The 53,321-nt window shown below is 54.7% G+C and carries 50 protein-coding genes and 1 pseudogene (1 of these 51 only partly in view); 35 read left to right on the top strand and 16 right to left on the bottom strand.

The genetic code is table 11. The features are described 5' to 3' along the window. Positions 1-228: 228 nt before the first annotated feature. Complete coding sequence (locus RTX30_RS14110) at positions 229-1,527, top strand: MFS family transporter (protein WP_312690780.1); 1,299 nt, start codon at positions 229-231, stop codon at positions 1,525-1,527. On the opposite strand, the gene RTX30_RS14105 is transcribed toward RTX30_RS14110, so the two are convergent. From RTX30_RS14105 to trxC, 5 genes are all read right to left on the bottom strand, one after another. Further along, complete coding sequence (locus RTX30_RS14105) at positions 1,524-1,847, bottom strand: YfiM family lipoprotein (RefSeq protein WP_312690779.1); 324 nt, start codon at positions 1,845-1,847, stop codon at positions 1,524-1,526. The genes RTX30_RS14110 and RTX30_RS14105 overlap by 4 nt on opposite strands. A gap of 44 nt (positions 1,848-1,891) precedes the next feature. Then, positions 1,892-3,247 (bottom strand): CDP-diacylglycerol--serine O-phosphatidyltransferase, encoded by a 1,356-nt coding sequence (gene pssA / locus RTX30_RS14100; protein ID WP_312690787.1) that lies wholly within the window; start codon positions 3,245-3,247, stop codon positions 1,892-1,894. A gap of 113 nt (positions 3,248-3,360) precedes the next feature. After that, positions 3,361-6,021, bottom strand: coding sequence for a GNAT family N-acetyltransferase (locus tag RTX30_RS14095; protein ID WP_312690777.1), 2,661 nt, complete (start codon positions 6,019-6,021; stop codon positions 3,361-3,363). Between the two features lie 32 nt (positions 6,022-6,053). After that, entirely contained in the window at positions 6,054-6,752 is a 699-nt protein-coding gene (locus tag RTX30_RS14090; protein ID WP_312690775.1) for a tRNA-uridine aminocarboxypropyltransferase, read from the bottom strand. Between the two features lie 69 nt (positions 6,753-6,821). After that, positions 6,822-7,241, bottom strand: coding sequence for a thioredoxin TrxC (gene trxC / locus RTX30_RS14085; RefSeq protein WP_312690773.1), 420 nt, complete (start codon positions 7,239-7,241; stop codon positions 6,822-6,824). Positions 7,242-7,445: 204 nt separating this feature from the next. Between trxC and RTX30_RS14080 the strand changes: the two genes are divergently transcribed. Beyond that, positions 7,446-8,540 (top strand): tRNA/rRNA methyltransferase, encoded by a 1,095-nt coding sequence (locus tag RTX30_RS14080; RefSeq protein ID WP_312690771.1) that lies wholly within the window; start codon positions 7,446-7,448, stop codon positions 8,538-8,540. Between the two features lie 76 nt (positions 8,541-8,616). Here the strand turns inward: RTX30_RS14080 and ung are convergent, their stop codons facing one another. Further along, on the bottom strand, positions 8,617-9,306 hold the full coding sequence (ung, locus tag RTX30_RS14075) for a uracil-DNA glycosylase (RefSeq protein WP_312690769.1): 690 nt from the start codon (positions 9,304-9,306) through the stop codon (positions 8,617-8,619). Between the two features lie 314 nt (positions 9,307-9,620). On the opposite strand from ung, the gene grcA reads away from it, so the two are divergent. Further along, entirely contained in the window at positions 9,621-10,004 is a 384-nt protein-coding gene (gene grcA / locus RTX30_RS14070; RefSeq protein WP_312690767.1) for an autonomous glycyl radical cofactor GrcA, read from the top strand. A 42-nt stretch (positions 10,005-10,046) separates the two neighbouring features. On the opposite strand, the gene srmB is transcribed toward grcA, so the two are convergent. Further along, a complete protein-coding gene (gene srmB / locus RTX30_RS14065; protein WP_312690765.1) occupies positions 10,047-11,375 on the bottom strand; it encodes an ATP-dependent RNA helicase SrmB in 1,329 nt (442 codons plus the stop codon). A 130-nt stretch (positions 11,376-11,505) separates the two neighbouring features. Here srmB and trmN point away from each other — a divergent pair, with 130 nt between their 5' ends. Beyond that, positions 11,506-12,243, top strand: a complete 738-nt coding sequence (trmN, locus tag RTX30_RS14060) for a tRNA(1)(Val) (adenine(37)-N(6))-methyltransferase TrmN (protein ID WP_312690763.1) — start codon at positions 11,506-11,508, stop codon at positions 12,241-12,243. On the opposite strand, the gene nadB is transcribed toward trmN, so the two are convergent. Next, complete coding sequence (nadB, locus tag RTX30_RS14055) at positions 12,228-13,847, bottom strand: L-aspartate oxidase (protein ID WP_312690761.1); 1,620 nt, start codon at positions 13,845-13,847, stop codon at positions 12,228-12,230. The two genes, trmN and nadB, sit on opposite strands and share 16 nt — an antisense overlap. Positions 13,848-14,269: 422 nt before the next feature. Here nadB and rpoE point away from each other — a divergent pair, with 422 nt between their 5' ends. From rpoE to acpS, 11 genes are all read left to right on the top strand, one after another. Next, positions 14,270-14,845, top strand: a complete 576-nt coding sequence (gene rpoE / locus RTX30_RS14050) for an RNA polymerase sigma factor RpoE (protein ID WP_000003307.1) — start codon at positions 14,270-14,272, stop codon at positions 14,843-14,845. A 31-nt stretch (positions 14,846-14,876) separates the two neighbouring features. Further along, positions 14,877-15,527, top strand: a complete 651-nt coding sequence (gene rseA, locus RTX30_RS14045; protein WP_312690759.1) for an anti-sigma-E factor RseA — start codon at positions 14,877-14,879, stop codon at positions 15,525-15,527. Beyond that, the gene (gene rseB / locus RTX30_RS14040; protein WP_312690757.1) at positions 15,527-16,480 is read left to right on the top strand and encodes a sigma-E factor regulatory protein RseB; all 954 of its coding nucleotides are present in this window, start codon (positions 15,527-15,529) and stop codon (positions 16,478-16,480) included. The genes rseA and rseB overlap by 1 nt, the downstream gene beginning before the upstream one ends. Then, positions 16,477-16,956: a SoxR-reducing system protein RseC gene (rseC, locus tag RTX30_RS14035; protein WP_312690755.1), complete on the top strand. Its 480-nt coding sequence runs from the start codon at positions 16,477-16,479 to the stop codon at positions 16,954-16,956. The genes rseB and rseC overlap by 4 nt, the downstream gene beginning before the upstream one ends. Before the next feature lie 156 nt (positions 16,957-17,112). Then, complete coding sequence (gene lepA, locus RTX30_RS14030; protein WP_312690753.1) at positions 17,113-18,912, top strand: translation elongation factor 4; 1,800 nt, start codon at positions 17,113-17,115, stop codon at positions 18,910-18,912. Positions 18,913-18,927: 15 nt separating this feature from the next. Beyond that, complete coding sequence (gene lepB, locus RTX30_RS14025) at positions 18,928-19,902, top strand: signal peptidase I (protein WP_312690751.1); 975 nt, start codon at positions 18,928-18,930, stop codon at positions 19,900-19,902. A gap of 210 nt (positions 19,903-20,112) precedes the next feature. After that, the gene (gene rnc / locus RTX30_RS14020; protein WP_312690749.1) at positions 20,113-20,793 is read left to right on the top strand and encodes a ribonuclease III; all 681 of its coding nucleotides are present in this window, start codon (positions 20,113-20,115) and stop codon (positions 20,791-20,793) included. Continuing rightward, positions 20,790-21,701 (top strand): GTPase Era, encoded by a 912-nt coding sequence (era, locus tag RTX30_RS14015; RefSeq protein WP_312690747.1) that lies wholly within the window; start codon positions 20,790-20,792, stop codon positions 21,699-21,701. Before rnc ends, era begins: the two co-directional genes overlap by 4 nt. Before the next feature lie 32 nt (positions 21,702-21,733). After that, positions 21,734-22,441: a DNA repair protein RecO gene (gene recO / locus RTX30_RS14010; RefSeq protein ID WP_312690746.1), complete on the top strand. Its 708-nt coding sequence runs from the start codon at positions 21,734-21,736 to the stop codon at positions 22,439-22,441. A 66-nt stretch (positions 22,442-22,507) separates the two neighbouring features. Further along, the gene (gene pdxJ, locus RTX30_RS14005; RefSeq protein ID WP_312690744.1) at positions 22,508-23,239 is read left to right on the top strand and encodes a pyridoxine 5'-phosphate synthase; all 732 of its coding nucleotides are present in this window, start codon (positions 22,508-22,510) and stop codon (positions 23,237-23,239) included. Beyond that, positions 23,239-23,619 (top strand): holo-ACP synthase, encoded by a 381-nt coding sequence (gene acpS / locus RTX30_RS14000; RefSeq protein WP_312690742.1) that lies wholly within the window; start codon positions 23,239-23,241, stop codon positions 23,617-23,619. The genes pdxJ and acpS overlap by 1 nt, the downstream gene beginning before the upstream one ends. Here the strand turns inward: acpS and RTX30_RS13995 are convergent. The 3 genes from RTX30_RS13995 to RTX30_RS13985 all read right to left on the bottom strand — a co-directional run bounded on the left by RTX30_RS13995 (position 23,616) and on the right by RTX30_RS13985 (position 26,152). Beyond that, complete coding sequence (locus RTX30_RS13995; RefSeq protein ID WP_312690739.1) at positions 23,616-23,876, bottom strand: YfhL family 4Fe-4S dicluster ferredoxin; 261 nt, start codon at positions 23,874-23,876, stop codon at positions 23,616-23,618. The genes acpS and RTX30_RS13995 overlap by 4 nt on opposite strands. 56 nt (positions 23,877-23,932) lie before the next feature. Continuing rightward, a complete protein-coding gene (locus tag RTX30_RS13990; RefSeq protein WP_312690737.1) occupies positions 23,933-24,781 on the bottom strand; it encodes a MurR/RpiR family transcriptional regulator in 849 nt (282 codons plus the stop codon). Positions 24,782-24,904: 123 nt separating this feature from the next. Beyond that, the gene (locus RTX30_RS13985) at positions 24,905-26,152 is read right to left on the bottom strand and encodes an MFS transporter (protein ID WP_312690735.1); all 1,248 of its coding nucleotides are present in this window, start codon (positions 26,150-26,152) and stop codon (positions 24,905-24,907) included. A gap of 186 nt (positions 26,153-26,338) precedes the next feature. Here RTX30_RS13985 and yfhb point away from each other — a divergent pair, with 186 nt between their 5' ends. Further along, entirely contained in the window at positions 26,339-26,974 is a 636-nt protein-coding gene (gene yfhb / locus RTX30_RS13980; RefSeq protein ID WP_312690733.1) for a phosphatidylglycerophosphatase C, read from the top strand. Positions 26,975-26,985: 11 nt separating this feature from the next. Beyond that, entirely contained in the window at positions 26,986-27,534 is a 549-nt protein-coding gene (tadA, locus tag RTX30_RS13975) for a tRNA adenosine(34) deaminase TadA (RefSeq protein WP_312690786.1), read from the top strand. Positions 27,535-27,551: 17 nt separating this feature from the next. Here tadA and mltF read toward each other — a convergent pair whose 3' ends face one another. Then, positions 27,552-29,111, bottom strand: coding sequence for a membrane-bound lytic murein transglycosylase MltF (gene mltF / locus RTX30_RS13970; protein ID WP_312690731.1), 1,560 nt, complete (start codon positions 29,109-29,111; stop codon positions 27,552-27,554). 272 nt (positions 29,112-29,383) lie between these two features. Between mltF and purL the strand changes: the two genes are divergently transcribed. The 5 genes from purL (at position 29,384) to glnB (ending at position 37,731) form a co-directional block, all read left to right on the top strand. Beyond that, positions 29,384-33,271: a phosphoribosylformylglycinamidine synthase gene (gene purL, locus RTX30_RS13965; RefSeq protein WP_312690729.1), complete on the top strand. Its 3,888-nt coding sequence runs from the start codon at positions 29,384-29,386 to the stop codon at positions 33,269-33,271. A gap of 544 nt (positions 33,272-33,815) precedes the next feature. Then, complete coding sequence (qseE, locus tag RTX30_RS13960; protein WP_312690785.1) at positions 33,816-35,249, top strand: two component system sensor histidine kinase QseE/GlrK; 1,434 nt, start codon at positions 33,816-33,818, stop codon at positions 35,247-35,249. Beyond that, a complete protein-coding gene (gene qseG / locus RTX30_RS13955; protein WP_312690728.1) occupies positions 35,250-35,984 on the top strand; it encodes a two-component system QseEF-associated lipoprotein QseG in 735 nt (244 codons plus the stop codon). It begins immediately after the preceding gene. Next, on the top strand, positions 35,981-37,318 hold the full coding sequence (glrR, locus tag RTX30_RS13950; RefSeq protein WP_312690727.1) for a two-component system response regulator GlrR: 1,338 nt from the start codon (positions 35,981-35,983) through the stop codon (positions 37,316-37,318). The genes qseG and glrR overlap by 4 nt, the downstream gene beginning before the upstream one ends. A gap of 74 nt (positions 37,319-37,392) precedes the next feature. Beyond that, entirely contained in the window at positions 37,393-37,731 is a 339-nt protein-coding gene (glnB, locus tag RTX30_RS13945; RefSeq protein WP_002438074.1) for a nitrogen regulatory protein P-II, read from the top strand. 37 nt (positions 37,732-37,768) lie between these two features. Here the strand turns inward: glnB and hmpA are convergent. Further along, positions 37,769-38,962 (bottom strand): annotated as a pseudogene (gene hmpA / locus RTX30_RS13940) (NO-inducible flavohemoprotein); the annotation flags it as partial. Between the two features lie 312 nt (positions 38,963-39,274). On the opposite strand from hmpA, the gene glyA reads away from it, so the two are divergent. Further along, positions 39,275-40,528 carry a serine hydroxymethyltransferase gene (gene glyA, locus RTX30_RS13935; protein ID WP_043952673.1) on the top strand — a complete coding sequence of 418 codons (1,254 nt, stop codon included), beginning with the start codon at positions 39,275-39,277 and terminating at the stop codon, positions 40,526-40,528. 49 nt (positions 40,529-40,577) lie between these two features. On the opposite strand, the gene RTX30_RS13930 is transcribed toward glyA, so the two are convergent. After that, positions 40,578-41,456 (bottom strand): nickel/cobalt efflux protein RcnA, encoded by an 879-nt coding sequence (locus tag RTX30_RS13930; RefSeq protein ID WP_312690722.1) that lies wholly within the window; start codon positions 41,454-41,456, stop codon positions 40,578-40,580. Positions 41,457-41,598: 142 nt separating this feature from the next. Here RTX30_RS13930 and rcnR point away from each other — a divergent pair, with 142 nt between their 5' ends. Next, entirely contained in the window at positions 41,599-41,871 is a 273-nt protein-coding gene (gene rcnR / locus RTX30_RS13925; RefSeq protein ID WP_312690720.1) for a Ni(II)/Co(II)-binding transcriptional repressor RcnR, read from the top strand. Positions 41,872-41,953: 82 nt separating this feature from the next. Then, positions 41,954-43,105 carry a 3-phenylpropionate MFS transporter gene (locus RTX30_RS13920; protein ID WP_312690718.1) on the top strand — a complete coding sequence of 384 codons (1,152 nt, stop codon included), beginning with the start codon at positions 41,954-41,956 and terminating at the stop codon, positions 43,103-43,105. On the opposite strand, the gene csiE is transcribed toward RTX30_RS13920, so the two are convergent. Beyond that, complete coding sequence (csiE, locus tag RTX30_RS13915) at positions 43,102-44,379, bottom strand: stationary phase inducible protein CsiE (RefSeq protein ID WP_312690716.1); 1,278 nt, start codon at positions 44,377-44,379, stop codon at positions 43,102-43,104. The two genes, RTX30_RS13920 and csiE, sit on opposite strands and share 4 nt — an antisense overlap. A gap of 124 nt (positions 44,380-44,503) precedes the next feature. On the opposite strand from csiE, the gene RTX30_RS13910 reads away from it, so the two are divergent. Together RTX30_RS13910 and RTX30_RS13905 are read left to right on the top strand one after the other, a co-directional pair. Continuing rightward, a complete protein-coding gene (locus tag RTX30_RS13910; protein WP_312690714.1) occupies positions 44,504-45,142 on the top strand; it encodes a DUF1007 family protein in 639 nt (212 codons plus the stop codon). Further along, the gene (locus RTX30_RS13905) at positions 45,133-46,113 is read left to right on the top strand and encodes a nickel/cobalt transporter (protein WP_312690712.1); all 981 of its coding nucleotides are present in this window, start codon (positions 45,133-45,135) and stop codon (positions 46,111-46,113) included. Before RTX30_RS13910 ends, RTX30_RS13905 begins: the two co-directional genes overlap by 10 nt. Before the next feature lie 56 nt (positions 46,114-46,169). On the opposite strand, the gene suhB is transcribed toward RTX30_RS13905, so the two are convergent. Further along, entirely contained in the window at positions 46,170-46,973 is an 804-nt protein-coding gene (suhB, locus tag RTX30_RS13900; protein WP_263099779.1) for an inositol-1-monophosphatase, read from the bottom strand. A 117-nt stretch (positions 46,974-47,090) separates the two neighbouring features. Between suhB and trmJ the strand changes: the two genes are divergently transcribed. The 8 genes from trmJ to fdx all read left to right on the top strand — a co-directional run. Further along, positions 47,091-47,819, top strand: coding sequence for a tRNA (cytosine(32)/uridine(32)-2'-O)-methyltransferase TrmJ (gene trmJ, locus RTX30_RS13895; protein WP_312690706.1), 729 nt, complete (start codon positions 47,091-47,093; stop codon positions 47,817-47,819). Positions 47,820-48,036: 217 nt separating this feature from the next. Continuing rightward, complete coding sequence (gene iscR, locus RTX30_RS13890; protein WP_312690704.1) at positions 48,037-48,528, top strand: Fe-S cluster assembly transcriptional regulator IscR; 492 nt, start codon at positions 48,037-48,039, stop codon at positions 48,526-48,528. 117 nt (positions 48,529-48,645) lie between these two features. Then, positions 48,646-49,860 carry a cysteine desulfurase gene (gene iscS / locus RTX30_RS13885; RefSeq protein ID WP_312690703.1) on the top strand — a complete coding sequence of 405 codons (1,215 nt, stop codon included), beginning with the start codon at positions 48,646-48,648 and terminating at the stop codon, positions 49,858-49,860. 29 nt (positions 49,861-49,889) lie between these two features. Beyond that, on the top strand, positions 49,890-50,276 hold the full coding sequence (gene iscU, locus RTX30_RS13880; protein WP_312690701.1) for a Fe-S cluster assembly scaffold IscU: 387 nt from the start codon (positions 49,890-49,892) through the stop codon (positions 50,274-50,276). A gap of 17 nt (positions 50,277-50,293) precedes the next feature. Next, the gene (iscA, locus tag RTX30_RS13875; protein WP_131406460.1) at positions 50,294-50,617 is read left to right on the top strand and encodes an iron-sulfur cluster assembly protein IscA; all 324 of its coding nucleotides are present in this window, start codon (positions 50,294-50,296) and stop codon (positions 50,615-50,617) included. A gap of 73 nt (positions 50,618-50,690) precedes the next feature. Next, positions 50,691-51,206, top strand: a complete 516-nt coding sequence (gene hscB, locus RTX30_RS13870; protein ID WP_312690697.1) for a co-chaperone HscB — start codon at positions 50,691-50,693, stop codon at positions 51,204-51,206. Between the two features lie 18 nt (positions 51,207-51,224). After that, the gene (gene hscA, locus RTX30_RS13865; protein WP_312690695.1) at positions 51,225-53,075 is read left to right on the top strand and encodes a Fe-S protein assembly chaperone HscA; all 1,851 of its coding nucleotides are present in this window, start codon (positions 51,225-51,227) and stop codon (positions 53,073-53,075) included. 1 nt (position 53,076) lies between these two features. After that, on the top strand, positions 53,077-53,321 hold the 5' portion of the coding sequence (gene fdx, locus RTX30_RS13860; protein WP_312690693.1) for an ISC system 2Fe-2S type ferredoxin. Its footprint extends 91 nt past the window's final position; 245 of the gene's 336 nt are visible here — the first part of the coding sequence; the start codon lies at positions 53,077-53,079; its stop codon lies off the right edge, out of view.

Genomic DNA, 53,321 nt, shown 5'->3' with positions numbered 1-53,321 from the left:
AGGGAACTGCCAGGCATCAGACAAAGCAGAAGGCCCGGTCGCAAGACCGGGCCTTCTGCTTTTTCTCGTCTGCGTCATATTCTGAATTACTTACCTGGCGAAGCAAAATCTTGATTAAAATCACCAATCTTATATAACAAATATGTAACATTTTTGATTTTGCAAATGAGTGGCTAAGAATGCAAGCAGGGCACACTCACTAATAGCTTTGGCAGGAGTATTATCATAATGGCTGAAAGCAGCATGACCTCACGAGAATCTCTCACCAGTCGCGATACCCGCCGCCGCGTGTGGGCCATCGTTGGCGCCTCATCGGGTAATCTGGTCGAGTGGTTTGATTTTTATGTTTATTCCTTCTGTTCTCTCTATTTCGCTCACATCTTTTTTCCGGCGGGAAATCCCACCACGCAGTTACTGCAAACAGCCGGTGTTTTCGCTGCCGGTTTTCTGATGCGGCCCATTGGCGGCTGGTTATTCGGGCGTATCGCTGACCGGCACGGACGCAAAACATCCATGCTGATTTCTGTCTGTATGATGTGTCTGGGATCGCTGGTCATCGCCTGTTTGCCGGGCTATGACGCGATTGGTACATGGGCGCCTGCTTTATTGCTGTTGGCCCGTCTGTTTCAGGGATTGTCGGTAGGAGGTGAATATGGCACCAGCGCAACGTATATGAGTGAAGTCGCCGTCGAAGGACGAAAAGGTTTTTATGCCTCTTTTCAGTACGTCACGCTGATTGGCGGACAGTTACTGGCGCTGCTGGTCGTCGTGGTATTACAGCAAGTGTTGACGGATGAAGCACTCCGCGCCTGGGGCTGGCGCATTCCATTTGCTCTTGGAGCGGCTCTCGCGATCGTCGCTCTGTGGCTGCGCCGGCAACTGGATGAAACCTCACAGCAAGAAGTCCGGGCGCTTAAAGAAGCGGGCTCATTGAAAGGATTGTGGCGCAATCGCAAAGCTTTCTTGATGGTTCTTGGATTTACCGCTGGGGGATCGCTGACGTTTTACACTTTCACGACCTATATGCAGAAGTATCTGGTAAATACTGCTGGTATGCATGCAAATGTCGCCAGCGTGATCATGACGGTCGCGCTGTTTGTATTTATGCTCATCCAGCCTGTCTTTGGTGCACTGTCGGACCGGATTGGTCGTCGTACCTCAATGCTGCTGTTTGGCGGGCTTGCCACGATATGTACAGTGCCGATCCTTACCGCGTTGCATAGCGTAACGTCTCCTTATATCGCCTTCATGTTAGTGATGCTCGCACTGGTGATCGCCAGTTTTTATACCTCGATCAGTGGGATCTTAAAAGCTGAGATGTTTCCGGCTCAGGTGCGTGCTTTAGGCGTGGGGTTGTCATATGCGGTGGCAAATGCCCTGTTTGGCGGTTCGGCGGAGTATGTTGCGTTATCACTGAAATCCATCGGCTTCGAAACAGCGTTTTTCTGGTATGTCACAGTGATGGGCGCCGTAGCATTTTTCATTTCATTGATGCTACACCGCAAAGGTAAAGGCATTCGCCTTTAGTGTCTGGCGAGTTGCCACACGGTATAACCCGTTGTGGCGCCGGCAACATCCCAGGCAAAATCTTTCCAGCTCCAGCCGCTACCCGCAGGGCGGCTGTCCCACCACTCTTTAGAAGCCCCCAGACTGACAGAAAACATCAGTCCATACATTGCGCTGCGATCGCGGCTGATCCCTTGATGCTGCGCGACTTCATTACCCGCAGCGGAGAGCATCGCTGAGCCGAGAAAATGTTGTGCTTTATCCTGACCGCTCCAGCTGTCGTTAGCCATATGACTACAGCCAGTTAATAACAGTGCGCATGTCGGCAAGAGGTATTTCATGTGATCCCTGAAAAAAAAGCCCCATCAGATGACAGGGCTTCAGTTTACAGAATACGGCTAATCAGTTTATCGATGCGGATACGACGCAACCGGCGGATCAGTTTTCGTACTTTCACCGGGTAGTCGGCAATGCTTTGCAAATCCCGATAGTGATTCACCACGGTGGTGTGCGTCCGAATCAGCGCCAGTTCTTTATCACGCTGCGCAGCCAGTTCGTGTTTCGGGTCGTGGATCAGCACCGCATTTTCTAAGTCGAGTCGCCAGGCTCGCGGATTTAAGTTATTCCCCGTCAGCAGGATCCACTCATCATCAACCCACATCCCTTTCAGGTGATAACTGTTATCCTCATCTTTCCACAGGCGAACCACTAATTGGTCGGTGTTCACGTAGTACTGCAGACGGCTGAGGAAACGGCGCAGGTTGATTTCATAGAGGTAAGGCAGTGCGCCGATGATCTTAAATGGTTGATCTTCCGGAATGAAAAAGTCGTTTGCGGTCTTGTCGCCGACGATAATTTCAACCTTTTTGCCTTCGCGTAGCAGTTGAATAATGTTGCGCACCAACACGGCGGGAAGATTGAAGTACGGCGTACAAATAGTCAGTTTATGTTCTGTACACGGCATCAGGTGGAAGATGGTTTTGTTCAGGAGGCTGGATTTCCCCAGACCTACCAGTGGCGTCACGGAAAGTTGTTCATTATCCGCATCCCCCTGAAAATGGTACGTCGCATCCCGTAATGCCTGGCGAAACAGTCGGATTTCGTTTTTAATTTCCGGACTTTTGGGCCGCTCAGGATCGTCCAGACGATTAACGCCACGCCCCTGCACCAGATTCTGCATTACCCAGTTTTGCATCACATCCGCCATTTGCGGGTTACGGATTAACTGGTAACGGTCGTAGCGGTATTTATCGTGCTGATGCAGGTAGACATCATTAAGGCTGGCGCCGCTGTAGAGCACACAATCATCAATGATGAAACCTTTAAAGTGGAGCACACCTAACGCTTCGCGGGTATTGACCGGCACGCCATAAACAGGAATTGAGATGCCTGGATTTTCCTGCGCCAGGCGACAGTACCAGTCTGCGTTAGTATTGGTTGCCGCTGCGCCAATACGGCCACGCTGAGCACGATGCCAGTCGACGAGTACGCAGACTTCCAGTTCCGGACGCTGGCGTTTTGCTTCATACAGTGCGTTAAGAATTCCTTTCCCGCCATCGTCCTGTTCGAGATACAGAGCGACGATATAGATTCGGCGCGTTGCGCTGGCTATCTTCGCGAGCAACGTCTCCCTGAAATCGGCGGGAGAATAGAAAAAGGCAACATCATCCGCTGACTGAGAAATCTTTGGTAGTTGGGCAAGGTGTTGTTGATGTTTATTACGCTTAAATTTTGACAACATCACAGTGCGTTTCTTCTCTGTTTATTAAAGGGTCTTCTGTACTATGCAGACGACATAAGCGGACAATAATAACACCTGGCCTGCCAGAGTGGTCAACATTTCCAGTACCTTACTCAGGATTCTTCCGTCTTTGTCAGTTGGAGCGATAAGCCCACGATCCCATCCTCCAGTTGAATATCGACATCGAACCCCAGTTTTCGCGCCAGTGTCACCATGCCGCGATTGTTCGGCATAGTAATCCCGTTCAAGCGTCTAAGTCCGTGATCTCGCGTATAACTGATAAGCTTTTCAAGCAATCGCCGTCCAAGACCCAGCCCTTTCAAATCGGAACGCACCAGCACGGCGAATTCGGCATCAATATTGTCAGGATCGGATATTGCGCGGGTGACGCCGAGGATCTCCTCGCTATCTCCCGTGCGGCGTACTGCCACAAAGGCCATTTCCCGATCGTAGTCGATCTGCGTCATATTCGCTAAATCATCATGGGTAAATTCGTTGATCTCACTGAAGTAGCGGTAATAGAGATCCTCTTTGGTAACCTGGGCAATAAACTGCTGCAAATGAGGTTCGTCTTCCGGAAGAATAGGGCGGAACAGGCACTGTTCGCCATTTTTCATCTCAACCCGCTCTTCCAAATGCTGCGGATAAGGGCGGATCGCCAGGCGTGTTTCACCATTGCCAACATATGGCGCAATCGTCATGGTGACATCCAGCGCAATAAATTCACTGCCGGACACGAGTAACGGGTGAATATCGAGGCGATCGATTTCCGGGCAATCGACAATCAGGTTCGATACCTGCACCAAAAACTGACTCAGACCGGCAATATCCAGCGAGCGTAGCGCACTGCGGCCGCGGATCTTCTTACTTTTAATGGCCTGAATCACCAGGTAGCGCGCAAGGTTCATATTCAAAGGCGGTAACGCGACTGCTGCCTGGTCCTCGGCCCGCCATTCAACGCCACCTTCGCCCAACATGATCAGAGGGCCAAAGACCGGATCGTGCTCTACCACCACACGCAGTTCCTGGGCTCCGGCGCGATTGGCCATACTTTGCACCTGCAAACCATGTATACGCGCCTGTGGCCAGTTCATTTTCACACGGTCGATAATTGCATCTGCTGCTTGCTGCACCTCTTTTGCAGTACGCAAATAGAGCATAACGCCCTGAACTTCAGATTTATGTGGAATATCCGGGGAGCGCAGTTTTAACGCGACCGGGTAGCCAATTTGCTCGGCGATATGAACGGCTTCAGCGCTATCTCCGGCAACCCAGGTGGGTAAGGTTTGTAACCCCCATGCCTGAAAAATTGGCTGGACCTGGTGCGTGTCCAGTGTAGTGGTGCCCTCTGCAACGGACTGGCGCAACAGGTTGTGCGCCTCGGCGGTATCGGCTGCCTGGCTGAGTGATATAGCCGGGGTTTCACGCAATTGCTTCTGGTTACGGCGATATTCCACCATATGCATAAATGCGGTAATGGTGCCTTCCGGTGTGCGGTAAGTTGGCAACCCGGCCTCGCTGAATAAGCGCCGCGCATCCTGCGACGAAAACTCGCCGCACCAGTTAGTCAGCACCGTAATATACTTGCCGCGTGGGTGCTTTTTCAGGGCATCGATTAACGCCTGTGCGCTGTCACTGCCTGGTGCCGTGGCGCTTGGCGCATGGATCACCAGCAATGCATCGTAATCCTGGCAATCCAGCAAAATATTAAGTGCGGTAATGTAACGCTCCGTACTGGCGTCGTCGCGCAGATCCAGCGGATTACCGACCGTGACGTAGTCTGGCAGTGCTGCCTGCAATTGCGCGACGGTTTCCTCGCTGAGCGTGGCCAGTTTGCCATTGCATGACCATAACTCATCAAGTGCCAGCGCTGCGGGAGCGGCCCCGTTGCTCAGGATCATGAGGCGCTCGCCTCGCAGTGGCCGCATATGGCTGAGGGTTTCAACAGCGGAGAAAAGCTCATGCGTGTCCTGCACACGCAACAATCCCGCGCGCTGGATGGCTGCATCCCAGGCCGGATCAATCCCAGCGTGTGAATGCAGCAGTTTTTGCGCTTCCGGGCTACGACCGCTTTTGATCACCAGAATCGGTTTATTGCGCGAGGCGCTACGCGCGGCGGAGACAAAACGTCGGGCATCGCTGAGATGCTCCAGATACAACAGAATGGCACTGGTTTTACTGTCACGGGCGAGGAAATCCAGCAGTTCATCGACGTCTATATCGAGACTGTCGCCCAGCGCAATAAAATAAGAGAACCCCATTTCCCGCTGCTGCGCCCAGTCAAGAATAGTATTGGAAACGGCCGAGGACTGAGAAATAAACGCCAGTTTGCCGCGCGTGATAGGTACCGGGGAAAAACTGGCGTTGAGCCCCTGCCACGGTGCCAACAAACCGAGGCTGTTCGGGCCGAGCAACCGCATCTGATAGCGGCTGGCGCAGGCGAGTAATTCGCCGTGCTGTTCCGGCGTGGCCGAGAGAATAATGCAGGTCTTACAGCCTTTTTGCCCAAGGGCGTCCAGCAGGGAGAGGTTACGCTTTGCGTGCGTGCAGAGTACCGCCAAATCCGGCGTAAAAGGCAGGCTGGCCACATCCGGCCAGGCCAGTACACCCAGCACCGCTTTCCATGTGGGCGTAACGGGTAAGACAGGCCCGGCAAAACCGCCCGCCAGTAAATTGCGCATCATCAGAAAACCGGCCCGATCCGGCTTCATTGAAGCGCCCACTACCGCGATCGATTTAGGACGTAATAACGCTTCCAGCCCTCGTTGGCTCATACCGGCCTCCATTAAAGAGTGACCAGATGATTTTAAACGCTTTCTGCGTCGCTTGCTGTGATGGCGGATGGATGATGCGGTTTACCCGCCAGATAGCGTTCGCGAAACAGTGTGAAATGGCAGCCTAAAGCCTGTGCCGCAACGGTGTCTTTCGCCAGATCCAGCAAGGCGATAGCCACTTCGGCCGTACAGTACTGATCTTCCGCATGCGCTTCACGCAGGCGATAGGCGGAAACCCGCGATAAATCCACGGAAATCACCGGTAAAGCATCCAGATAAGGACTCTTGCGGAACATTTTTCGCGCTTCGGTCCAGGTGCCGTCGAGCATAATAAATAGCGGTGGTTTACCCGCTGGCGGCACGCTCAATACCTGGCGTTCACTGCCCGCATACGATGCCGGAAACACTACCATCGGTTGATATTCGTCGCTGCTGCAGAGATCAATCAGGGCTTTTGGCGGCGCTGTACGTGACCACTGGAAAGCCAGCGTATCCGGCAGAATATCGGCAATCAGTCGACCAGTATTGCTTGGCTTCATAGGTTCGGTGTCGAACATCACCAGGCAAAAACGACTGTTAGCCACCGAGGGTTTGAGCGTGTCACACAGGCATTGCCGTTGCGGTAGCAGGCAGCGCTGGCAGCGGCGAATGCGGTTACCGCGCGCCAGAAAAGGGCGCGTTGCGCGGGCAAGGCGTTGAGCACGGAGTTGAAGAACGGCGTTGTCGGTCATGAGGATCGCATTGAAAAAACGCCATTGTCGCAGAGGTGAAAACGGGGCACAAGATGCGCCCCGACGGGATTAAAGTGATTCGTTGAGCCAGCTATCAAACGGTGCTTTCGGCATCGCGCCGCTTAGCATGTCCACCACTTCACCCTTTTTGAATAGCATAATGGTTGGAATACTGCGGATACGGAAACGGGCGCTCAGTTCGCGCTCAGCTTCAGTGTTCACTTTCACAAAACGCACTTTGCCGCTGCGTTCTTCCGCCACATCTTCAAAGATAGGCGCAAAGTTACGGCACGGGCCACACCAGGGTGCCCAAAAATCCACGACCACGGGTAAATCGTCTTTGAGCAGTTTATCCAGCGTTTCGCCGGTGGCATTAATCACATCGCCATCAAACAGCTCGTGCCCACAGCGCCCACATTTCGCGCCGTCGTTCATTCTGTCTTCAGGAAGGCGATTCAACGCCTGGCAGCTTGCACATACGGTATTCATAACTAACCTCAGGGAAGCGTGGGTACAAAGCGGCTTTTCACCGGTATGTTTCTTCAATGTTACATATTATTAATAAGATGGTTTTAAACGACAATGCGATTTATTCAATGAGTACAATAGTCGATAGCTTTTGAACGAATTAATGGCTAAGCGCAAGGACATCAGGTAATCTGCGCGCTTCGCGCAGCGCTGGTGGAGAAAAGCATGAACGATGAAATTAAAAACAAAAGCGGCAAGGTCAAAGTGATGTATGTCCGCAGTGATGATGATTCCGATAAACGTGGCCATAACCCGCGCACCGGGAAAGGACCAGCACGTTCGGGATCGTCTCGTGCAGACGGAGGCCGTCGCCCCGCCCGTGATGACAGAAACCGCTCTCAACGTGATGATCGCAGCGGTCGTCCGCAGCGTGACGAGAGAAGCCGCCCGGCTCGCGAAGATTTTAGCCGTCAAAGTGATTCGCCGTGGCGCACCGTTTCCCGCGCACCGGGTGACGATACGCCGGAAAAACCGGATCACGGCGGGATCAGTGGTAAAAGCTATATCGACCCGGAAGTGCTGCGCCGTCAGCGTGCGGAAGAGACGCGCGTTTATGGCGAAAATGCCTGTCAGGCATTGTTCAGCAGCCGTCCGGATTCTATCGTGCGCGCCTGGTTTGTTCAGAGCGTCACACCGCGCTTTAAAGAAGCGCTGCGCTGGATGGCGGCAAACCGCAAAGCGTACCACGTGGTTGATGAAGCCGAACTGGCAAAAGCATCCGGTACCGAGCATCACGGCGGTGTGTGCTTCCTGATTAAAAAACGCAATGGCCAGAGTGTACAGAAATGGGTGGCCAGCGCAGGTGCGGAAGATTGCGTGCTGGCGCTGGAAGATGTGGGCAACCCGCACAACCTGGGCGCTATTATGCGTAGCTGCGCGCACTTCGGCGTTAAAGGCGTGGTATTGCAGGATGCGGCAGTGATTGAATCAGGCGCGGCCGTTCGCACAGCAGAAGGCGGTGCGGAGCATGTTCAGGCAATCACGGGTGACAGCTTTGCGGATGCGCTGGAAGAATTCCGCCAGGCCGGATATGCGTTGGTCACGACCTCCAGCCATAATGGTACCCCGCTGTTCAAAGCAGAGTTGCCGAAGAAAATGGTGCTGGTGCTGGGTCAGGAACGCGATGGTTTATCCGATGCCACACTTTCCCGTGCGGATCTGAGCGTTTCCATTGACGGTACTGGCAACGTTGAAAGCCTCAACGTTTCTGTCGCGACCGGTGTGTTGCTTGCCGAGTGGTGGCGTCAGAATAAAGCGTAACAACGCAAACCGCAGGCCGGACAGGGCGTTACCTTCTTCCGGCCTGCAATTTCCTCTTTATTCGCCAAATTACGCTTTACTCGCTTTGTGCCGGCAGGGTTGGCATCCAGTCGATCTGCGTTTTCCCCTGTTTTTCCAGCCACTGATTCGCCAGAACAAAATGATTGCAGCCAAAAAAGCCGCGATGGGCTGAAAGGGGAGAAGGGTGCGGTGCTTTCAGAACATGATGACGTTTGCCGTCGATAATCGCGCCTTTCTTCTGCGCGTGTGATCCCCACAGTAAAAAAACCACGCCTTCGCGATGCTCGTTAATCAGGCTGATAACTTTGTCGGTGAAGGTTTCCCAGCCGAGACTGGCGTGCGAGTGGGCCTGACCGGCTCGAACGGTCAGCACCGTGTTTAACAACAACACTCCCTGACGCGCCCAGCTCTCCAGGTAACCGTGTTCCGGGCGGACAAAACCCGGCTGAGATTTCTCCAGCTCTTTATACATATTCAGTAGCGAGGGCGGAATAGCCACTCCTGGCCGTACCGAAAAGGCCAGACCGTGCGCCTGGCCTGGCCCGTGATAGGGATCCTGGCCGAGGATCACTACCTTAACGTCACTCAGTTCAGTGAAGCGAAAGGCGTTAAATACATCTTTTTGCGGTGGGTAGATGGTTACGCCGGACTGGCGCTCTGCGGCGACAGTGTTCAGCGTATTAATAAAGTAGGGCTGCTGTTTTTCATCTGCCAACACATCATGCCATGTTAATGAAGTGGTCATCCCGCTCTCCTGCGAAGTTCGTTCCCCGTAGCTTAACTGCTTCTACCCATAGCGTAAAATTCCCTTTCTCCGTCAATCGATTAAACCCAAAAAAATTTGAAAATTTACAAAAGTTTTAAGATTCCCTGTGTGGCGTAACTTGATATAAAACAAGAATATTCCCCTATCACCACTTTTACTGTGTGGTTTTTGTTGATTTAAATCAAAGAATGCGGGCTAGCGGGCTGGTATATAAACAATCAGACAACAATGGTTTTACCAATTGGCCGGATGCATCCGGCGAAATCAAATATTGCGCCCATGGGAGGCTATTCATGATTACTGGTATCCAAATTACGAAAGCAGCAAACGACAACCTGTTAAATTCATTCTGGCTGCTGGATAACGAAAAAGGCGAAGCCCGTTGCGTCTGTGCGAAAGGCGGTTATGCAGAAGATGAAGTGGTTGCTGTTAGCAAGCTGGGCGATATTGAATACCGTGAAATTCCGATGGAAGTGAAACCGGAAGTGCGTGTTGAAGGCGGTCAGCACCTGAATGTTAACGTGCTGCGCCGTGAAACACTGCTCGATGCCGTGGAACATCCGGAAAAATACCCGCAACTGACCATCCGCGTTTCGGGTTATGCAGTACGTTTTAACTCTCTGACTCCAGAACAGCAGCGCGACGTTATTGCTCGTACTTTCACAGAAAGCCTGTAATTTCAGGCAGTCATAAAAAAGCCGGGACATTCCCGGCTTTTTTTATTGTTCGGATTTTAGCTGTTCGCTGCTACTCGGTTTGCGTCGCTTACCAATGTTTTTGGTATCGCGGTGGCGCTGTTTCACACGCGGTTTCTCTTTATCTTTCTCTTTCTTTTTCTCTTCGCGTTTTGCCAGCACTTTTTTCGACGGCTTGCCTTTCAGCTTTTCACTTGGGATACGTGTCTTAGGACGCAGTTCATCAATGACACGGGCTTTCAGCGGCTCTTCGACATAGCGGCCTACTTTCCCCAGCAGTAAGTGATCGTGCGCTTCGACGAGGGAGATCGCCGTGCCTTTACGACCCGCTCGACCAGTACGGCCAATACGATGCAGATAGGTATCGCCGCTACGAGGCATGTCGAAGTTAAAGACGTGGCTCACGTCCGGAATATCAATGCCGCGTGCAGCAACATCAGTGGCGACCAGCACATTCACACGGCCATCAGTCAGACGCTTAATGGCCTCATTGCGTTTTAGCTGCACCATTTCGCCTTCGAGATAGCAGTTGTTGATGCCGGCTTCGCGCAGCCAGGCCGCCAGCTCATGCACACGCTCGCGCTTGCGCACAAAAACAATCGAACGGCTCATCTCAGGTTGTTTCAGCAGATGCACGAGCAGCGCTGTTTTATGTGCCACATCATCGGCGCGGTAATACCATTGATGGATTTTTTTACGTTCGCGTGTAGATGGCGTAGCGGACACCTCTACCGGATCTTCCAGCAGACGTTCGGCAAAATCTTTGATTGCCTCGCCTTCCAGCGTCGCAGAAAACAGCATGGTCTGTTTGCGCCAGCGCGTTTCACCTGCGATATGCTCGATATCCTGCGCAAAACCCATGTCCACCATACGATCGGCTTCGTCGAGGATCAGCGTTTCGACTGCGCGGCAGTCAAAGTTTTCTTCTTTAATGTATTGCAGCAGGCGGCCGGTGGTCGCGACCACGATGTCCTGGTTTTCGCTGAATACTTCGGCATGGTTCATATACGCCACGCCGCCCGTGATGGTAGCGATATCCAGATGGGTATTAGCCGCCAGTTCACGCGCATGATCGGCAACCTGCATCGCCAGTTCGCGGGTCGGGGTCAGGATCAAAATACGCGGCGGGCCGGATTTCTTACGTGGAAAGTCCAGAAGGTGCTGCAACGCAGGCAGCAGATATGCCGCCGTTTTGCCGGTGCCGGTAGGCGCGGAACCGAGAACATCACGCCCTTCAAGCGCAGGCGGAATAGCGGCGGCCTGGATGGCGGTCGGGCGTGTAAAGCCTTTACTCTGGAGTGCATCCAGCAGGCTGTCGTCAAGTTCGAGTTCGGAAAAAGTCGTTACAGTCATGATCTACCTCTGTGTGGGGCGCTGATTATAGACGTTACGGCTGCAATCTTCATCTGTTGTCTGCTTATCGCTTTTCCGGCGCTTCGCTTTCACCTATGCTACACCTGTTTTCCGTATTGAGGTTGTAAAGATGTCCCAGCCAAAGGCTCAGTTTCGCCGTAATGGCTTCACGTTTAAAGCGTTCTTCGTCGCGCACGACCGCTGTGCCATGAAAGTCGGCACGGATGGCGTGATGTTAGGCGCCTGGTCGCCTGTTTCCAAAGCCCGCCATGTGCTGGATATTGGCACAGGCAGCGGTTTGCTGGCGCTGATGCTGGCGCAACGTACCCCGCAAACTGTCACTATCGATGCCGTGGAACTCGATGAGCAAGCCGCCATGCAGGCACAGGAAAATGTGCAGGCATCGCCCTGGCGTGAGCGGATCACCGTGCATCAGGCTGATATTCGTCAATGGAGTGTGGAAAATACGGCACGTTATGATCTGATAGTCAGTAATCCGCCCTATTTTGACGAGGGGGTGAAATGCGCAACGCCAGAGCGTGAACGCGCCCGTTACACCACCACGCTCGATCACCAGACGCTGCTGGACATTGCGGCGACGCTTATCACTGAAGAGGGCTTTTTCTGTGTTGTCTTGCCGGTGGAGGCCAGCGAGGCGTTTACGGGCAAAGCGCAGAGCATCGGCTGGCATCTGCGCTTACGCACCGACGTGATGGAAACGGAAGGGCGACTGCCGCACCGTGTTTTGCTCGCATTCTCTCCGCGCCCGGGTGAGATCTTTGCCGATCGCCTGGCGATCCGCGGGCCGGATCAGCGCTATTCCGACAGTTATACTGCGCTGACCCAGGCTTTTTATGTGTTTATGTAATTGCGCGGCGTGAGCACCGTCGGCCCCGACACTGGCAGCATTTCCGGGTAGTCCAGCGTATAGTGCAGCCCGCGGCTCTCTTTCCGTTCCATTGCGCAGCGCACAATTAGCTCAGCCACCTGTACCAGGTTGCGCAATTCCAGCAGATTATTGGAAACACGGAAGTTGGCGTAATACTCGTCGATTTCCTGTTGCAGCAGTGTAATTCGGCGTAACGCGCGTTCCAGTCGCTTGGTGGTGCGCACAATGCCCACATAATCCCACATAAACAGTCGCAACTCGTGCCAGTTATGCTGCAGGATCACGCGCTCATCGGCGTCATCAACGCGGCTTTCGTCCCATGCCGGCAGCACCGACGCCGCCTCGATAACCGGTATCTGGCGAGAGATAGCTTCTGCTGCCGACCAGCCATAGACAAGGCATTCGAGCAGCGAATTTGATGCCATTCGATTGGCGCCGTGCAGCCCGGAATAACTCACTTCACCAACGGCATAGAGGCCGTTAACATCTGTTTGCCCATGCTGGTCAATCATTACGCCGCCGCAGGTGTAGTGCGCAGCTGGCACAATCGGCACGGGCTCTTTGGTCAGGTCCAGGCCAAGGCCAAGCAGCTTTTCATAGATCATGGGAAAATGGTGGCGCACAAACGCTTCCGGTTTGTGGCTGATATCGAGATACATGCAATCCACACCAAGGCGTTTCATTTCATGGTCGATGGCGCGGGCGACCACATCGCGTGGAGCGAGTTCAGCCCGGGAATCAAAGTCCGGCATAAAACGGGTACCGTCCGGGCGCTTCAAGTGTGCTCCCTCGCCACGTAGTGCTTCTGTCAGCAGAAAGTTACGCGCCTGAGGGTGGAATAACGCAGTGGGATGGAACTGATTAAATTCCATATTCGCCACCCGGCAGCCGGCGCGCCAGGCCATGGCTATTCCATCGCCGGAGGCGATATCCGGGTTTGTGGTGTACTGGTACACCTTTGAGGCGCCACCGGTTGCCAGCACAACTGCTTTCGCCTGGCAGGTTTCGACTTGCTCTTTATTGCGGTTCCACACCCACGCGCCAACAACACGACGCGCACCAGGCAGGCCCACTTTGTCGGAGATGATCAAGTCCACGGCATTACAGCGTTCCAGCACACGGATATTCGGGTGATGAATGGCTTGGCTGACCAGCGTATTTTCCACTTCTTTACCGGTGGCATCGGCAGCGTGAAGAATGCGGCGATGGCTGTGGCCGCCTTCTCGGGTCAGGTGATAGCCCGACTCACCGTTGGCGGTCATTTCGGTGTCAAACAATACACCCTGCTCGATAAGCCATTGCACACAAGGGCGTGCATTGCTAGCGACAAACTCTGCCGCCTCACGCTCGACGATACCTGCACCGGCAATCAGCGTATCTTCCACATGGGATGCAATGCTGTCGGTTTCATCGAAAACGGCGGCGATTCCACCCTGAGCATAGAAGGTTGAGCCTTCGCTGATCGGCCCTTTGCTCAATACGATGACCTTATGCTGTGCAGCCAGGCGTAATGCGACGGATAAGCCAGCGGCACCGCTGCCGATCACCAGTACATCACAAGAGAGTTCTGACGTTGTATTCATAGTCTGTGTTTAATTTACTAAACAATGTTCGGCCAGCATAGCACCAGTATGCGCATTTGATGAGGGTTTTTTTGGCTTTTGTATGGAAGACTAAACACAAAATGTCCGCCAGGGTAAGGAGACAAGACGTGCGGGAGCATGATGTAGATCGTTAGTAAGCGCTTATTAGAGATGAAAAAAAAGCGATATTGCGATACTCTCTGGCGATCTTAAGGTCTTTTCTTTGAGAAAGTACATTGGCCAGGGTTTGTAGACTTATAATGAGAGAGAATGAAAAGTCTGCAGAACGCTGCACAAAAACAAAGGCGTAACGGAACTTAATCACGAACCTGCTCTCTAATTGGCTGCTTGCTCATAGTGCAGTATTGGAGTGGCGTTTCTGGATACGCGTGGAAATTGGTTTTGGGGAGACTTTACCTCGGATGAGCGAGCAGTTAACGGATCAGGTCCTTGTTGAAAGGGTTCAGAAAGGAGATCAGAAAGCGTTCAACTTACTGGTGGTGCGCTACCAGCATAAAGTGGCGAGTCTGGTTTCCCGCTATGTCCCCTCGGGCGATGTGCCTGATGTCGTACAAGAGTCATTTATAAAGGCCTATCGTGCGCTTGATTCGTTCAGGGGAGATAGTGCTTTTTATACCTGGCTATACCGAATTGCTGTGAACACAGCAAAAAATTACCTGGTCGCCCAAGGGCGCAGGCCGCCATCCAGTGATGTGGATGCGATTGAAGCAGAAAACTTCGAAAGTGGCGGTGCATTGAAAGAAATTTCGAACCCTGAGAACTTAATGTTGTCAGAAGAACTGAGACAAATAGTTTTCCGTACTATTGAGTCGCTCCCGGAAGATTTACGCATGGCAATTACGTTGCGGGAGTTGGATGGCCTTAGCTATGAAGAAATTGCAGCCATCATGGATTGCCCGGTAGGTACAGTCCGTTCACGTATTTTCCGTGCACGGGAAGCTATTGATAATAAAGTTCAACCGCTTATCAGGCGTTGACGATAGCGGGATACTGAAAAAGGTATTAGGCATGCAGAAAGAAAAACTTTCCGCTTTAATGGATGGTGAAACGCTGGATAACGAGCTGCTCTCCGAGCTGTCTCAGGATCCGCAGATGCAGCAAACATGGGCAAGCTATCACCTTATCCGCGATGCTATGCGCGGTGATACTGCCGATGTCATCCATTTCGATATCTCAGCCCAAGTCATGGCCGCGATTGAGAATGACCCCGTTCAACCGACGGCGCCATTGATTCCCGAAGCACAACCGGCTCCTCACCAGTGGCAGAAAATGCCGTTCTGGCACAAGGTTCGCCCGTGGGCGAGCCAGCTTACCCAGATGGGCGTTGCTGCGTGTGTATCGCTTGCTGTAATTGTTGGCGTTCAGCACTATAATGGCCAGGCTGAATCCACCCAACAGCCCGAAGCGCCCGTGTTTAATACACTGCCGATGATGGGTAAAGCCAGCCCGGTGAGTCTGGGCGTGCCTGCAGATGCAACGGCAAGTGGCGGTCAGCAACAGCAAGTGCAGGAACAGCGTCGCCGTATTAATGCCATGCTGCAGGATTACGAACTGCAACGTCGTCTGCACTCCGAACAGCTTCAGTTTGAGCAGGCGCAAACGCAGCAAGCCGCTGTGCAGGTGCCGGGAAACCAAACTTTAGGAACGCAATCGCAGTAATGAAGCAACTTTGGTGTGCCATGTCTTTTGTGGCTGCTGGCCTGTTCTTCTCTGGTAACGCCTCGGCTGATGTTTCGTCCGGGGCGTTGTTACAGCAAATGAATGTGGCAAGCCAGTCGCTCAACTACGAACTCTCTTTTATCAGCATCAACAAGCAGGGTGTCGAATCGTTACGTTATCGCCATGCGCGCCTTAACGATCAGCCGCTTGCGCAGATGTTGCAAATGGACGGCCCTCGCCGCGAGGTTGTGCAGCGCGGTAATGAAATCAGCTACTTTGAACCGGGGCTTGAGCCCTTTACGCTTAACGGCAATTATATTGTCGATTCTCTGCCCACGCTGGTTTATACAGATTTCAAACGTCTTTCTCCCTACTATGATTTTATTTCTGTAGGGCGCACGCGTATTGCCGACAGGCTCTGTGAAGTGATCCGCGTCGTGGCGCGCGACGGTACGCGTTACAGCTACATCGTCTGGATGGACTCTGACACCCACCTGCCGATGCGCGTGGATTTACTCGATCGTGATGGCGAAACCCTGGAGCAATTTCGGGTGATCGCATTCACGGTTAACGGTCAGGTCGCCAATAGCATGCAAACGCTGGCAAAAGCCAGCCTGCCGCCGCTGCTTTCCGTCCCGGCGGGCGATAACGTTGACTTTAACTGGGTGCCAACCTGGTTGCCCCAGGGGTTTAGCGAAGTCTCCAGCAGCCGTCGTCAGTTGCCAACGATCGATGTTCCCGTTGAGTCGCGCCTCTATTCCGACGGCTTGTTTAGCTTTTCGATCAACGTTAACCGCGCCAACCAAAACAGCAGCGATCAGATGCTGCGCACCGGCCGACGCACGGTCATGACGAGCGTTCGTGATAACGCCGAAATTACCATCGTTGGCGAACTGCCCCCGCAAACCGCAAAACGTCTTGCGGATAGCCTCAAATTCAAGGCCGCGCAATGATCAAAGAGTGGGCGACCGTCGTCTCCTGGCAAAACGGTGAAGCATTAGTTGAATGCGATGTTAAAGCTTCGTGCAGCAGCTGCGCTTCCCGCGCCGGCTGCGGCAGTCGCGTGCTGAACAAACTGGGGCCGCAAACGACCCATACGCTCGCAGTCCCCTGCGCTGAACCGCTGGTGGCCGGGCAGAAAGTCGAACTGGGCATTGCCGAAGCCAGTCTGCTTGGCTCGGCGGTACTGGTCTATATGTCACCGCTGGTCGGGCTGTTTGTGATGGGTGCGATTTTTCAGGCGTTGTTCGGCCAGGATATGGCGGCACTGTGCGGTGCGGTGCTTGGCGGTGTCGGCGGCTTTCTGCTGGCGCGCGGCCTGTCGCCGAAACTGGCTTCCCGCCAGGAATGGCAGCCGGTAATTATCAGCGTCGGCCTGCCGCCGAACCTTGTCCGCATCGACGATGCCTCCGCAGAAAGCCAACCGTGATCCCGCTTTACGAAGCGTCATCGCCGTGGCGCTTCTCTTGCCAGTATGAGCATTTCCCCGCATTAAGGTTGTAGTGTAGAATGCGGCGTTTCAGTACATTTGACGTCAGGCGCGAACAGGCCTCTTAGTTACTCGTAAGGCATAAAATCTCACTATATGAAGAATATTCGTAACTTTTCGATCATCGCTCACATCGACCACGGTAAGTCGACGCTGTCTGACCGTATCATCCAGATTTGCGGTGGTCTTTCCGATCGCGAAATGGAAGCTCAGGTACTTGATTCCATGGATCTTGAGCGCGAGCGCGGTATCACCATCAAAGCGCAGAGCGTTACGCTGGACTACAAAGCCAACAACGGCGAAACCTACCAGCTGAACTTTATCGATACTCCCGGTCACGTTGACTTCTCCTATGAGGTTTCCCGCTCGCTGGCCGCCTGTGAAGGCGCGCTGCTGGTGGTCGATGCCGGTCAGGGCGTAGAAGCGCAGACGCTGGCGAACTGCTATACGGCCATCGAGATGGATCTGGAAGTGGTGCCGGTACTGAACAAAATCGATCTGCCCGCCGCCGATCCTGAGCGTGTGGCCGAAGAGATTGAAGACATCGTCGGGATTGACGCGACAGATGCCGTGCGCTGCTCAGCAAAAACTGGCGTTGGCGTGCCGGATGTCCTGGAGCGACTGGTGCGCGACATTCCCCCGCCGGAAGGCGATCCGGATGCCCCGTTGCAGGCACTGATTATCGACTCCTGGTTCGATAACTACCTGGGTGTCGTTTCCCTGGTGCGTATCAAGAACGGTACGATGCGCAAGGGCGATAAGATCAAGGTCATGAGCACCGGTCAGGTCTACAACGCTGACCGTCTTGGCATCTTTACCCCGAAACAGGTCGACCGTACTGAGCTGAAATGCGGCGAAGTAGGCTGGCTGGTCTGCGCCATCAAAGATATTCTCGGCGCGCCGGTAGGGGATACCCTGACCGCAGCCCGTAACCCGGCGGAAAAAGCGCTGCCAGGGTTTAAAAAAGTGAAACCGCAGGTATACGCCGGTCTGTTCCCGGTGAGTTCGGATGATTATGAAAACTTCCGCGATGCGCTCGGCAAACTGAGCCTCAACGATGCATCCCTGTTCTACGAACCGGAAAGTTCTACCGCGCTGGGCTTCGGTTTCCGCTGTGGCTTCCTGGGTCTGTTGCACATGGAGATCATTCAGGAACGTCTGGAGCGTGAATACGATCTGGATCTGATCACCACTGCGCCGACCGTAGTCTATGAAGTTCAGACGACTAACAAAGAAGTGGTGTATGTCGACAGCCCTTCCAAGCTGCCGCCGCTTAACAACATTGAAGAGCTGCGTGAGCCGATTGCGGAGTGTCACATGCTGTTGCCGCAGGAGTACCTGGGTAACGTAATCACGTTGTGTGTAGAAAAACGCGGCGTGCAGACCAACATGGTTTACCACGGTAACCAGGTTGCGCTGACTTATGAAATTCCGATGGCGGAAGTGGTACTGGACTTCTTCGACCGTCTGAAATCGACCTCACGTGGTTATGCCTCGCTGGATTACAACTTTAAACGCTTCCAGGCGTCCAACATGGTGCGCGTAGACGTGCTGATCAACGGTGAGCGTGTGGATGCGCTGGCGCTGATCACCCACAATGAGAACGCGCCGTACCGTGGCCGCGAGCTGGTGGAGAAGATGAAAGATCTGATCCCTCGCCAGCAGTTTGATATCGCGATTCAGGCGGCAATCGGTAACCACATTATTGCCCGCTCAACGGTGAAACAGCTGCGTAAGAACGTACTGGCGAAATGCTACGGTGGTGACGTCAGTCGTAAGAAAAAGCTGCTGCAGAAACAGAAGGAAGGTAAGAAACGCATGAAGCAGGTCGGCAACGTCGAGCTGCCGCAGGAAGCGTTCCTCGCCATTCTGCATGTGGGCAAAGAGAGCAAATAATCTTAAGGAGTTGGCATGGCGAACATGTTTGCCCTGATCCTGGTGATCGCGACACTGGTGACGGGACTTTTATGGTGCCTGGATAAGTTCATTTTTGCACCAAAACGCCGGGAACGTCAGGCCGCCGCGCAGGTTGCCACAGGTGATGCTCTCGACAAAAAAACGCTGAAGAAAGTCGGTCCGAAGCCAGGCTGGCTGGAGACCGGTGCTTCTGTTTTCCCGGTACTAGCGATTGTGCTGGTGGTGCGCTCATTTATTTATGAGCCATTCCAGATCCCCTCGGGTTCCATGATGCCCACATTGCTGATTGGTGACTTTATCCTTGTGGAGAAATTCGCCTACGGCATTAAAGATCCGATCTACCAGAAAACGTTGATCGAGACCGGCCACCCAAAACGTGGAGATATCGCAGTGTTTAAATACCCTGACGATCCGCGTCTGGATTACATCAAACGTGTGGTGGGCTTACCGGGCGATAAATTGAGCTATGATCCGGTGAGCAAGCAGGTCACGGTACAGCCGAACTGCAGCTCGGGTCAGGCATGTGACAACGCATTGCCGATCACTTACAGCAATGTGGAAGCCAGCGATTTTGTGCAGACTTTCGGCCGCCGTTCCGGTGGCGAAGCGAGCAGCGGCTTCTTCCAGATGCCAAAAGGCGAGACGTTGCCGGATGGTGTGCGTCTGGCGGAGCGTAAAGAGACGCTGGGCGATGTGACCCACCGTATTCTGACAGTGCCAATTGCGCAGGATCAGCTCGGTATTTATTACCGTCAGCAGGGCCAGCAACTGGCGACGTGGATTGTTCCGCCGGGTCACTACTTTATGATGGGCGACAACCGCGATAACAGCGCAGACAGCCGTTATTGGGGCTTTGTGCCGGAAGCCAATCTGGTCGGGCGCGCAACGGCCATCTGGATGAGCTTCGAAAAACAGGAAGGTGAATGGCCGACAGGTGTACGCCTGAATCGTATCGGCGGCATTCATTAATTCACCAGGGCGCTATCATTGCGATTGCGCCCTGAATTATTTCCACGATTATTCCCTTCAGACTAACGACAACCCCCGTCGTTGCGTATAGAATATTCCCCCGAAGTTTGAGGCTGGCTCCTCCGGGTGCCACAGCACACGAAACCGCGTTGGTTTTCTCAGGTCGGTTTCGTGTGCTGCATTGTTGACGCATTTATTTATTGGTATCGCATGAACCCCATCGTAATTAATCGGCTTCAACGGAAGCTGGGCTACACTTTTCAACATCAGGATCTGTTGCAGCAGGCATTAACCCATCGCAGCGCCAGTAGCAAACACAATGAACGTCTTGAGTTCCTGGGGGACTCAATTTTAAGTTTTGTGATTGCGAACGCCCTCTATCACCGTTTTCCGCGTGTGGATGAAGGCGATATGAGTCGCATGCGCGCTACGCTGGTACGCGGTAATACGCTGGCGGAAATCGCCCGCGAATTCGAACTGGGCGAGTGTCTGCGCCTGGGGCCGGGTGAACTGAAAAGCGGCGGTTTTCGCCGTGAATCCATTCTGGCGGACACCGTTGAAGCATTGATTGGCGGGGTATTTCTTGATAGCGATATCCAGACCGTCGAACAATTAATCCTGAGCTGGTATCAGACCCGCCTGGACGAAATCAGTCCGGGTGATAAACAAAAAGATCCGAAAACGCGCCTGCAAGAGTTTTTGCAGGGTCGCCATCTGCCGCTGCCCTCTTATCTGGTGGTGCAGGTGCGTGGCGAAGCGCACGATCAGGAATTTACTATCCACTGCCAGGTCAGCGGCCTGAGCGAACCGGTGGTCGGCACAGGTTCCAGCCGCCGTAAGGCGGAGCAGGCTGCCGCCGAACAGGCGCTGAAAAAACTGGAGCTGGAATGAGCACTGAAACTGAAAAAAGCTATTGTGGATTTATCGCCATCGTTGGGCGTCCTAACGTCGGCAAATCCACACTGTTGAACAAACTGCTTGGGCAGAAGATTTCTATTACCTCGCGCAAAGCGCAGACCACGCGTCACCGCATTGTCGGTATTCATACCGAAGGCGAGTATCAGGCAGTTTACGTCGATACCCCCGGTCTGCACATGGAAGAGAAGCGCGCCATCAACCGTCTGATGAACAAAGCTGCCAGCAGCTCCATCGGTGACGTTGAGCTGGTGATTTTCGTGGTTGAAGGCACACGCTGGACACCAGACGATGAAATGGTGCTGAACAAGCTACGTGAAGGCAAAGCGCCGGTGATCCTCGCGGTCAACAAAGTTGACAACGTGCAGGAAAAAGCCGATCTGCTGCCGCACCTGCAGTTCCTCGCCAGCCAGATGAACTTCCTCGACATTGTGCCGCTCTCTGCAGAAACTGGCACCAACGTCGATACCATCGCCAGTATCGTGCGTAAGCATCTGCCGGAAGCGATTCATCACTTCCCGGAAGATTACGTTACTGACCGCTCGCAGCGTTTTATGGCTTCAGAAATCATCCGTGAAAAACTGATGCGTTTCCTCGGCGCAGAGTTACCGTACTCAGTTACCGTCGAGATTGAACGCTTTGTGACCAATGAGCGCGGCGGTTACGACATCAACGGGCTGATCCTCGTTGAGCGTGAAGGGCAAAAGAAAATGGTGATTGGCAACAAAGGCGCCAAAATCAAAACCATCGGTATTGAAGCCCGTAAAGACATGGAAGAGATGTTTGAAGCCAAAGTTCACCTTGAACTGTGGGTCAAAGTGAAATCCGGCTGGGCCGATGACGAACGCGCCCTGCGTAGTCTCGGTTACGTCGACGATCTTTAAGTCTTCATGGCCTGACAGACGACGAGAATAGTATGGAAGGATGGCAACGCGCGTTCGTCCTTCACTCTCGCCCCTGGAGCGAAACCAGCCTGATGCTGGACGTCTTCACGGAAGAGTCGGGCCGCGTGCGCCTTGTTGCGAAAGGCGCACGTTCTAAACGCTCCAATCTCAAAGGCGCATTACAGCCCTTTACCCCTTTGCTGGTTCGCTTTGGCGGGCGAGGCGAAGTCAAAACATTACGCAGCGCCGAAGCGGTTTCGCTGGCGTTGCCGCTCAGCGGCATTACGCTTTACAGCGGGCTCTATGTTAATGAACTTATCGCCCGTGTGCTGGAGCATGAAACCCGCTTCTCTGAACTCTTCTTCGATTATCTGCACTGTATCCAGGCGCTGGCTGGCGTAACCGGCACGCCGGAACCGGTGCTGCGCCGTTTTGAGCTGGCGCTGCTGGGGCATTTGGGATATGGCGTGGATTTTCTACACTGTGCGGGCAGCGGTGAACCGGTGGAGGATGTGATGACGTATCGTTACCGGGAAGAAAAAGGGTTTATTGCCAGCGTGGTGATGGATAACAGCACTTTCACCGGACGGCACCTGCGCGCACTGGCGGAACGGGACTTCCCGGACGCCGACACGTTGCGTGCGGCAAAGCGCTTTACCCGCATCGCCTTAAAGCCGTATCTTGGAGGCAAGCCGCTGAAGAGCCGGGAGCTGTTCCGGCAATTTATGCCGAAGCGATAACGGAAGAATAGCCGGTCAGTCGCGGCGAAGACCGCACCGGAACCAATGAAAACACTGAGGATTGTCATGGCTGAATTACTGTTGGGTGTCAATATCGATCATATCGCAACGCTGCGTAACGCGCGCGGAACGGCGTACCCGGATCCGGTGCAGGCGGCCTTTATTGCCGAGCAGGCCGGCGCCGATGGCATTACTGTTCATCTGCGAGAAGATCGCCGTCATATCACCGACCGCGACGTGCGTATTTTGCGCCAGACGCTGGACACCCGCATGAACCTCGAAATGGCGGTCACCGAAGAAATGCTGGCGATTGCCTGTGAAACCAGACCGCATTTCTGCTGCCTGGTGCCGGAAAAACGCCAGGAAGTGACGACTGAAGGTGGCCTGGACGTGGCGGGTCAGCGTGAAAAAATGCGTGACGCCTGCCAGCGCCTGGCCGCGGCGGGGATTCTGGTATCGCTGTTTATCGATGCCGATGAAGCGCAAATCAAAGCGGCCGCTGATGTCGGTGCGCCCTATATCGAGATCCACACCGGATGTTATGCCGACGCTGACAGCGACGCCGCGCAGGCTAAAGAGCTGGCGCGCATCGCTAAAGCTGCGACTTATGCGGCAAGTCTGGGGTTGAAAGTCAATGCGGGCCATGGCCTGACATACCACAATGTGAAAGCCATCGCTGCATTGCCGGAAATGCACGAGCTGAATATTGGTCATGCGATTATTGGCCGCGCGGTGATGAGCGGGCTGAAAGAGGCCGTTGCTGAAATGAAACGCCTGATGCTGGAAGCGCGCGCATAATGGCGATCCTTGGGCTGGGTACGGATATCGTCGAGATAGTCCGCATTGAAGCGGTGATCGCCCGCAGCGGCGATCGCCTTGCCAAACGCGTACTCAGCGCCAACGAATGGGTACAGTACCAGGCCCACCAGCAGCCGGTGCGCTTTCTGGCGAAACGCTTTGCGGTAAAAGAAGCCGCCGCGAAAGCATTTGGCACCGGCATTCGCAACGGGCTGGCGTTTAATCAGTTTGAAGTTTACAACGACGAACTGGGCAAGCCGTGCCTGCGTTTGTGGGATGAGGCGCAGCGCCTGGCAGGGCAACTGGGGGTGCGGTCAATGCACGTCACGCTGGCGGACGAGCGCCATTATGCGTGTGCGACGGTCATCCTCGAAAGCTAGATTTTATCCGCGTGGTGCAACTGAACGAATTTGTCCCACAGTTGCTCTTCAGTTTCCACGCGCGCAGGATCTTTCAAAATCGTACTGGGGATCGGGCACACTTTCTGGCAGGTGGGTGTTTCGTAGTGCCCGACGCACTCGGTGCAACGATCGCTGTTAATCTCATAGATGCTATCACCCATCGAAATGGCCTCATTTGGGCACTCCGGTTCGCACATATCGCAATTGATGCATTTTTTGGTGATTAACAGCGCCATCAGGAAAATCTCAGAAACAACACTAACAGGGCGGGCATTATACGATGATTCCCTGCTCAAACCAGTTTTTTTACCAGCTCCTCACTATGGCGAATACGTTCCGGCGCATGTTCCAGATCCTGCTGTACCAGCGCCATAAATAACAGATCGGTCAGCATCATTTGCGCACTGGTAGAGGAGATGGCGGCGCTGCGTGTCGCCTGCTCTTCGGCAATGGTGTACAGGCAGTGTGTGGCCAGTTGCTGTAACGCATTGGGTGTAAAACCGGTGATCGCCATGATCTTACCGCCAACACGCAGCGTTTCTTCTGCCGCCATATTGATCTCGCGCCGTTCGCCGCTATAGGAAATCGGCAGCAGCAGATCGCCCGGCTCCATGGCCTGCACGGTCGCCAGCAGGGCGTGCATATCCTGCTCGACGGCGGCGTTAAGACCAATTTTCATCAGTTTCCAGCCAAAATTACGCGCCACCAGCCCGGAAGCGCCAATCCCGGTAAGAATAATGCGGCGCGCCTCACGCAGTAAACGCACGCTCTCCAGCAGTTTTTCTTCACTGTTCACATCCAGCGACGCATGCATCGCGCTCTGGCACTCTTTGATTAATTTTTCCCCGACTACCCGCAGCGGATCGTCGCCGCGAATTTGGTTATGCACCGGAATAGAATAGGGGTTGGGATTGCTGGCCAGCGCTTCGCTGATCGCCAGTTTCATCGCCGGAAAGCCTTTAAAATCCATTTTCTGCGCGAACTTGACCACGCTTGACTGGCTGACACCCGCCTCGGCGGCAAGCTGCTGCGAACTCAAGTGGCGCGCACGGTCAGGGTTTTCCAGCAGAAACTCCGCCAGCTTTTTATCGCTCTGCGCAAGGCCGGGATAGCGCTGGCGAATGCGAATTAAACAGTTCATAGGATCTCCGGAGGCGATTGCATCACATGCTAATGAAGGAATTTAATATTCCATTCATTGATCGTTATTATGAATTAAAAATTCTGGCACCACAAAGTATCAATAAGCTGCTTTCGACGACAGTCAGGACGATCGTTCTGCGCGATGCGATTTTGCCTGAGGTGAATTGTCGAGCCGTCGTATCGCCGGGATCAGGCTGGCACCGACGGTGGCGATCACAACCGCAATAGCGGAAGCCACCAACACGTTTTCATTACCGTAGCGCAGGGCCAGCGGCCCGGCCGCCAGTTCGCCCACCGGAATCGCTATAAAGGACCCCAACGCATCGTAGGCATACACCCGCGCGAGTTTATCCGGCGGAATATGGGTTTGTAGTGATTGCGCCCACGACACGCCGAACAGACCAAAACTCGTGCCGGCAAGAAAAAACGCGGTAACCAGCCACGGTGTGGGTGCCACCTTACCCAGCAGGAAAATAGGCACAGCGCACATCGCCACCAGCATTACGCCAATAAACAGGTCACGGCGCGGTCGCCAGCGTAGTGCGAGAAAGGAACCGGCGATCAACCCGACACTTTGTGCGGCCACCATCATTCCCCAGCTGGCACGGCCGAATGCGCTATCGGCAACCACCGGGCCAAGCACCATCACTACACCGCTAAATGCGGCATTGATAATAGTAAACTGCACGACAATCGACCACACCCAGGCCCGGCTGGCGAACTCTTTCCAGCCATCGCGCAAATCCTGTAGCAGGTTAGTCCGGGCTGCTACGTGCGTAACGCCAACCCGGATCGCGTGGTACAGCGGCGCTGCAACGGCAAAGCCGAGCGCATCAATCGCCAGACCCCAGCCGGGACCGACGGCACTGGTTAACATGCCGCCGAGCGACGCGCCAATCACCGTCCCGCTGTAAATGCCAAGTTGGATCAGGGCATTAGCCTCGCGCAGGTTATGAACGGGCACCGTCTGCGGCACCAACGCAGAGGAGGCCGGGAGCGCAATGCCCGCCGCCGCACCATTCAGCGTGCCGAGCAGCGCCAGACTCATGACCGATGCCGTTCCTTCCAGCACCGACCAGGCGACAACGCCCTGCGACAGCGCAGCCACCAACGACGAGGAAACCAGCACCAGGCTACGGGAGTAGCGATCCGCCAGTACGCCGCCGAGTAATAAGAAAGCGACATTGAACAATGAACGCGCCGCTACCACGATGCCTAAATCGGCGGCGCTACCGCCAATATCCAGTACCGCAAAAGCCAGCGCAATCGGCGCAATGCCATTGCCCAACACGGTGAGCAAACGGGCAAAGAACAGGTTGCGAAAAGGAGCGGAGTGAAACGCGCGCAGTTTTTTATTATGCGAATTCATTGGAGAACGGCTTCAGAGTGAGATGGTGGCAGTGTAGAGCATCTGGGGTAAAACTAAATAGCTGCTTTTTATTGCAGGTAGGGTTGTTACCGGAAAAGTCAGGTTCTATCTGTTAGGCTATTCGTATAGCGATCGCCAGCAGGTAGATAATGGGCGGTCGGCGTTTAACCAGCAGAGGGATAACATTTGGCTACCAGCGAGCGCCGTGTCGTTTTTTTTGATCTTGACGGAACACTTCACCAGCAGGATATGTTCGGGACTTTTTTGCGCTATCTGCTGCGCCATCAGCCGCTAAATGCCCTGCTGGTGCTGCCACTGTTGCCGGTGATTGCCGGGGCGTTGTTGATTAAAGGGCGCGCGGCACGCTGGCCGATGAGTCTGTTACTGTGGGGCTGCACTTTTGGTCACAGCGAACGCAAACTGAAGCAACGCGAGCAGCAGTTTGTGAGCTGGTTTCGTGGGCATGTGACTGCCTTTCCGGTGGTGCAGGCGCGCCTGACGCAATACCTTGCCGCTTCCGATGCAGACATCTGGTTGATCACTGGTTCTCCGCAGTCGCTTGTAGAGCAGGTCTATTGCGACACACCGTGGTTGCCAGGCGTAAACATTATTGCCAGTCAAATTCATCGTCGCTATGGCGGTTGGGTGCTGACAATGCGCTGCCTGGGCCATGAAAAAGTGGCGCAACTGGAACGCAAAATTGGCACGCCGCTGCGGCTTTACAGCGGCTACAGCGACAGTAAGCAGGACAACCCACTGCTCTACTTCTGCCAGCATCGCTGGCGCGTGACGCCGCGCGGCGAATTGCAGCAACTGGAATAAAACACCAACGGCTGTATAATGCGCCCGCCTGGATCACTGGAGTCACGCCTTTGTCTAACCCTGAACTGAATCATGAGTACTGGATGCGTTATGCGCTGACGCTGGCAAAACGCGCCTGGGAAGAGGGCGAAGTCCCGGTGGGCGCGGTGCTGGTACATAACGATCAGGTGATTGGCGAGGGCTGGAACCGACCCATTGGCCGCCACGATCCCACCGCTCATGCCGAGATCATGGCGCTGCGCCAGGGCGGGCTGGTATTGCAGAACTACCGCCTGATCGACACCACGTTGTACGTCACGCTCGAACCCTGTGTGATGTGCGCAGGCGCCATGGTGCACAGCCGTATTGGTCATCTGGTGTTTGGCGCGCGGGATGCGAAAACCGGCGCGGCTGGCTCGCTGATCGATGTTCTGCATCATCCGGGGATGAATCACCGGGTGGCCATCACTGAAGGGGTGCTGCGCGACGAATGCGCCGCTATGTTGAGTGACTTTTTTCGCCAGCGCAGGCTGGAGAAAAAAGCGCTCAAGAAAACCGCTTCCGATACTCCCGGTTTGTAGGCCTTGCCGGGAAACGCTTAGCGCTTCACTTTGCCGGGGTTTTTGACCAGCACATCCGGCGTCAGCAGCGGGTTGCGCGGAAACGGATCGCGGGTGGTAAAAGCGCTAAAGGGCAGAATACCGTAAGCAGGGCGATTCAATTCATCTGTTGAAACCACCGGGTAACTCTTCGCCAGCTTTAACGCTTTCGCGGCTTCTTTCTCTTTCTCCAGCAGGTAGCCGACCAGGCTGATTTCATACTTACGAATATTTTCGACGTAGGAGTAGGCTTCGTGACCGCGCGCATAACCGTAGGTCAGTTTGCTGTACCAGGGTTTCTGGCTCAGTAACGGCAAACGCTGCTTTACATCGGCCCAGCTGTCCGGGTTCCCTTTCGTTTTTGCCGTCAGCGCACGGGCATCCAGCATATGTGCATAGCCCATGTTGTAGGCTGCCAGCGCGAACCATATCTTCTCATCCTGCGGTACGCTGTCCGGCACTTTACTCATCATGTCCTGCAAGTAACGCGCACCGCCACTAATACTTTGTTCCGCATCGGTACGATCGCTGAGCCCCAGGCTTTGCGCCGTGTTTTTGGTCAACATCATCAGGCCGCGAACACCGGTCGGCGATGTAGCCTGCGCATCCCAGTGCGATTCCTGATAGGAAATCGCCGCCAGCAAGCGCCAGTCGATTTGCTGAGCGTACTTCTCGAACAGCGGTTGCAGATCGGGGAGGACGCTGTCCACCGCGCGCAGGAAGCTGCGTGTATCGACATAATCAAAGTCGTCGCCATGCCCGAGATACTTCTCCTCAAGGCGGGCAAGCGTGCCGTCTTCATTCATATTATTGAAGAAGTCGAGCATCGCTGCAGACAGTGTATTGTCCTCATCGCGTTTGCTGAACCAGGTGACGGGTTGTTCATCGGTCACATCCAGCGCGACGGCCAGTTCCGGGTGCACGCGCTGAAACAGACTAATGGCGACGGAATCGGCCACGGTATAGCTCAGCTTGCCTTCGAGGACTTGCTCCATCAGCGCATTGGTACCGAGTTTTTCATCTACCGTCCAGCTTAAATCCGGGTATTTTTTCTCTTTAAGCTCACGCAAATCGTCGATCACCACATGCCCGGGGGCGATGGTCAGTTGGCTGGCAGTCAGTGATTGCAGCGAGCGTGGGCGCGGGCTACCCACGCGGTAAACCAGCTGCTGCGAGACAGAATAGTAAACGGGGCCGCTCTGGTAGTTTTTGATGCGCTCGCTGTTATACACCAGCCCGGCAGCCAGCATATCGGCATCGTCATTGTCGAGATCGTCGAATAACTGGCTGATATTCTGGCGGACCGTTACTTTCAGTTTCACACCCAGATAATCCGCGAAATGCTGCGCCAGGTCGTAATCCAGGCCGTAGGATTTGCCATCAATACTGGTATAAGTCAACGGTGTGGCGATAGTACTGACGCGCAATTCCCCGCGGGCTTTAATCGCCGCGACGCGGTTATCGGCTTTGCCGAACCAGGGGATAGAAGGCCACAGGGCCGCTGCCAGCAGCAGGGTGACAATGCCGATGAGCAGATAATTAATCTTAAATTTTTTCAAGGAGTTAATTCTCTGCGCCGTGCTTTGCCTCAGGAGGTTTTCGTGATGATAACAGTAAGCTTTGTCGGTGAATGTGCGGCATTCTGCGCAACAAAACGCCAGTTGGCAACTAATTAGAGCGTTCGGCGACAGCTATTGTTAAAAATCCGCAGCGATTTTATTTCGACGCAAACGGTTTCGTAGGCGCGCAGTATTCTCTATAATGACGCCCGTTTTCCCCTGGTGCACACTTAAAGCGTCCCCGACGCTGCGTAATCGAAGACGAGAGACTAATGATGGAAATTCTGCGTGGTTCGCCTGCATTGTCCGCTTTCCGTATCAACAAACTGCTGGCGCGTTTTCAGGCGGCCAACCTCCCGGTAAGTAATATTTACGCCGAGTATGCGCACTTCGCCGATTTGAACGACACCCTGACCGAAGACGAATACGCCCGGCTCCAGCGCCTGCTAAAGTATGGCCCGAACCTGAGCAGCCATACCCCGACCGGAACGTTACTGCTCGTCACTCCTCGTCCTGGCACCCTCTCTCCCTGGTCTTCTAAAGCGACAGATATCGCCCACAATTGCGGTCTTAACAAAATCAATCGCCTTGAGCGCGGTGTGGCTTACTACGTTGAAACCAGCGGGCTGACCGACGCGCAGCTGGCCGAGGTTGCCGCCGGATTGCATGACCGGATGATGGAGAGTGTCTTTACCTCGCAGGCGGATGCTGAACGCCTGTTTAAACACCATCAGCCTGCACCGGTGCAGAGCGTCGACCTGCTCGGTGAAGGCCGCCAGGCGCTGATTGACGCTAACCTGCGTCTCGGCCTGGCGCTGGCGGAAGATGAAATTGACTATCTGCAGGATGCCTTTACCCGGCTGGGACGCAATCCGAATGATATCGAACTCTATATGTTTGCGCAGGCCAACTCTGAGCACTGCCGTCATAAAATTTTTAACGCCGACTGGGTGATTGATGGCGAGCAGCAGCCGAAGTCGCTGTTCAAAATGATTAAAAACACCTTCGAGCAAACACCTGATTTCGTGCTGTCTGCCTATAAAGATAATGCAGCGGTGATGGAAGGTTCTGACGTTGGCCGCTTCTTCGCTGACCGCGGTGAAGGGCGTTACGATTTCCATCAGGAGCCGGCGCATATTTTGATGAAGGTCGAAACCCATAACCACCCGACGGCGATCTCGCCCTGGCCGGGCGCGGCAACCGGATCCGGCGGTGAAATCCGCGATGAAGGGGCAACCGGTCGCGGTGCGAAGCCGAAAGCAGGGCTGGTGGGCTTTTCTGTTTCCAACCTGCGTATTCCGGGTTTTGAGCAGCCATGGGAAGAAGATTTTGGTAAGCCGGAACGCATTGTAACCGCGCTGGATATCATGACGGATGGCCCGCTGGGTGGCGCGGCATTTAACAACGAGTTTGGTCGCCCGGCGCTGAATGGCTACTTCCGTACTTATGAAGAGAAAGTGAACAGCCACAACGGCGAAGAGCTGCGCGGCTATCACAAACCGATCATGCTGGCTGGCGGGATCGGCAACATCCGCGCCGATCATGTGCAGAAAGGCGAGATCACCGTTGGCGCGAAATTGATCGTACTGGGTGGTCCGGCAATGAATATCGGCCTTGGCGGCGGCGCGGCGTCTTCTATGGCCTCCGGGCAGTCGGATGCGGATCTGGATTTTGCCTCGGTACAGCGCGATAACCCGGAAATGGAGCGCCGCTGCCAGGAAGTTATCGATCGTTGCTGGCAGTTGGGCGAGGCGAACCCGATCCTGTTTATTCATGACGTCGGCGCAGGCGGTCTGTCCAATGCCATGCCGGAGCTGGTCAGCGATGGTGGACGTGGTGGTCGTTTCGAGCTACGCGATATTCTCAGCGATGAGCCGGGTATGAGCCCGCTGGAAATCTGGTGCAACGAATCGCAGGAACGCTATGTACTGGCCGTAGCCGCCGATCAGCTGGCGCTTTTCGACGAGCTGTGCCGTCGCGAACGCGCCCCTTACGCGGTCATCGGCGAAGCCACTGAAGCGCAGCATCTTACGCTGAACGACAGCCATTTTAACGATCAGCCGATCGATATGCCGCTGGATGTACTGCTGGGTAAAACGCCGAAGATGACGCGCGACGTGGCAACCCGCCAGGCGACGGGCGATGCATTCAATGCGCAGGGGATTTCCATCGCTGAGGCGGTAAACCGTGTGCTGCACTTACCTACCGTGGCGGAAAAAACCTTCCTTGTTACCATTGGCGACCGCACGGTCACCGGTATGGTTGCCCGCGATCAGATGGTAGGACCATGGCAGATCCCTGTGGCTAACTGTGCGGTCACCACTGCCAGCCTTGATAGCTATTATGGCGAAGCCATGGCGCTGGGCGAACGCGCCCCGGTCGCGCTGCTGGACTTCGCGGCCTCTGCCCGTCTGGCCGTCGGCGAAGCACTGACCAACATTGCCGCCACGCAGATTGGCGACATCAAACGTATCAAACTGTCGGCGAACTGGATGGCGGCGGCAGGTCACCCCGGTGAAGATGCTGGTCTGTACGCGGCAGTCAAAGCGGTAGGCGAAGAGCTTTGCCCGGCGCTGGGGCTGACCATTCCGGTGGGCAAAGATTCCATGTCGATGAAAACCCGCTGGCAGGAAGGCAGTGAGCAGCGTGAGATGACCTCGCCGTTATCGCTGGTTATCACCGCTTTTGCCCGTGTTGAAGACGTACGCCATACGGTAACGCCGCAGCTTTCCACCGACGATAACGCCCTGTTGCTGATTGACCTTGGCAATGGCCGTAATGCCCTCGGTGCGACGGCGCTGGCGCAGGTTTACCGTCAACTGGGCGACACCCCGGCGGATGTGCGCAACGTTGAGCAGCTGAAAGGCTTCTACGATGCAATTCAGACCCTGGTGGCCGATCGCAAACTGCTGGCGTACCACGATCGTTCAGACGGTGGTCTGCTGGTCACGCTGGCGGAAATGGCCTTTACCGGTCACTGCGGCGTGAATGTTAACATCGCGGCGCTGGGCAGCGATCGTCTTGCTGCGTTGTTTAATGAAGAGCTGGGTGCGGTGATTCAGGTTCGCGCGGGCGACCGCGAAGCGGTGGAGCGTGTGCTGGCGGCTTATGGTCTTGGTGACTGTGTTCACTATCTCGGTCAGGCTGTCGCGGGCGATCGCTTTGTGATTGAAGCTGATGGTCAGGCCGTGTTCAGCGAAAGCCGTACCACGCTGCGGATGTGGTGGGCGGAAACCACCTGGCAGATGCAGCGTCTGCGTGATAACCCGGAATGTGCGGATCAGGAGCACGACGCGAAAGCGAATGATGCCGATCCGGGCCTGAACGTGAAACTGTCCTTCGATATTAACGAAGATATCGCCGCGCCGTTTATCGCTACCGGTGCGCGCCCGAAAGTGGCGGTGCTGCGTGAGCAGGGCGTTAACTCGCATGTTGAAATGGCGGCTGCGTTTCACCGTGCCGGTTTTGACGCAATCGACGTTCATATGAGCGATCTGTTAACCGGGCGCCGGGGGCTGGAAAACTTCCATGCATTGGTGGCATGCGGTGGTTTCTCTTACGGTGACGTACTGGGCGCGGGTGAAGGCTGGGCAAAATCGATTCTGTTCAACGACCGTGTCCGCGATGAGTTCGAAACCTTTTTCCACCGTCCGCAGACACTGGCACTGGGCGTATGTAACGGGTGCCAGATGATGTCTAACCTGCGTGAATTGATCCCGGGCAGCGAACTGTGGCCGCGCTTTGTGCGTAACCTCTCCGATCGCTTTGAAGCGCGTTTCAGCCTGGTTGAGGTCACGCAAAGCCCGTCGCTGCTGCTGGACGGTATGGTCGGTTCGCAGATGCCTATCGCCGTGTCCCATGGCGAAGGCCATGTTGAAGTTCGTGATGGCGCACATCTGGCGCAGCTCGAAAGCGAAGGTCTGGTGGCTCTGCGCTTCGTTGATAACTTCGGTAAGGTCACTGAAACCTACCCGGCTAACCCGAACGGATCACCGAACGGTATTACGGCGGTCACCACTGAGAGCGGCCGCGTTACCATTATGATGCCGCACCCGGAGCGGGTATTCCGCACGGTGTCTAACTCCTGGCATCCTGAAAACTGGGGCGAGGACAGCCCATGGATGCGCATCTTCCGTAACGCCCGTAAACAACTGGGTTAATCACGGTAATAATGAGCCTCCTTCCTGTATGGGAAGGAGGCTTTTTTATGTCTATCGCAGAGTGTCGGGTTTTCCCGACAATGACCGTTTCAATATGTCTCCAAAAGGCGACATTTAATGTATTGATTATAAACATCTTATTATTTGGAGTGGGTGGATGTTGTTAAACAGAGACACTGTGCTGAAAAGATACACATTTGGATGTTTATAATCATAAATATAAAATCATTATTAATCATTGGTTTAAATTATTTGTTTGCGAGTTGGCATAATACGTGCATAATAATAAGCAGTGGCTCATTCACCTTCTTATGTCAGCCCCTTCGGGACGTGCTACATAAACTTCGAATGACGCACTTAAAGGTGCCTGCCGTCCACCTGCTGATAATAGCGCTGCTTTATCAGGCTTCGGGCGAAACGTCGAGTTAGGCACCGCCTAATTTTATAACAGAGCCGGGCTTATGCCCGGCTTTGTTGTTTCTGGCTTTCCCCCGGCACATTACTCAGCTAGCATCCCTGTACCTTTTCTTGCGAGAGTATGGCCTTGAAACGTTGGTTTGTTTTTCCCCGCTCGCTACGCCAGTTGGTGATGATGGCGTTCTTACTGATTTTGTTACCGTTGCTGGTGCTCGCCTGGCAGGCGTGGCAAAGCCTGAACGCGCTTAGCGCACAGGCCTTACAGACCAACCGCACCACACTTATTGATGCCCGCCGCAGTGAAGCTATGACCAACGCAGCGCTGGAAATGGAACGCAGCTATCGCCAGTACTGTGTGCTGGATGATGCCACGCTGGCCGGGGTTTATCAGAACCAGCGCAAACGCTACAGCGAAATGCTCGATGCGCATGCCGGCGTACTGCCGGATAACAAACTCTATGAAGCGTTGCGCCAGGATCTTAGCGATCTGGCACAGTTGCAGTGTAAAAACAGCGGTCCCTCCGCGGCCGCGTCGGAAAGGCTGGAAGCGTTTGCGGCGGCGAATACTGAAATGGTGCAATCGACCCGCGCCGTGGTCTTCTCTCGCGGGCAGCAACTGCAACTGGAAATCGCTGAGCGTGGCCAGTTTTTTGGCTGGCAGGCATTGGTGCTGTTTTTAGTCAGTCTGGGGCTGGTTTTACTGTTCACCCGTATGATCATCGGCCCGGTAAAGGGCATTGAACGCATGATCAACCGGCTGGGGGAAGGGCGCTCGCTGGGGAATACCGTGGTGTTTAAAGGCCCCCGCGAGTTGCGCTATGTCGGTGAACGGATCATCTGGTTGAGCGAAAGGCTGGCCTGGCTGGAGTCGCAACGGCATCAATTCTTGCGTCATCTCTCCCATGAGCTCAAAACGCCCCTCGCCAGCATGCGTGAAGGTACGGAACTGCTTGCCGATGAAGTGGTCGGGCCGTTGACGGCGGAGCAGAAAGAAGTTGTCGAGATCCTGGATGCCAGCAGCCGCAATCTGCAAAAATTAATTGAGCAATTGCTGGACTATAACCGCAAGCTGGCGGATGGGGCAGTGAAGCTTGAAGAGGTGGAGATTGCGCCGCTGGTGGAGATGGTTGTCTCCGCCCACAGTTTGCCGGCGCGGGCAAAAATGATGCACACCGAGGTGGCGCTGGACGTGGCGACCTGCCAGGCTGAACCCATGTTACTGATGAGCGTGCTGGATAATCTTTATTCCAACGCGGTGCACTATGGTGCTGAATCCGGTAACATTTATCTGCACAGCTATACTGCCGGCGCGCGGCTCTTTATTGAGGTGGCAAATACCGGTACCCCGATCCCTGAGGCAGAGCGCGATATGATCTTTGAGCCCTTTTTTCAGGGCAGCCATCAACGAAAAGGAGCGGTAAAAGGCAGTGGGTTAGGGCTTAGCATTGCCAGAGATTGTATTCGCCGCATGCAGGGCGAATTGCACCTGGTGAGCGACAGCAAAGCCGACGTCTGTTTCCGCATTGCGTTACCGCTCAACGTGCCGGAAAAAATAGCTTAAATGAACCTGGACCTGGTAAGTATGTCGCATCTTTTTTCTCGCGTGATTAACGCGGTTTCACAGCCTCCGATATGGCTGCGTCTATTTCCCTGCCTGCTGCTGGCGGGGTGCGTGGCGCAAAAGCCGCAAAGCGCCATTCATAATGGCCAGGAAGAACGCCTCCCGGAACAGCAACTGGCGGATTTTTTGTCCACCGATTGTGATGATATCTGGCTTCTGTCAGGCCCGCATGTTGACACCAACCCCCTTTACTGGCTGCGTGCCATGGACTGCGCTCAGCGTTTAGCGCCAGCCGCAGCGCGGGCGGAAGCACGTGCCTGGGCAGACGACACCTGGCCGTCCACCTTCCGCCGTGGGGTTTTGCTGTCCAGCGCGAAAATCTCGCCGCTGGAGCGTCGCGATTACAGCGTACGGCTGGATGCGCTCAGCCCGTCAATTCCTGCGCAGGTTCGCCCGCTGTTTCAGCTCTGGCGCGATGGCGAAATGCTGCAACTCCAGTTAGCGGAGGAGCGCAGCCGCTATAGCAAATTGCAACAGTCTACTGACGGCGAGCTGGATAGCTTGCGTCAGCAGCAGCAATACCTGCGCGAACAACTCGATACCACGACACGTAAGCTGGAAACGCTGACCGATATTGAACGGCGGCTCTCCACGCGTAAACCTGCCACAGGCGATATGCCGGATAGCGTCCGCCCCTCTAAAAGCGATGGGGATCAGGAGGAAGTGAAACCATGACAAACCGCAAACCCGCCCATTTGCTGCTGGTGGACGATGATCCTGGCCTGCTGAAATTGCTGGGGCTGCGCCTCACCAGCGAGGGTTACAGTATCGTCACGGCAGAAAGTGGGCAGGAAGGGTTGCGTATTCTCGCGCGCGAGAAAGTGGATCTGGTGATCAGCGACCTGCGAATGGATGAAATGGACGGCATGCAGTTGTTTGCTGAAATCCAGCGCGTGCAACCGGGAATGCCGGTCATCATTCTGACGGCGCATGGATCCATCCCGGATGCGGTAGCGGCTACGCAACAGGGCGTGTTTAGTTTCCTGACCAAGCCTGTTGATAAAGATGCGCTCTACAAAGCCATTGATGAAGCGCTGGAACATCGTGGCCCGGCCTCGGATGATCAATGGCGAGAAAGCATTGTTACCCGCAGCCCGCTGATGTTGCGTTTGCTGGAGCAGGCCCGGATGGTGGCCCAGTCGGATGTCAGCGTGCTGATTAACGGGCAAAGCGGCACCGGCAAAGAGATCCTCGCGCAGGCGATCCATAATGCCAGTCCGCGCAGTAAAAGCACTTTTATTGCCATTAACTGCGGTGCATTACCGGAACAATTGCTGGAATCAGAACTGTTTGGCCATGCGCGCGGCGCGTTTACCGGCGCGGTAAGCAGCCGCGAAGGGCTGTTCCAGGCGGCGGAAGGCGGCACGTTATTTCTTGATGAGATTGGCGACATGCCGATCCCGTTACAGGTCAAGCTGCTGCGCGTGTTACAGGAGCGTAAGGTTCGCCCGCTTGGCAGTAACCGCGATATCGATATTAATGTGCGGATTATCTCGGCAACACACCGCGATTTACCGAAAGCGATGGAGCGCGGCGAGTTTCGCGAAGATCTGTTCTATCGCCTTAACGTGGTAAACCTCAAACTTCCGGCACTGGCGGAGCGGGCAGAAGATATTCCGCTGCTGGCCACTCATCTGTTGCGGCAGTCTGCAGCCCGTCATAAACCCTTTGTGCGCGCTTTTTCCACCGATGCAATGAAGCGGCTGATGACCGCCAGCTGGCCAGGTAATGTGCGCCAGTTGGTCAACGTCATTGAGCAATGCGTGGCGCTGACCTCGTCGCCGGTGATCAGCGATGCGCTGGTTGAACAAGCGCTGGAAGGCGAAAATACGGCGCTGCCGACTTTTGTTGAAGCGCGTAACCAGTTTGAACTTAACTACCTGCGTAAGCTTTTGCAGATCACCAAAGGCAATGTGACGCACGCCGCTCGCATGGCCGGGCGTAACCGTACTGAATTTTACAAATTACTCTCGCGGCATGAACTGGACGCCAACGACTTTAAAGAGTAATGGCGTAGTGATTATGATACTGTGAGCAACCGATTACGATGCCGCTGACTGACAAGAGCGTTTAAGGACCGACCATGAAAAAGATTGATGCGATTATTAAACCTTTCAAACTGGATGATGTGCGTGAAGCCCTGGCTGAAGTCGGCATCACCGGCATGACAGTGACTGAGGTGAAGGGTTTTGGTCGCCAGAAAGGCCACACAGAACTCTACCGCGGTGCGGAATACATGGTGGACTTTCTGCCAAAAGTGAAAATTGAAATCGTGGTGACTGACGATATCGTCGATACCTGCGTTGATACCATTATCCGCACGGCTCAGACCGGTAAAATTGGCGACGGCAAAATTTTCGTCTTTGACGTGGCGCGTGTAGTCCGTATCCGTACTGGCGAAGAAGACGACGCGGCAATCTGATGTTTCACCCTCACCCCGCAGGGTGAGGGTTCCCCTCTTACAACACCTTATGCGGCCCGAAACATTCGTAGTGGATATTCGCTTTCGCAACACCCAGCGCCACCAGTTGTTGGGCGGCGAACTGCATAAAACCTACCGGTCCGCAGAGATAAAATTGCATTTCCGGGTCGCTAAACTTAGCTTCCAGCGGCGTTAAATCCATCAATCCTTCGCTATTGAAGCGCCCGGCGCTGCGATCTGCCTCATCCGGCTGACGGTACCAGACATGCTGATAGAAGCGCGCCAGCGATGACCCCTGTTTGCTGACTTCATCAGCGAATGCATGCAACTGGCCGTTGTCGGCTGCGTGGAACCAATTAACCTGCGCAACATGGTCTGAATGAGCCAGGTGGTCGAGCATGGCCAGCATCGGGGTTTGCCCCACTCCTGCTGAAATCAACGTTACTGGCGTTTCGCGGCTGACCGCCATAAAGAAATCCCCGGCTGGCGCCGCCAGGTGAATAATATCGCCAGGCTTCGCTTCGTTGTGTAACCAGTTGGATACCTGACCACCTTCTTCGCGCTTCACGGCAATGCGGTAACTCTTGCCGTTTGGCTGGCGAGTCAGCGAGTACTGGCGGATCTCCTGGTGAGCAAAACCTGCTGGTTTCAGCCAGACACCGAGATACTGCCCCGGCTGATAGGCCGCAACAGGTTTGTCGTCCAACGGAGCAAATTCAAAACTGGTGATCGCCGCGCTTTGCGGGACTTTCGCCAGCAGGCGGAATGCGCGGGTACCTTTCCAGCCGCCTTCTTTTTCCGCATGTTCGCTGTAGATCTGCGCTTCACGGTTGATAAAGACGCCCGCCAGCACGCCATACGCTTTACCCCAGGCATCCAGTACCTCCTGGCCGGGGCTGAACATCTCATCCAGCGTTGCCAACAGGTGCGTGCCGACAATGTTGTACTGTTCAGGCTGGATTTGGAAACTGGTGTGCTTCTGCGCGATCTTTTCCACCGCTGGCAGCAAGGCCGCGAGGTTGTCGATATTGCTGGCGTAGGCGGCAATAGCGTTAAACAGCGCTTCACGCTGATCGCCATTGCGCTGGTTGCTCATGTTGAAAATCTCTTTCAGTTCCGGGTTGTGGCTGAACATCCGGTCGTAAAAATGGGCGGTAAGTTTGGGGCCGGTGGCCGCCAGCAGGGGGAGGGTGGATTTAACCGTAGCGATGGTTTGAGCGTCGAGCATGGTGACTTCCTTTAACGATGATTATTTAAAGTTGTATTTTAAATGCATCTTATAGCGCGCCCCATCGCCTTGTAAAGAGCCGACAATGTAAAGGGATTTAGAAAGTGAATATGTTGCATCACAAACCTGAAAAGAAATCCGCTTTCCCGGGGATGTGTGTTATCGCTCAAACCCTTGCCTGGCTTGAAGCCAATCGTTTGCGTAAAAAGCTTTGTCAAGACCTGTTATCAGAATATTAATCAGTTATACTGTGAGCCGTTCCCCAAATTGGGCCCTCGTTTAGAGTTGTTTTGTTAGCTGAGTCAGGAGATGCGGATGTTAAAGCGTGAAATGAACATTGCCGATTATGATGCCGAACTGTGGCAGGCTATGGAGCAGGAAAAAGTACGTCAGGAAGAACACATTGAACTGATCGCCTCCGAAAACTACACCAGCCCGCGTGTAATGCAGGCTCAGGGTTCTCAGCTGACGAACAAATATGCCGAAGGCTATCCGGGCAAACGCTATTATGGCGGCTGTGAATATGTCGACATCGTTGAACAACTGGCTATCGACCGTGCGAAAGAGCTGTTCGGCGCGGATTACGCCAACGTTCAGCCGCACTCCGGCTCACAGGCCAACTTCGCTGTTTACACTTCTCTTCTGGAGCCGGGCGATACCGTGCTTGGCATGAACCTGGCGCACGGCGGCCACCTGACTCACGGCTCCCCGGTGAACTTCTCCGGCAAGCTGTACAACATCGTTCCTTACGGTATCGATGAAACGGGTCATATCGATTACAACGATCTGAACGAGCAGGCGCAGAAGCATAAACCGAAAATGATTATCGGTGGCTTCTCGGCGTACTCTGGTGTGGTTGACTGGGCAAAAATGCGTGAAATCGCTGACAGCATCGGCGCGTATCTGTTCGTAGATATGGCGCATGTTGCCGGTCTGGTGGCGGCGGGCGTTTACCCGAACCCGGTTCCGCATGCTCACGTTGTGACCACCACAACGCACAAAACGCTGGCAGGCCCGCGCGGGGGCTTGATTCTGGCGAAAGGCGGTAGCGAAGAGCTGTATAAGAAACTGAATTCAGCCGTGTTCCCTGGCGGCCAGGGCGGCCCTCTGATGCACGTTATCGCGGGTAAAGCGGTGGCGCTGAAAGAAGCGATGGAACCTGAGTTCAAAACCTACCAGCAGCAGGTTGCGAAAAACGCCAAAGCGATGGTGGAAGTGTTCCTGAGCCGTGGCTATAAAGTGGTTTCCGGCGGTACCGATAACCACCTGTTCCTGCTGGATCTGGTGGACAAGAACCTGACCGGTAAAGAAGCGGATGCCGCGCTGGGCCGCGCTAACATTACTGTTAATAAAAACAGTGTCCCGAACGATCCGAAAAGCCCGTTCGTCACTTCCGGTATCCGTATCGGTAGCCCGGCTGTGACCCGTCGTGGTTTTAAAGAAGCTGAAGTGAAAGAACTGGCTGGCTGGATGTGTGACGTGCTGGACAGCATTAACGACGAAGCGGTGATTGAACGCACCAAACAGAAAGTGCTGGATATCTGCGCCCGCTTCCCGGTTTACGCATAATATTTTGTAATATAAAGAAAAAGCCCCTTTATGGGGCTTTTTTTATGCCTCATTGCAGCCCGACGTAGCCGTGAATACCCATATAGATCCCCACCAGAGCAATCAGCGCACTGGAAAAGTAGGGGGCTTTACGGGCCAGCGTATTAAAACCGGACCAGCGCTTTGCTGCCTGCCGGACGCTGACGGCAGCACCCACGCCGACGGCGACCAACGTTAATGCCAGGCCAATGCTGAAACAGATCACCAGCGTGGCGCCCAGCGTCAGGGCTTTAAGCTGGATACAGATCAACAGGATAGTGATTGCTGCCGGGCAGGGGATCAGCCCGCCAGTCAGGCCGAACAGCAGGATCTGACCATTCGTTACCGTACCGCCGCGAAAGCGCCGTTCAATATCCCGGGCGTGCGCCCGTTCGTGCGCATCCTGATACTCCTCTTCCTTAGTTTGCAGGCGTAGGGTGCGGATCGTCGGCTGCGCGCGTACCGCCAGGGGTTGAGGCTGAAATATCAATCTGTTGTGGGAAGATGCATGCTCATGATGATGAGCATCGTGGTCATGATCATGGTGGTGATGCCCGTTACGCCAGGCGCTTTCTCCTTGCCAGGTGCGCCAGAACATCCAGCCAGCCGTGCTCAGAATGACTAACGCAGAAACCATTTGCAGCCAGGGCTCCACCGATTGCGCAGTAAATTTCTGGCTAATAAACATCCCGCCGAGGGCGATAAGCCACACCACAGCGGTATGAGAAACGGTTGCTGCCAGTCCCAGCATGATGGCCTGTTTGATAGTGCCTTTTATGGCGATGATAAATGCCGCCATCATCGTTTTCGAATGCCCAGGTTCCAGGCCATGCAGCGCGCCAAGCAGTATTGCACTGGGAATAAAAAACCAGGCATTCCCTTGCTGAAGAAGGAGGGTGAAGTCATTCATGAGAATAATTCTTGGTAACATTTTGTGGTCTGGAATTTACTCCCCCCCAGTAAAAAATACTACCCCCCAGTAGAAATAAACTCCCCCCCAGTTGATGCATGGTATGCTGTCGCCCGTTTCGCACTGTTGAGTTGAGGGCTGTATGTCGCACACCATTCGGGATAAACGAAAACTGAAAGCGCGGGCGAGCAAAATCGAAGGGCAGGTAGCCGCACTGAAAAAAATGCTCGATGAACCCCATGAATGCGCACAAGTTTTACAACAAATTGCTGCTATCCGCGGTGCCGTCAATGGCCTAATGCGTGAAGTGATCAAAGGTCATTTGACGGAGCATATTGTTCATCAAAGCGATGAGATCAAACGCGAATCAGACCTGGATGTGGTCTTAAGCGTGCTGGATTCTTATATCCGCTAGCGTGTCGTTCCTTGTTATCTGATTGTTACTTGCCAGCCTGCTCATTTGCCGCCAGACTATCGCCACCATTCAGGAGGAAATCATGGTTCTGCAGTCCACGCGCTGGCTGGCGCTCGCTTATTTCACCTACTTTTTCAGTTACGGCATTTTCTTACCTTTCTGGAGCGTCTGGCTTAAAGGCGTGGGATTAACCCCGGAAATCATCGGTATGTTGCTGGGCGCAGGCCTGGTGGCGCGTTTTCTCGGTAGCTTGTTGATTGCCCCGCGTGTCAGCGATCCTTCCCGTCTTATCACCGCGTTACGTTTGCTGGCGCTGGCGAGTCTGTTATTTGCGCTGGCGTTCTACGCCGGAAGTCACATTGCCTGGCTGACAGTGGTGATTGTCGGTTTTAACCTTTTCTTCTCGCCGTTGGTTCCGCTGACCGATGCGCTGGCGGGCACCTGGCAAAAACAGTTCACCATGGATTATGGCCGGGTGCGGGTATGGGGATCGATTGCGTTTGTGATCGGTTCGGCACTGACCGGTAAACTGGTCAGTTTATATGATTACCGGGCGATCCTTGCGATGCTGACCCTTGGAGCGGCTTCCATGCTGCTGGGCATGCTGCTGCGTCCCTCTATTTTGCCGCAGGGCGAAACCCGCCAACAGGAAGGTGCTGGCTGGGCCGCGTGGCGTTCGCTGATCATGCAGAACTGGCGTTTCCTTGCCTGCGTATCGTTGTTACAGGGCGCACATGCTGCCTATTACGGTTTTAGCGCCATTTACTGGCAATCCGCCGGTTATTCAGCCTCTACAGTAGGTTATCTCTGGTCGTTAGGCGTGGTGGCGGAGGTGGTTATCTTTACCCTGAGCAACCGTCTCTTCCGCCGCTTCAGCGCACGGGATCTGCTGCTGCTTTCTGCCGCGTCGGGGCTGGTGCGCTGGAGCCTGATGGGCTGGACGACCGACCTGCCATGGCTGATTGTTGCGCAAATTCTGCACTGCGGCACCTTTACTGTCTGCCATCTCGCGGGCATGCGTTATATCTCGGCGCGCAAAGGCAGCGAAGTGATCCGTTTGCAGGCAGTCTACTCTGCGGTGGCAATGGGGGGGAGCATCGCGTTAATGACCATGTTTGCCGGTTTCCTGTTCGAACATCTGCACCAGGGGCTATTTGGGATCATGGCGCTGCTGGCGATCCCGGCGGTCTTCCTGCGTCCGAAAGTGACCGCACAGCAGCCAGAGGAGAGTTAACACTCCAGCATGTCGCGAATATGCTGCTGCTGTTGCGCGCTTAACGGGCCATCGGTGTGGATCAGCGGTGGCGAAAAGAGCGGTAGCGGCGTGGTATAAGGCGTGATGATTAATGTTACGTCGCGCGGCGCGCCCTGCTGGCGAAACTCCGCCAGCGACAGGTATTTAATGTTGAGCGGCAGCAGCGTTAACTCGCGCAGCTGCTGTTCAATCTGCCGTTCCCGCGCACTGTCGTCGCCAGTGATAAGCATCACCTGTTTTTCATGCAGATCACTTTCCTGCATTAGCCATGCACCAAAAATTACCGCCACCAGCCCGGCCTCTTCATCGCTGAACCGTAAATTATACTCCTCTTCCAGCTCCTCCAGCGCATCGCGGGTGGTGCGCATCAGGCGCGGGTAGAGTTGGTTGATCTCCTCAGGCAGGCTGTTATCAATGCCAATGCCAAACAGGCTGCGGTCCAGCGCCTGGGCCAGGTGGATATAGAGCTGGGCCGTCAGCCCCTGCTCATCGCTAAAGCGTAAGCCCGCCAGCGCCCGAAAGCGCGCTATCATCCGGCGAATCGCCTTTTGTAAGCGCCGATCCTGATGATGCGTGTCACGCAATGGATCGGGGATACGCACCAGCATAAACAGCAGAGACAAAAACAGGTGCTCATTGGCCTGAGGATGGGCAATGACCCGCCGTTGCCAGTGGCGCACAATGTCCTGCGCGACAGCATACTCGGCGCGTAACTGCGCCCAGCTCTGCTGTTCCGGGTTGAATTCCGGTGTGTGGCCGTGGTGGTTTTGCAACAGGCAATACTGTAAATAGAGACGCAAAAATTGCATATCCCGGCATTCAAAAGAGCGTTGCAGGCGGCGGGCGCACAGGTTAATCAGGGCGCGCAGGTTGGTATCGTCATACAACGTCCGGGCAATGCCTTGTTGCTTAAGCGCGGTTTTTAGCGCCGGGGTGAAGTGTTGCGTGATAAATTGCGGGCACAGCCGCAGTGCCCGCCGGAGCCAGTGCAGCAGGCATAAGCGTTGATCGAGCGTTGCGCCTTCAATCCGGTAGCTGCCATTGTGGTGCGGCACAATCGAAAGCCGGTGGTAACGGCGGATCTCATTCTCCATCTCGACAAGATCCTGGCGTGCCACAGCGTCATCCACACCGTTAATGGTGATGATATGTTCCATTGTGACATTTTGCCCGGGGAGCGCGAGCATCAGCAGTACCTGGCAGCGTCGCTGCGGACTGGAGAGCGCAGATGGCGGGGCCATTACAATTGTCATCTGTCAGATTCCAGTTAGGGTTTTAGATAAGCGTAGTTAAAGCTATGCTCAGTGACAGCGCAGCCGCAGCGCTTTCCTTCAGGAATGCCGGGGAACATCACAGAATTTTTCACGTGGGGAATACATGCAAGCAGTTAAACAATGCGCCTGGGGTCTCTTTCTCGCGCTTTTATCTTTTACTGTGGCCGCGCATCCGCACAGTTTTATTCGCATGAAAACGCAGGTGTTAGTCGATAACGGAAACTTTACCGGCTTGAAAATGCACTGGACGATGGACGAGATCACCTCCGCAGACCTGCTTTATGATGCGGGCAATGCGCAACCAGGTGAAGAGATTTGGAAAAAACTGGCGGCAGAAGTGATGGCTAACGTGTTAGGGCAACACTACTTCACTGAAGTCTGGCATAACGGACAAAAAGTGAAGTTTCTGAATCGCCCCACGGAATATGGTCTGGCGCGACAAGGGCACAAGGCGGTGCTGACCTTTATTTTGCCGCTGGCAGAGCCGCAGCCTGTGCGCGGCCAGAAATTCACGTTTGCGACGTTTGACCCGACTTACTATGTTGATATGAGCTATGACCATGACGGTGATGTGACCCTGCCCAATGGGCTGCAAACGCCGTGTGCGGTAAGTGTTCACACGCCAAAACCGGGGGAAGAGGTTCTGAACTACGCCCAGTCGCTGGATAAAGAAGATGCACCAGAGGAAGATATGGAACTCGGTAAACAATTCGCCCAGACGGTGACGCTGTTATGTCAGTGATCTCGCTAAATCGGGCAGGTAAACGGCGTTGGGTGCCATGGTGGCCGCTGGCGCTGTTTGCGCTCTGTGCCCTCAGCGGTGCCTTCTGGCTGTGGCACGCGTGGCCACACGTGATGATGAAAAGCGTGGTCTGGCAGCGTGACATGAATATGCAAATGAGCACGCTACTTCAGCGTGTTGCGGAAAACCCCGGCAAAGCGGGAGGAACACTGCTGCTGTTCAGCTTTTTATATGGCGTGCTGCACGCTTTAGGTCCAGGGCACGGCAAAGTGGTGATCACGACCTGGCTTGCCACCCACCCCTCAAAACTGCGAGCCGGCATTGCGCTCACGCTGGCTTCATCTTTATTGCAAGGCGTAGTGGCGATTGCGCTGGTGGTCGTGGTGCTGAGTGTTCTGGCGTTGCCGGCGCGGCAACTGCATCTCAGTGGTTACTGGCTGGAAAAGGGCAGTTATCTGCTGGTAGGCACGCTGGGGCTGTTACTGTGTTTCCGTGCGCTTAAAAAACTGCGCATGCTGCTAAGGAAACCGACATTTCGCGCTTTTACCCCTCAGCATGTACACCATGACGGCTGTAGCTGCGGGCATCACCATTTGCCTGACACTTCGCAATTGCACAACAGCGAAGACTGGCGTGCGCGGTGTGTGATTGTCCTGTCAATGGGAATGCGACCCTGTTCCGGGGCGATAATGGTGCTGTTGTTCAGTAAGGTGATCGGGATGTTTAGCTGGGGTGTGTTGTCTGCGCTGGCGATGGCGGCGGGCACCTCGCTGACCATCAGTTCGCTGGCGCTGCTGGTTCATGGTTTCCGTCAACTGGCGGTAAAACTGAGCGGTGATCGGGCACCTGTGCTGTGGCGGCAGGTAGGCTGGACGACGCTGGCGTTGGCGGGGGGCGTGGCGCTGATTAGCGCAGCGATGGTGATGTGGGTCAGTGCATTACCACCGGGCGGCGGATTACGACCCTTTTAACGCTGCCAGTAGGTGAACAAGCCCGATAAGCGACATGCCATCGGGCCTGCCATATCTTAGCGTTTCAGCGCGTCGCTCAGTTCGTCGCGCATATTCGCCAGCATGGATTTCACAACGCGTGGGTTACCGGCAACAATGTTGCCCGTCATCATGTAGTTGTGACCGCCGGTGAAATCACACACCAGACCGCCTGCTTCACGAACCAGCAGTTCGCCAGCCGCAAAGTCCCACGGTTTGAGAGCAATTTCAAAGAAACCATCAACACGGCCAGCAGCCACATAGGCGAGATCCAGCGCGGCAGAACCGGTGCGGCGGAAGTCAGCGCATTCGGTAAACAGTTTACCGACAATGTTCATATATGTGGTGGCGTGTTGTTTGGCTTTGAACGGGAAACCGGTCGCCAGGATGGTGCCATCCAGATCGCGAGCGGTGCTGCCGCGCAGGCGGTAGCCATTCAGCTGCGCGCCCTGGCCACGGGTCGCGGTGAACAGCTCGTTACGCATAGGATCGTAAACCACAGCCACTTCAGTACGGCCTTTAATGCGCACAGCGATAGAGACCGCGAAGTGCGGCAGACGTTTGATAAAGTTGGTGGTGCCATCCAGGGGATCGATAACCCATTGTACATCCTGGTCAGCGCCTTCGTGCTCACCACTCTCTTCGGTGATGATGGTGTGTTGCGGGTAAGATTTGCGGATGGTGTCAATAATCACTGCTTCTGCAGCTTTATCAACGTTAGTCACGAAATCATTGCTGCCTTTCTGGCTGGTTTCTACGGTGTCAGGGGTTTCGTAGTTTTTGGCAATTAAATTACCCGCCTTGCGCGCAGCACGCACGGCGATGTTCAGCATCGGATGCATCGGTCTCTCTCACTGGATGTTAAAGAACGGAAAACGGCGCGTATGATAGCAGCGAATTCGGAATATGTCTTCGCTTTATGCTAATATGCGCCAATTATCTTTAGCCGTAGAAAATCTATGCTGCAAAATATTCGAATCGTGCTGGTGGAAACCTCTCACACTGGCAACATGGGCTCTGTCGCCCGCGCTATGAAAACAATGGGATTAACCAACCTGTGGCTGGTCAATCCTCTGGTCAAACCGGATTCACAGGCTATCGCGCTGGCTGCCGGTGCCAGTGACGTCATTGGCAATGCCCAAATCGTTGATACACTGGACGAAGCGCTGGCCGGTTGTAGCCTTGTGGTTGGCACCAGCGCGCGTTCACGTACGCTGCCGTGGCCGATGCTCGATCCGCGCGAATGCGGCCTGAAAAGTGTGGCGGAAGCCACGCACGCGCCGGTTGCGCTGGTGTTTGGCCGCGAACGCGTTGGCCTGACCAATGATGAATTGCAGAAGTGCCACTATCATGTCGCGATTGCAGCAAACCCGGAATACAGCTCGCTTAACCTGGCTATGGCCGTGCAGGTGATCGCTTATGAAGTGCGGATGGCCTGGCTTGCCGCGCAGGAAAGCGCTACGCCGTCACAACCAGAAGAGACGCCTTACCCGCTGGTGGACGATCTGGAGCGTTTTTATGGGCATCTCGAGCAAACGCTGCTGGCCACCGGTTTCATCCGTGAAAGCCACCCCGGCCAGGTGATGAACAAGTTGCGCCGGCTGTTTACCCGCGCCCGTCCAGAAAGCCAGGAACTGAATATCCTGCGCGGCATTCTGGCGTCAATTGAGCAGAATCAAAAGCCGTAGTGCTGACGCGCGGCGGGGCGTTACCTGGCCTGCCAGGCTGGGTAAGTCAGCGCCCGCGGGCATAAAATGACAAAGCACGAAAAGGCAAATACCTGACTAAAACAGTCAACTAAATAGTTGACCAATTTAGTCGGGAATGTCAGACTTGCGTCTGCTATGCAACCTTAACATTTTAATAATAATCCCCGGGCAGGGGCGAGTTCGAGGCTAGTAAGACATGAGACTGACATCTAAAGGGCGTTATGCCGTGACTGCAATGCTGGACGTTGCACTCAACTCCGAATCGGGCCCGGTGCCATTGGCCGATATTTCCGAGCGTCAGGGAATTTCTCTCTCCTACCTGGAGCAGTTGTTCTCCCGTCTGCGTAAAAATGGTCTGGTGGCCAGCGTGCGCGGCCCGGGCGGCGGTTATCTGCTGGGTAAAGACGCAAGCACTATCGCCGTAGGTGAAGTGATCAGTGCTGTTGACGAATCGGTAGACGCTACCCGTTGTCAGGGTAAAAGCGGCTGCCAGGGTGGCGATAAGTGCCTGACCCATGCGCTGTGGCGTGATCTGAGCGACCGTCTGACCGACTTTTTAAATAACATTACGCTGGGTGAACTGGTCAATAACCAGGAAATCCTTGACGTGTCCGATCGCCAGCATACTCACGAATCCCATCGCACGACCCGCGTACAAGACGCTATCGACGTTAAACTGCGCGCATAATAAAAAACAGAATTCAGAATCGGGCCAGGGCACGGTTGTGCCCTGTTAACACGGTCGTACATCCAGCCGGTTGCCTGATTCCTTGCATTAGAGCGATGTACGGAGTTTAAAAGAGCAATGAAATTACCGATCTATCTCGACTACTCCGCAACCACGCCGGTGGACCCGCGTGTTGCCGAGAAAATGATGCAGTTTCTTACCCTGGACGGGACCTTTGGTAACCCTGCTTCCCGTTCACACCGTTTTGGCTGGCAAGCTGAAGAAGCGGTAGATATCGCGCGTAATCAGATTGCTGAGCTGGTTGGCGCTGACCCGCGTGAAATTGTCTTCACCTCCGGTGCAACCGAATCCGACAACCTGGCGATTAAAGGTGCTGCCAACTTTTATCAGAAAAAAGGCAAGCACATCATCACCAGCAAAACTGAACATAAAGCTGTGCTGGACACTTGTCGCCAGCTGGAGCGTGAAGGTTTTGAAGTGACTTACCTCGCGCCACAAAGCAACGGCATTATTGACCTCAACGCGCTGGAAGCGGCGATGCGTGAAGACACCATCCTCGTTTCCATCATGCACGTGAATAACGAAATCGGCGTGGTGCAGGATATCGCGGCAATCGGCGAAATGTGCCGTGCCCGCGGCATTATCTACCATGTTGATGCTACCCAGAGCGTGGGTAAACTGCCTATCGATCTGAGCCAGCTGAAAGTCGATCTGATGTCTTTCTCCGGTCATAAAATCTATGGTCCGAAAGGCATTGGCGCACTGTACGTACAGCGTAAACCGCGTGTGCGTATCGAAGCGCAGATCCACGGTGGTGGACACGAGCGCGGCATGCGTTCCGGTACCCTGCCGGTTCACCAGATCGTTGGCATGGGCGAAGCCTATCGTATCGCCAAAGAAGAGATGACCACCGAGATGGAACGCCTGCGCGGTCTGCGTAGCCGTCTGTGGCATGGCATCAACGATATCGAAGAAGTTTACCTGAACGGTGACCTCGAGCACGGCGCGCCGAACATTCTCAACGTCAGCTTTAACTACGTTGAAGGCGAGTCGCTGATCATGGCGCTGAAAGATCTGGCTGTTTCTTCCGGTTCTGCCTGTACCTCTGCAAGCCTTGAACCGTCCTATGTGCTGCGCGCACTGGGTATGAATGACGAGCTGGCACATAGCTCGATCCGTTTCTCGCTGGGGCGTTTCACCACAGAAGAAGAGATCGACTACACCATCGAACTGGTGCGTAAATCCATTGGCCGTCTGCGCGAACTCTCTCCGCTGTGGGAAATGTTCAAACAGGGCGTGGACCTGACCACCATCGAATGGGCTCATCATTAATTACGGTTGCGGAAACAGGAGAATTTAAAATGGCTTATAGCGAAAAAGTAATCGATCATTACGAAAATCCACGCAACGTTGGCTCTTTCGATAACGGCGACGACAGCGTAGGTAGCGGCATGGTTGGCGCACCGGCGTGCGGCGACGTGATGAAGCTGCAGATCAAAGTGAACGAGAAAGGCATTATCGAAGACGCGCGCTTTAAAACCTACGGTTGCGGTTCTGCTATCGCCTCCAGTTCGCTGGTAACTGAATGGGTGAAAGGCAAATCCCTGGATGAAGCGCAGGCAATCAAAAATACCGATATTGCTGAAGAGCTGGAACTGCCGCCGGTGAAAATTCACTGCTCTATCCTGGCGGAAGATGCGATTAAAGCCGCGATTGCGGATTACAAAAGCAAACAAGAAGCGAAATAAGGCAGGAGGTTGTTGTCATGTCCATTAGCCTGAGCGACAGTGCTGCCGCGCGAGTCAATACCTTCCTGACCAACCGTGGTAAAGGGTTTGGTCTGCGCCTGGGGGTCAGAACCTCTGGTTGTTCTGGTATGGCCTATGTGCTGGAGTTTGTTGATGCACCGAATGAAGAAGATACGGTGTTTGAAGACAAAGGCGTGAAGGTCGTGGTTGACGGCAAAAGCCTGCAGTTCCTCGACGGTACTCAACTGGACTTTGTTAAAGAAGGCCTGAACGAAGGGTTTAAATTTACCAACCCGAACGTAAAAGATGAGTGCGGTTGCGGCGAAAGCTTCAACGTTTAATCGCCACCCTCTACTGACCCCACCGCAGCTGCCTGCGCGTGGGGTCTGTTTCGATTGCACACCCGGAATTGTTATGGATTACTTCACCCTTTTTGGGTTGCCGGCCCAATATCCGCTCGACACCCAGGCGCTGACAAGCCGTTTTCAGGACTTGCAGCGACAGTATCATCCCGACCGCTTTGCCAGCCGTTCGCAGGCTGAGCAACTGGCTGCTGTGCAGCAATCCGCTACCATCAACCAGGCGTGGCAAACGCTGCGCAATCCGCTGGCTCGCGCCGAATACCTGCTATCGCTGCACGGGTTTGACCTGGCGTCGGAACAGCATACGGTACGCGATACCGCCTTTTTGATGGAACAGCTGGAACTGCGTGAAGAGCTGGATGAAATTGAGCGCGCCGAAGATGCGGCACGTCTGGAGGCATTCCAGAAGCGCGTAAAAGAAATGTACGACGCGCGTCACGAGTTGATGGTCGAACAGTTGGATACCCAAACGTGGGACGTGGCGGCGGATACCGTGCGTAAACTGCGTTTTCTCGATAAACTGCGCAGCGCAACAGAACAACTCGAAGAAAAACTGCTCGGTTTTTAATTTTTTTGGAAGCACAAAATGGCCTTATTACAAATCAGTGAGCCCGGCCTGAGCGCCGCACCGCACCAGCGTCGCCTGGCGGCGGGCATCGACCTTGGCACCACCAATTCGCTGGTTGCTACCGTGCGCAGCGGCCAGGCGGAGACGCTGGCCGATAGCGAAGGTCGCCATTTACTCCCTTCAGTGGTGCACTACCAGGCGGAAAGCCAGTCGGTGGGCTATGAGGCGCGCCGTAACGCCGCGCTGGATCCGGTTAATACGATCAGTTCCGTCAAACGCCTGATGGGCCGCAGCCTTGCCGATATTCAGGCGCGTTATCCGCACCTGCCGTGGCAGTTCCAGGCCAGTGAAAATGGCTTGCCGATGATCGTCACCGCCGCGGGTGTGGTTAACCCAATCCGTGTCTCTTCAGATATTCTCAAAGCGCTTGCAGCCCGCGCGCAAGAAACGCTGTCGGGCGAGCTTGACGGCGTGGTGATCACCGTTCCGGCTTATTTCGATGATGCGCAGCGTCAGGGCACGAAAGATGCAGCTCGTCTGGCGGGATTGCATGTTCTGCGCCTGCTTAACGAGCCGACCGCTGCGGCAATTGCTTATGGCCTGGATTCGGGCAAAGAAGGGGTGATCGCCGTTTACGATCTCGGCGGCGGCACCTTTGATATTTCTATTCTGCGTTTGAGCCGCGGCGTCTTTGAAGTGCTGGCCACGGGCGGTGACTCCGCGCTGGGTGGTGATGATTTTGACCATCTGCTGGCGGACTATATCCGTGAGCTGGCGGGGCTGAGCGATCGCAGCGATGTGCGCCAGCAGCGTGAACTGCTGGATGCGGCCATTGCCGCTAAAATTGCCCTCAGTGACGCCGACAGCGTCAGTATTCAGGTAGCGGGCTGGCAGGGAGACGTCACGCGCGCGCAGTTTGAAGATCTGATTTCAACCCTGGTAAAACGCACGCTGCTCTCTTGTCGTCGCGCGCTGAAAGATGCAGGCGTTGAGGCGAACGAGGTGCTGGAAGTGGTGATGGTTGGCGGTTCGACTCGCGTGCCGCTGGTGCGTGAACGCGTCGGCGAGTTCTTTGGCCGCACGCCGCTGACCTCTATCGATCCGGACAAAGTCGTGGCCATTGGCGCCGCCATTCAGGCGGACATTCTGGTAGGCAACAAGCCGGACAGCGAAATGCTGCTGTTGGATGTGATCCCGCTTTCACTCGGTCTGGAAACGATGGGCGGCCTGGTGGAGAAAGTGATCCCGCGTAATACCACTATTCCGGTGGCGCGCGCGCAGGAGTTCACCACCTTCAAAGATGGTCAAACTGCCATGTCTATCCATGTGATGCAGGGTGAACGGGAACTGGTGCAGGATTGCCGCTCACTGGCACGGTTTGCGCTGCGCGGCATCCCGGCGCTGCCCGCGGGCGGGGCGCATATTCGCGTGACCTTCCAGGTCGATGCAGACGGTTTGCTGAGCGTGACGGCGATGGAAAAATCCACCGGCGTGGAAGCCTCCATTCAGGTGAAACCCTCTTACGGTCTTACCGATGGCGAAATTGCCGACATGATCAAAGACTCCATGAGTTTTGCCGAGCAGGACGTGAAAGCACGTATGCTGGCGGAACAGAAAGTGGAAGCCGCGCGCGTACTGGAAAGTCTTGCCGGTGCGCTCGCCGCGGACGCCGCGCTGTTAAGCGCCGCAGAGCGTGAGGTTATCGACGAGGCGGTTGCGCAGTTGCGCGTGGTCGCCGAAGGCAATGATACCGACGCGATAGAACAAGCCATTAAAAATGTAGATAAACAAACCCAGGAATTCGCCGCACGCCGCATGGATCAATCCGTGCGTTCCGCGCTGAAAGGCCATTCCGTCGACGAGGTTTAATATGCCTAAAATTGTTTTTCTGCCTCATCAGGACCTCTGTCCGGATGGCGCAGTTCTGGAAGCGAAGAGCGGTGAAACCATTCTTGATGTTGCCCTGCGCGGCGGCATTGGGATTGAACATGCCTGCGAGAAATCCTGTGCCTGCACCACCTGCCACTGTGTCGTGCGTGAAGGTTTTGACTCACTGCCGGAAAGCACGGAAGACGAAGACGACATGCTGGATAAAGCCTGGGGTCTGGAACCGGA

It is taken from the genome of Kosakonia sp., assembly GCF_032052965.1.
Lineage (GTDB): Bacteria > Pseudomonadota > Gammaproteobacteria > Enterobacterales > Enterobacteriaceae > Kosakonia.
The sequence above is the reverse complement of the archived record's forward strand: the minus strand, read 5'-3'. Positions and strand labels throughout refer to the sequence as shown.

Coding starts and splice junctions, on each gene's coding strand:
- hscA (WP_312690695.1), top strand. CDS start 51,225: ATGGCCTTATTACAAATCAGTGAGCCCGGCCTGAGCGCCGCACCGCAC.
- rnc (WP_312690749.1), top strand. CDS start 20,113: ATGAACCCCATCGTAATTAATCGGCTTCAACGGAAGCTGGGCTACACT.
- RTX30_RS14110 (WP_312690780.1), top strand. CDS start 229: ATGGCTGAAAGCAGCATGACCTCACGAGAATCTCTCACCAGTCGCGAT.
- RTX30_RS13905 (WP_312690712.1), top strand. CDS start 45,133: ATGTCAGTGATCTCGCTAAATCGGGCAGGTAAACGGCGTTGGGTGCCA.
- RTX30_RS14080 (WP_312690771.1), top strand. CDS start 7,446: ATGAACGATGAAATTAAAAACAAAAGCGGCAAGGTCAAAGTGATGTAT.
- iscS (WP_312690703.1), top strand. CDS start 48,646: ATGAAATTACCGATCTATCTCGACTACTCCGCAACCACGCCGGTGGAC.
- glrR (WP_312690727.1), top strand. CDS start 35,981: ATGACAAACCGCAAACCCGCCCATTTGCTGCTGGTGGACGATGATCCT.
- pssA (WP_312690787.1), bottom strand. CDS start 3,247: ATGTTGTCAAAATTTAAGCGTAATAAACATCAACAACACCTTGCCCAA.
- suhB (WP_263099779.1), bottom strand. CDS start 46,973: ATGCATCCGATGCTGAACATCGCCGTGCGTGCTGCGCGCAAGGCGGGT.
- RTX30_RS14090 (WP_312690775.1), bottom strand. CDS start 6,752: ATGACCGACAACGCCGTTCTTCAACTCCGTGCTCAACGCCTTGCCCGC.
- lepB (WP_312690751.1), top strand. CDS start 18,928: ATGGCGAACATGTTTGCCCTGATCCTGGTGATCGCGACACTGGTGACG.
- rseB (WP_312690757.1), top strand. CDS start 15,527: ATGAAGCAACTTTGGTGTGCCATGTCTTTTGTGGCTGCTGGCCTGTTC.
- RTX30_RS14105 (WP_312690779.1), bottom strand. CDS start 1,847: ATGAAATACCTCTTGCCGACATGCGCACTGTTATTAACTGGCTGTAGT.
- RTX30_RS13930 (WP_312690722.1), bottom strand. CDS start 41,456: ATGAATGACTTCACCCTCCTTCTTCAGCAAGGGAATGCCTGGTTTTTT.
- glnB (WP_002438074.1), top strand. CDS start 37,393: ATGAAAAAGATTGATGCGATTATTAAACCTTTCAAACTGGATGATGTG.
- csiE (WP_312690716.1), bottom strand. CDS start 44,379: ATGACAATTGTAATGGCCCCGCCATCTGCGCTCTCCAGTCCGCAGCGA.
- RTX30_RS13990 (WP_312690737.1), bottom strand. CDS start 24,781: ATGAACTGTTTAATTCGCATTCGCCAGCGCTATCCCGGCCTTGCGCAG.
- iscU (WP_312690701.1), top strand. CDS start 49,890: ATGGCTTATAGCGAAAAAGTAATCGATCATTACGAAAATCCACGCAAC.
- srmB (WP_312690765.1), bottom strand. CDS start 11,375: ATGACTGTAACGACTTTTTCCGAACTCGAACTTGACGACAGCCTGCTG.
- qseG (WP_312690728.1), top strand. CDS start 35,250: ATGAACCTGGACCTGGTAAGTATGTCGCATCTTTTTTCTCGCGTGATT.
- purL (WP_312690729.1), top strand. CDS start 29,384: ATGATGGAAATTCTGCGTGGTTCGCCTGCATTGTCCGCTTTCCGTATC.
- rseA (WP_312690759.1), top strand. CDS start 14,877: ATGCAGAAAGAAAAACTTTCCGCTTTAATGGATGGTGAAACGCTGGAT.
- RTX30_RS13995 (WP_312690739.1), bottom strand. CDS start 23,876: ATGGCGCTGTTAATCACCAAAAAATGCATCAATTGCGATATGTGCGAA.
- era (WP_312690747.1), top strand. CDS start 20,790: ATGAGCACTGAAACTGAAAAAAGCTATTGTGGATTTATCGCCATCGTT.
- trxC (WP_312690773.1), bottom strand. CDS start 7,241: ATGAATACCGTATGTGCAAGCTGCCAGGCGTTGAATCGCCTTCCTGAA.
- RTX30_RS13920 (WP_312690718.1), top strand. CDS start 41,954: ATGGTTCTGCAGTCCACGCGCTGGCTGGCGCTCGCTTATTTCACCTAC.
- RTX30_RS13910 (WP_312690714.1), top strand. CDS start 44,504: ATGCAAGCAGTTAAACAATGCGCCTGGGGTCTCTTTCTCGCGCTTTTA.
- rseC (WP_312690755.1), top strand. CDS start 16,477: ATGATCAAAGAGTGGGCGACCGTCGTCTCCTGGCAAAACGGTGAAGCA.
- iscA (WP_131406460.1), top strand. CDS start 50,294: ATGTCCATTAGCCTGAGCGACAGTGCTGCCGCGCGAGTCAATACCTTC.
- nadB (WP_312690761.1), bottom strand. CDS start 13,847: ATGAATACAACGTCAGAACTCTCTTGTGATGTACTGGTGATCGGCAGC.
- grcA (WP_312690767.1), top strand. CDS start 9,621: ATGATTACTGGTATCCAAATTACGAAAGCAGCAAACGACAACCTGTTA.
- iscR (WP_312690704.1), top strand. CDS start 48,037: ATGAGACTGACATCTAAAGGGCGTTATGCCGTGACTGCAATGCTGGAC.
- lepA (WP_312690753.1), top strand. CDS start 17,113: ATGAAGAATATTCGTAACTTTTCGATCATCGCTCACATCGACCACGGT.
- trmJ (WP_312690706.1), top strand. CDS start 47,091: ATGCTGCAAAATATTCGAATCGTGCTGGTGGAAACCTCTCACACTGGC.
- trmN (WP_312690763.1), top strand. CDS start 11,506: ATGTCCCAGCCAAAGGCTCAGTTTCGCCGTAATGGCTTCACGTTTAAA.
- hscB (WP_312690697.1), top strand. CDS start 50,691: ATGGATTACTTCACCCTTTTTGGGTTGCCGGCCCAATATCCGCTCGAC.
- recO (WP_312690746.1), top strand. CDS start 21,734: ATGGAAGGATGGCAACGCGCGTTCGTCCTTCACTCTCGCCCCTGGAGC.
- pdxJ (WP_312690744.1), top strand. CDS start 22,508: ATGGCTGAATTACTGTTGGGTGTCAATATCGATCATATCGCAACGCTG.
- rpoE (WP_000003307.1), top strand. CDS start 14,270: ATGAGCGAGCAGTTAACGGATCAGGTCCTTGTTGAAAGGGTTCAGAAA.
- rcnR (WP_312690720.1), top strand. CDS start 41,599: ATGTCGCACACCATTCGGGATAAACGAAAACTGAAAGCGCGGGCGAGC.
- RTX30_RS14095 (WP_312690777.1), bottom strand. CDS start 6,021: ATGAGCCAACGAGGGCTGGAAGCGTTATTACGTCCTAAATCGATCGCG.
- RTX30_RS13985 (WP_312690735.1), bottom strand. CDS start 26,152: ATGAATTCGCATAATAAAAAACTGCGCGCGTTTCACTCCGCTCCTTTT.
- acpS (WP_312690742.1), top strand. CDS start 23,239: ATGGCGATCCTTGGGCTGGGTACGGATATCGTCGAGATAGTCCGCATT.
- ung (WP_312690769.1), bottom strand. CDS start 9,306: ATGACCACTTCATTAACATGGCATGATGTGTTGGCAGATGAAAAACAG.
- glyA (WP_043952673.1), top strand. CDS start 39,275: ATGTTAAAGCGTGAAATGAACATTGCCGATTATGATGCCGAACTGTGG.